Consider the following 57,671-nt stretch of genomic DNA (forward strand, 5'->3'; position numbering starts at 1 on the left):
AGCCCAAGACTGGCAACGAGCCAGCCATAGCATGACAAATATCATCAGAGTGACGCCGGACGCGGCTGGGCGGTACTGGCGCCGGGGTAATGCCCCAGCTGTTGCAGGGTATCCAGGCGTGCACGAGCGCGAAACGCGTACTCGCTCGCCGGGTACTGGCTGATGATGAACTGATAGGTTTGCGCCGCATCGACGAACAGTTTCTCCCGCTCCAGGCACTGCCCGCGCAACATCGAGACCTCCGGTTGCACGTAGCGCCGGGAACGGCTTTCACGGTCGACCTGGGACAACTCAAGGGTGACCCGCTGGCAATCGCCTACGCCGTAAGCGCGGTACGCATTGTTCAAATGATGGTCCATCGACCAACGGGTGCAGCCGACAACACTGACGGCCAGGGCAGCAATGATCACGATTCGCATGGGGGTTCTCCTGTCTTGTGCAGTGTATCGACCCTTCATCGAAAATCTTCAAGGTTGTTCATCTGTTCATGCAGAGTGAAAACAAGCGAATCATCGATAAGTAGTGCAAACGAACAATGACTACAACCAAAGAGCATAGTAGCCTTCCTCAGCGCTTGAACTCAGGAGTCCGTGCATGTCCGTCCGTCGTACCAAAATCGTCGCCACCCTTGGCCCGGCCAGTAACTCGCCGGAAGTCCTCGAACAGCTGATTCTGGCTGGCCTGGACGTTGCCCGTTTGAACTTCTCCCACGGCACCCCGGACGAGCACAAGGCTCGCGCCAAGCTGGTGCGTGACCTGGCCGCCAAACACGGCCGCTTCGTTGCACTGCTGGGTGACCTGCAAGGCCCGAAAATCCGTATCGCCAAATTCGCCAACAAGCGAATCGAGCTGAAGATCGGTGACAAGTTCACCTTCTCCACCAGCCACCCGCTGACCGAAGGCACTCAGGACGTAGTGGGTATCGACTACCCCGACCTGGTGAAAGACTGCGGCGTCGGCGACGAACTGCTGCTGGACGACGGTCGCGTGGTCATGCGCGTCGACACCGCCACCCCAACCGAATTGAACTGCACCGTGATCATCGGCGGCCCGCTGTCGGATCACAAAGGCATCAACCGCCGCGGCGGTGGCCTGACCGCTCCAGCCCTGACTGAAAAAGACAAGGCCGACATCAAGCTCGCCGCCGAAATGGAAGTGGACTACCTCGCGGTATCCTTCCCGCGCGACGCTGCCGACATGGAATACGCCCGTAAACTGCGCGACGAAGCCGGCGGTACTGCCTGGCTGGTGGCGAAGATCGAACGCGCCGAAGCCGTGGCCGATGACGAAACCCTCGACGGCCTGATCAAGGCTTCCGACGCCGTGATGGTTGCCCGTGGCGACCTCGGTGTGGAAATCGGCGACGCCGAGCTGATCGGTATCCAGAAGAAAATCATCCTGCACGCACGTCGCCACAACAAAGCGGTGATCGTTGCGACCCAGATGATGGAGTCGATGATCCAGAACCCGATGCCAACCCGTGCCGAAGTGTCCGACGTGGCCAACGCCGTGCTCGACTACACCGACGCCGTGATGCTCTCGGCTGAAAGTGCTGCAGGCCCGTACCCGCTGGAAGCTGTGCAGGCCATGGCGCGCATCTGCGTCGGCGCTGAAAAGCACCCGACCAGCAAGACCTCCAGCCACCGCATCGGCAAAGTGTTCGAAAGCTGCGACCAGAGCATCGCCCTGGCCGCCATGTACACCGCCAACCACTTCCCGGGCGTGAAAGCGATCATCGCCTTGACCGAAAGTGGCTACACGCCGTTGATCATGTCGCGCATTCGTTCCTCGATCCCGATCTACGCATTCTCCCCGCACCGCGAAACCCAGGCCCGCGCGGCCATGTTCCGTGGTGTCTACACCGTACCGTTCGACCCGGCATCGCTGCCGCCTGAGCAAGTCAGCCAGGCCGCGATCGACGAGTTGCTCAAGCGCGGCGTAGTAGAGAAAGGCGACTGGGTCATCCTGACCAAGGGCGACAGCTACCACACCATCGGCGGCACCAACGGCATGAAGATCCTGCACGTTGGCGACCCAATGGTCTGAGTGACACGCTGAAAAACAAAAGCCCCGCCATGTGAATGGCGGGGCTTTTTGCATTGCAGATCGGGATGTTCCATTGGCTGGCAGGGCCTCATCGCAGGCAAGCCAGCTCCCACAGTTAATCGCGCTTCTTCAAGTCAACTCGGTCAACTGTGGGAGCTGGCTTGCCTGCGATGAGGCCCGTTCCCACAACACTTCTTCATCGCCTGGCGATAAACCCCGACAACGCCGCAATCGCCTCCGGCGACTTCAACCGCTGGGTAAACAACGCCCCCTCCTCCTCGATCACCCTGCGCAACTGCTCGCGATCAACGCTTTTCATCAGATGCTTGCTGACCTGCACCGCGCCCGGCGCCAGGGTTTCGAAGCGTCCGGCGACGTCCCGCGCCTTGGCCAAGGCAGATTCACCGCTGCCCAGTGCTTCGGTTGCGATGCCCCAGATAGCCGCCTGCTCACCGCTGAACCCTTCACCCAGCAGTAACAATTCCGCCGCCTTGGCATGCCCCAACAAGCGCGGCAGGATCAAGCTGGAGCCAAACTCCGGGCACAGCCCCAGGTTGACGAACGGCATGCGCAACCGCGCATCCCGGCTCACATACACCAGGTCACAATGCAGCAGCAGCGTGGTACCAATCCCCACCGCCACGCCTGCCACCGCTGCGATCACCGGCTTGCGGCAATTGAGCAAACTGCGCATGAAGTGAAACACCGGGCTGTCGAGATCCGCCGGTGGTTGTTCAAGGAAGTCGCCGATGTCATTACCGGCGGTGAAGCATTCGCTGCTGCCCTGGATCAACACGGCGTTGACGCCGTTATCGGCATCGGCCTGTTCCAGCGCCTCGGCCAGCTGGCTGTACATGGCGCGGGTCAGGGCGTTTTTCTTGTCCGGGCGGTTGAGCTGCAGGATCAGCAACCCGCGTTCGCGTTGCTGCAGGATGGCATCGGTCATGGCAAATCTCGCGGCTGGAAAATTCAGCGCTCAACCACGGGGCAGGAACACATCGGCCAGCAGTTGATTGCGCGGCAGTCCGGCCAGGAACAGGCGCTTGGAGAAGGCCTCGACGCTGGCAGGGTGCCCGCAGAGTAAGGCCAGAGTTTGCCGGGAAACAAGCCGCAGTTGCGCCAAAGCCTCGGTTGCCTCAGCCGCCGTCAACAGCTCGACCGACACGTTCGGATGCGCCGCAGCCAGTTGCGCCAACGGCTCGGCCAGATAATGACCGTTTGCGTCATGAGCCAGGTGAATGACCCGGATGGCGCCCTGGTGATCCTGGCGCAGGGCCTCGCGCAACACGCCCCACAGCGGGCCAAGTCCGGTGCCCGAGGCCAGCAGCCACAGCGGCCGGGATTGCCAGTCGGGATCGTATTGCAACGCGCCGCCCCGCAGTTCACCCAGGCGCAGGCTGTCGCCAACCTTTAACCGGCGGGCAGCATCGCTGAATTCACCGGGCAGGCGGCAATCGATGTGAAATTCGAGAAACGGGTCTTCCTGGGGCAGGCTGGCCAATGAGTAAGGCCGCGCAACGCTGCCCGCCCACAGCACCAGATGCTGCCCCGCCCGGTAGCGCAGGCCGCGTTCGGGTTGCAGCCGCAGGCGCAGTAAGCTCGGGTTCAACCAGTCGACGCCCAGCACCGTCGCCGGCAGCCCGTCACGCAGCGGGTCAAACGCCTCGACCTGCACGTCCCCCGTGACCTGGCACTGGCAGGCCAGGCGCCAGCCGTCCTGGCGTTGCGCCGGGCTCAGAGCATCCGGTTGATTGTCCTGGATATCGCCCTGGCAACGCACCAGGCAGGCATGGCAACTGCCGGCGCGGCAGCTATAGGGCACGGCCACACCCGCCTGGTTCAGGGCATCCAGCAGGTTGCTGCCGGTGGCTACCGACCAGTGGCGTTCGCCGACGTGAAGTTCAGGCATAAAACTCTTCAACTGTAGGAGCGAGCTTGCTCGCGAAGGTCGCTAACGATAACGCGGGGCGCCTGACGAAACCCATCAGATTCACGTTTTTCGCGAGCAAGCTCGCTCCTACGGTGAATCGGGCCTGGCATTCATGACCATAGTCGGGTGTATCGGCCACCGCGGCGGGTTATACTGCCGCGCCTTTTTAGCGTCGCGCCTGCACCATACGGCGTGCCTTGGAAAGGTGCCTTCAGCCGACCGATTCACCTTACTGAAGACACCTTTATTGAATGTTCCCTTATAGAGGAGCGCGACTCATGACCGTGATCAAGCAAGACGACCTGATTCAGAGCGTTGCCGACGCCCTGCAATTCATTTCCTATTACCATCCCGTTGACTTCATCCAGGCGATGCACGAAGCCTACCTGCGCGAAGAATCGCCAGCGGCCCGTGACTCCATGGCACAGATCCTGATCAACTCGCGCATGTGTGCCACCGGCCACCGCCCGATCTGCCAGGACACCGGGATTGTCACCGTGTTCGTACGTGTGGGCATGGACGTGCGCTGGGATGGCGCCACCATGAGCCTGGACGACATGATCAACCAAGGCGTGCGCCAGGCCTACAACCTGCCGGAAAACGTCCTGCGGGCTTCGATCCTCGCCGACCCGGCCGGTGCGCGTAAAAACACCAAGGACAACACCCCTGCGGTGATCCACTACTCCATCGTCCCGGGTAACACCGTGGAAGTGGACGTGGCCGCCAAGGGCGGTGGTTCCGAGAACAAGTCGAAAATGGCCATGCTCAACCCGTCCGACTCGATCGTCGACTGGGTACTCAAGACCGTTCCGACCATGGGCGCCGGCTGGTGCCCACCGGGCATGCTCGGCATCGGCATCGGCGGCACCGCCGAGAAGGCCGCCGTGATGGCCAAGGAAGTGTTGATGGAATCCATCGACATCCACGAGCTGAAAAAGCGCGGCCCGTCCAACCGTATCGAAGAGATGCGCCTGGAGCTGTTCGAGAAGGTCAACCAACTGGGCATCGGCGCCCAGGGCCTGGGTGGCCTGACCACCGTGCTCGACGTGAAGATCATGGACTACCCGACCCACGCGGCCTCGCTGCCGGTGTGCATGATCCCCAACTGCGCCGCCACCCGTCACGCGCACTTCGTGCTCGACGGTTCGGGCCCTGCGTCGCTGGAAGCGCCACCGCTGGACGCCTACCCGGAAATCGTCTGGGAAGCCGGCCCGTCGGCCCGTCGCGTCAACCTCGACACCCTGACCCCGGAAGACGTGCAGAGCTGGAAGCCGGGCGAAACCGTGTTGCTCAACGGCAAGATGCTCACCGGTCGCGACGCGGCGCACAAGCGCATGGTCGAGATGCTGAACAAGGGCGAAACTCTGCCGGTGGACCTCAAGGGTCGCTTCATCTACTACGTCGGCCCGGTTGATCCGGTGCGCGAAGAAGTGGTTGGGCCTGCCGGTCCGACCACCGCCACGCGGATGGACAAGTTCACCCGCCAGATCCTCGAGCAAACCGGCCTGCTGGGCATGATCGGCAAATCCGAGCGCGGCCCGACCGCTATCGAAGCGATCAAGGATCACAAGGCGGTTTACCTGATGGCAGTGGGCGGCGCGGCTTACCTGGTGGCCCAGGCCATCAAGAAATCCCGCGTGGTGGCATTCGCCGAACTGGGCATGGAAGCGATCTACGAGTTCGACGTGAAAGACATGCCGGTCACCGTTGCCGTTGATAGCAAGGGCGAGTCGGTACACATCACAGGTCCTGCCATCTGGCAGAAAAAGATCAGTGAAAGCCTGGCGGTAGAAGTGCAGTAAGCATTTCCCCTGTGGGATAAAAGGCGACCAATGCGGTCGCCTTTTTTATGCCATACACCTCTTACTGTGGCGAGGGAGCTTGCTCGCGCTGGACCGGGCTGGCGCTCCAGTGCGCAGCGCTCCCATTTTTTTGGGGCCGCTACGCGCCCCAGCGGGAGCAAGCTCCCTCGCCACAACAGCCATGCGCCTCATGCTATGGTGCTCGCCCCCAATTGCACTGTTCATCTTCGTATGATCGCGATTCCCCGCCCGTTGCGTTTGACCTTCTACTCCCTGCTGATCATTGCCGGCGCGATGCTGGCTGCCGCCTTGGCCACCCGCCACGCCGAACGCCTGGCCCTGGTGGACGACGCCGCCCGCGCCAATCAGCAGCTCATGCTCTATGGCAACTCGCTGCACACCCTGATCGAACGCTACCGCGCCCTGCCCGCCGTGCTGGCCCTCGACTCGGAGATGATCAGCGCCTTGAAAGGCCCGCTGGACACCGCCACCCAGGATTTGCTCAACCGCAAGCTGGAGCGCATCAACGGTGCCGCCCAGTCTTCCACCCTGGAACTGATGGACCGCAACGGCCTGGCCGTGGCCGCCAGCAACTGGAACCTGCCCAGCAGTTATGTGGGACACAACTACGCGTTTCGCCCCTACTTCAGCCAGACCCTGAGCCAGGGCACCGGGCGCTTCTATGCGGTGGGGGTGACCACCGGGATTCCAGGGTATTTCCTGTCCAGCGCGGTGGTGGGCGAGAACGAACAGTTCCTCGGCGCCATGGTAGTCAAGCTGGAATTCCCGGAACTGGAGCGCGAATGGGCCCAGGGCAATGACCTGCTGCTGGTCAGCGATGCCCGGGGCATCGTGTTTATTGCCAACCAGCCAGGCTGGCGCTACCGCGCGCTGCGCCCGTTGTCGGACAGCGACCACGCCGAACTCAAGGCCACGCGCCAATACGACAAGAAACAACTGCTGCCGCTGGACGCCGAAGCCTTGCAGCGCTTTGACGAAAACAGCCACCTGATGCGCGTCGACGGCCCCGACGGCAAGGCCAACTACATTTGGGAATCCCTGCCGCTGAAGGCCGAAGGCTGGACCCTGCACCTGCTGCGCAAGCCACAGGTTGCCTTTGAAGACCAACGCAACGCCGGCCTCGCTGCCGCCGGTTCGTGGCTGGCGCTGGTGTTCCTGGTGCTGTTCCTGACCCAACGCTGGCGCCTGGCCCGCCTGCGCCAGCGCAGCCGTGAAGAACTTGAACAACTGGTGGAAGAACGCACCCGCGCCCTGCGCACTGCCCAGGATGGCCTGGTGCAGTCCGCCAAGCTCGCGGCGCTGGGGCAGATGTCCGCTGCCCTGGCCCATGAGATCAACCAGCCGCTGACCGCCCAGCGCATGCAGTTGGCAACCCTGCGGCTGCTGCTGGACCACGGCCGGGTAGACGACGCCTACCAGGCACTGACCCCGCTGGACGACATGCTCACGCGCATGGCCGCCCTCACCGGCCACCTCAAGACCTTCGCCCGCAAGAGCCCCAGCGGCCTGCGCGAACGCCTCGACCTGGCCACAGTGGTGGACCAGTCCCTGCACTTGCTCGACGCCCGCCTGCGGGACGAAGCCATCGGCACAGTCCTCGACCTGACCCGCCCGGCCTGGGTCCGCGGCGATGCGATTCGCCTGGAACAGGTAATGATCAACCTGCTGCGCAACGCCCTCGACGCCATGGCCGACAAGCCGCGCAAGCGCCTGGAGATCCGTCTGCACGCCGACCAGCAACTGTGGCGCCTGACCGTCAGCGACAGCGGCGGCGGGATCGCCGAAGAACACCTCAACAGCGTGTTCGACCCGTTCTTCACCACCAAACCGGTGGGCGACGGGCTCGGCCTGGGGCTCGCCGTGTCGTACGCTATCGTCCACGAACTCGGCGGCCGCCTGAGCGCCGGCAACCAAGGTGACGGGGCGATCTTTACCCTGACCTTGCCCATCGCCCTGGAGACGCCAGAACTATGTTGAATGCGGTGATTGTGGTCGATGACGAAGCCAGCATTCGCACGGCCGTCGAGCAATGGCTGAGCCTGTCGGGCTTTGAGGTGCAGCTGTTCAGCCGCGCCGAGGAATGCCTGGCGCAATTGCCCAGGGATTTTCCCGGGGTGATCCTGAGCGATGTGCGCATGCCCGGCCTCAGCGGGCTGGAGTTGCTGGCCGAAGTGCAGCGGCGCGACGCCGACCTGCCGGTGATTCTGCTCACCGGCCACGGCGATGTGCCGATGGCCGTCGAAGCCATGCGCGATGGCGCCTACGACTTCCTCGAAAAACCCTTCAGCCCCGAAGCCCTGCTCAGCAGCCTGCGCCGGGCGCTGGACAAGCGCGGCCTGGTGCTGGAAAACCGCCGCCTGCATCAACAGGCCGATCACCGCGCCCAGCTGGAATCAAGCTTGCTGGGAGTGTCCCGGGGCTTGCAGAACCTGCGCCGCCAAGTGCTGGACCTGGCCGGCCTGCCGGTCAACGTGCTGATTCGCGGCGAAACCGGCAGCGGCAAGGAACTGGTCGCCCGCTGCCTGCATGATTTCGGCCCTCGTGCCAAGAAGCCGTTTGTGGCGCTGAACTGCGCGGCAATTCCCGAGCAGCTGTTTGAAGCCGAGCTGTTCGGCCATGAAAGTGGCGCGTTTACCGGCGCCCAGGGCAAGCGCATTGGCAAGCTGGAATACGCCGACGGCGGCACGCTGTTTCTTGATGAGATCGAAAGCATGCCCCTGGCGCAGCAGGTGAAATTGCTGCGGGTGTTGCAGGAGCAGAAACTGGAACGGCTCGGCTCCAATCAAAGCATCAAGGTGGACTTGCGGATCATCGCCGCCACCAAGCCGGACCTGCTGGATGAAGCCCGTGCCGGACGCTTTCGCGAGGATTTGGCCTACCGCCTGACCGTCGCGCAACTGCGCCTGCCACCGCTGCGCGAGCGCCGGGAAGACATTCCGCTGCTGTTCGAGCACTTTGCACACAGCGCCGCCGAACGCCTGGGCCGCAACTTTGCACCGTTGAGCGGGCCGGCGCTGGGCCGCCTGCTCAGCCATGACTGGCCGGGCAATGTGCGGGAACTGGCCAACGTCGCCGAGCGCCAGGTACTGGGGCTGGGTGAACCGGAGCCGGAAGGCATCGAAGCCGGGCAATCCCTGGCGGCCCAGCAGGAAGCATTTGAAGCCCACTGCCTGAAAGCCGCGCTGACCCGGCACAAAGGCGATATAAAGGCGGTGCTGGCCGAACTGCAACTGCCCCGGCGCACCTTCAATGAAAAGATGCAGCGCCATGGCTTGGCGCGGGACTCGTTCCTCTAAACCGGTTCTTGTATCGCCGGGTGGGGCGCCATCGCAGGCAAGCCAGCTCCCACCTTTTGATTTGTGAATACATTCAAAGGTGGGAGCTGGCTTGCCTGCGATGAGGCCCGCAACCATAAGCGGATTTCCGCTCACGCCCCTTGATTCATCAGCAACTTTCCGCTCAAAAATTTCCGCAAACCCTTCTAGACCGGGCCTTCACCTGTTTGGCACAGCTCCTGCTATAGCCCCGACCAGGCTGCGCTAGCGCGCGCTCCACAAAAACAATTAGATGAAGGATCCTTAAATGGATAACTCCAACTCCCTGCCTCTGGGGTCGGCGGCTGCGCCGGCAAAAGCACGCACCACCTCCAGCCGGATCAAGTCGATCTTCAGCGGATCGGTCGGCAACATGGTCGAGTGGTACGACTGGTACGTCTACGCCGCATTCTCGCTGTACTTCGCCAAGACCTTTTTCCCGAAAGGCGACACCACCGCCCAACTCCTGAACACCGCCGCGATCTTCGCCGTGGGTTTCCTGATGCGCCCGATCGGTGGCTGGCTGATGGGCCTGTACGCCGACAAGGTTGGCCGCAAAAAAGCCTTGATGGCCTCGGTGTACCTGATGTGCTTCGGCTCGCTGCTGATTGCCCTGAGCCCGGGCTATGAAGCCATCGGCATCGGCGCACCGATCCTGCTGGTGTTTGCCCGCTTGCTGCAGGGCCTGTCGGTCGGGGGCGAATACGGTACCTCCGCCACTTACCTCAGCGAAATGGCGACCAAGGAACGTCGGGGTTTCTACTCCAGCTTCCAGTACGTAACCCTGATCTCTGGCCAGCTCATCGCCCTTGGCGTGCTAATCGTCCTGCAACAGACCCTCACCACCGAGCAGCTGTACGACTGGGGCTGGCGTATCCCGTTTGCCATCGGCGCGCTGTGCGCGGTAGTGGCGCTGTACCTGCGTCGCGGCATGGAAGAGACCGAGTCGTTCACCAAGAAAGAAAAGGCCAAGGAAAGCGCCATGCGCACCTTGATGCGCCACCCCAAGGAACTGATGACCGTGGTCGGCCTGACCATGGGCGGCACCCTGGCGTTCTACACCTACACCACCTACATGCAGAAATACCTGGTGAACACGGTCGGCATGAGCATCTCCGACTCCACCACTATTTCGGCGGCGACGCTGTTTCTGTTCATGTGCCTGCAACCCATCATCGGCGGGCTGTCGGACAAGGTTGGCCGTCGGCCGATCCTGATTGCCTTCGGCGTCCTCGGCACCCTGTTCACCGTGCCGATCCTCACCACCCTGCACACCATCCAGACCTGGTGGGGCGCGTTCTTCCTGATCATGGCGGCGCTGATCATCGTCAGTGGCTACACCTCGATCAACGCGGTGGTGAAGGCTGAGCTGTTCCCTACCGAAATCCGCGCCCTGGGCGTTGGCCTGCCGTATGCACTGACCGTGTCGATCTTCGGCGGCACCGCTGAATACATCGCGCTGTGGTTCAAGAGCATTGGCATGGAAACCGGCTACTACTGGTACGTCACTGCGTGTATTGCAGTGTCGCTGTTGGTGTATGTGACCATGAAGGACACCCGCAAGCATTCGCGGATTACCACGGACTAAGGGTTCTGCAGGTGTAAAAAAGGGGCCGTGTCAGTAGATGACACGGCCCCTTTTCATTGGCTAAGACTTCGCCTCAGTGCACTATGATGCCCTCCCCCGAACCGCGCAGCAGGAACCCCGGCCATGTCCGACGATATCCATTTCTACGAACCCGCCAACGGCCACGGCCTGCCCCATGACCCGTTCAATGCGATTGTCGGCCCGCGCCCGATTGGCTGGATTTCGTCCCACGACAGTCAGGGCCGCCTGAACCTCGCGCCCTACAGTTTCTTCAACGCCTTCAACTACATTCCGCCGATCATTGGGTTTTCCAGTGTCGGGCGCAAAGACAGCCTGAACAATATCGAACAGACCGGCGAATTCGTGTGGAACCTGGCCACCCGCCCGCTGGCCGAGCAGATGAACCAGAGTTGCGCGCCGGTATCGCCCGAGGTCAACGAGTTTGAATTGGCCGGCTTGACGCCGGTGGCGTCGAAGGTGATCGCCGTGCCTCGCGTGGGTGAGAGCCCGGTGTCGTTCGAGTGCAAGGTGACGCAGATCATTCAGCTGCAGCGCGCCGACAAGGAGCTGGTGCCAAGCTGGCTGGTGCTTGGCGAGGTGGTTGCGGTGCATATCGCCAAATGGCTGCTGAAAGACGGGGTGTACGACACCGCTGCCGCCGAGCCGATCCTGCGTGGAGGCGGCCCGGCGGATTATTTTCAGTTGGGGCCAGAGGCCGTGTTCAAGATGTACCGACCGTAGGAGCAAGCTTGCTCGCGATGGTCGTTAACGATAACGCGGGGAGCCTGACACCCAACGGCGCTCTCCGGTTTTTCGCGAGCAAGCTCGCTCCTACACGACCGCCGCCCAGGTCAACTGGCCTTCTTCGTCAACATCGACCAGGCGCTCCAGTTGCCGGGCAGCCGCATCATCAGCGTCATCGGCAGTCTTGAAGGTTTGTCCATCGAGGATCTTGTGAAAGCGCGGTGCGCCCATGCCATCCAGCGCCTTGACGGCGATGGCGGCGCTATAGCCACCCTCATCTTCACGCACCAAGGCGGAAACGGCTTCGTGGTGGGCAAACTCTTTACGTGCCATGTTGCAGGTCCTGGCCAATGGGAAAGGCGGCCATTCTAAAGCACTAGCCCGCCAGTTGCAGGTACTCGCCATAGGCGTTGACGGCCGAAGCGTCGGTAAAGGTCTGGAAGTCCATGCTGCGCACTACCATGTCATTCAACAACTCGGTGAAGACCATCAGCGCCGGCGAGCTGAAGTAGGCGCTCATCGCCTGCTGGCTGCTCCAGAAGCCCGACACCAACCACACATCCGGGTCGGCCAGGGAGTGCTGCAACGAGAATTGCAGGCAACCTGGAGCCTGACGGCCCGGTTCGATCAAACTGCTCAAGCGTGCACCCAGTTCGGTGCTGCACCCGGTACGGGCACGGATAAAGGCCATATGGCTCGCGGGAATGGGGGTGGACATGTTCGACTCTCCCGTTGAGAAGTGATGCTCGGCAAGCACTGTGAGGGCGTGTTGCCACAGGATCAAAGATACGGGCGCAGGTGCGTATGCGGTTAGTCGATTCCTGCCGGCTTATTGCACAATCCTGCGAGATGCGTAGATATAGCAATCGGCCTGCGGATTTTATTCCCGGCATGACTGCCGTATTTCAGGGGCATGACAGCCTCCGGCTTGCCTGATTCACGAATTTTCGCAGGATCAGGCAAGGATTGTGCAGAATCGAAGTACCGCTTTTTGCAAAGCCGCCTTTAAGCTGTGCCCATCGTCAAAAGCACCCGAGGATGTCCCATGTCGTCGCCAGAACTTCGCTCCACACCCCTCGACGCCGATATGGAAAAGCAGCGCGCAGAACTCGCCGGCATCGTGCGCCGGCATACCTGGGAGGATGGTTCCTACGGCACGGCGATCACTTCGCTGTACCTCAACCGCCACAACACCCCACGGGATTTCATGCCGGTCCTGGTGGAGCCTGCACTGTGCATTCTCGCCCAGGGCAGCAAGGAAGTGCGCCTGGCGGATGAGGTCTTCGCCTACGACCCGCTCAATTACCTGGTGTTCTCGGTGTCGATGCCGGTGGCCGGGCGTATCCTCGATGCCACGCCGGAAGACCCCAACCTGTCGATTCGGGTCAACATCGACCCGGCGCAAATCACCGCGCTGATTGCCGAGGCCGGCCCCATGGGTGTGCCTACTCGCCCGACGTCCCGGGGGATGTATGTCGACCGCCTGGACAACCAGTTGCTCGACGCCGTGTTGCGCCTGACGCGCTTGCTGGACACACCGAAAGACATCGCGATGCTGGCGCCGTTGATCAATCGCGAAATTCTCTATCGCCTGTTGCGTGGCCCACAGGGTTATCGGCTGTATGAAATCGCCGTCGCCAACAGTCAGAGCCATCGGGTCAGCCAGGCGATCACCTGGTTGAACGGCAACTACGAACAGCCCTTGCGCATTGATGACCTGGCCAAGGAAGTGAACCTCAGCGTCTCGACCTTGCACCACCGCTTCAAGGCGATGACCGCCATGAGCCCGTTGCAGTATCAGAAGCAGTTGCGCTTGCAGGAGGCTCGGCGGCTGATGATCGCCGAAGGCCTGGAAGCCTCGGCGGCGGGCTATCGGGTGGGCTATGAAAGCGCCTCGCAGTTCAGCCGCGAATACAGCCGGCTGTTTGGCGCGCCGCCGTTGCGCGATCTGGCCCGGCTGCGCCAGAGCGTCTAGCCCAATCCTGAAAACAGCACAGATCAAATGTGGGAGCTGGCTTGCCTGCGATAGCGGCGGGTCAGGCAATGAGTCTGTATCTGGCAGGCCGCCATCGCAGGCAAGCCAGCTCCTACAGTGAATCGCGTTGCACGTTTAATCGAGGCTGCGGGGCAACTGCAAGGTCACCCGCAACCCACCCTCGCGCAGATTCTGCAAACTCACTTCTCCCCCGTGGCTGTGGGCAATGTTGCGGGCAATGCCCAGCCCCAGCCCATAGCCCTGCTGCTGCCCGGCCAAACGGAAGTGCGGCTCGAAGACTTGCTCCAAACGCTGCTCCGGCACACCCGGGCCTTCATCGTCTACATGGAGGATGAATTCCGCGCCATCGTCTTCGATATGCAAATGGGCGTTCTGCCCGTACTTCAAGGCGTTGTCGATCAGGTTGCCGATGCAGCGCTTGAGCGCCAGCGGCTTGCCCGGATAGGTGGTGAGCGCACGGCCATGCTGGGTCACGCGGCCGTTGCCGTTGGGCGCCAGGTACGGCTCAACCAGGCAGTCGAGCACGTGGTTGAGGTCCACCGGTTCGATGTTCTCGTGGATGTCCGTGTCTTTCACACACTGCAACGCGCCCTTGACCAGCAACTCCAGCTCATCCAGGTCGCGACCGAATTTGGTTTGCAGGTTCTCGTCTTCCAGCAACTCCACCCGCAACCGCAAGCGCGTGATGGGTGTGCGCAAGTCGTGGGAAATCGCGCTGAACAGTTGGCTGCGTTCGGTCAGGTAACGGCTGATGCGTTCGCGCATCGCATTGAACGCACGACCCACTTCCACCACTTCGCTGCCGCCGCCTTCGGCCACCGGCTCCACGTCGGCGCCCAGGGACATGTCCCGCGCGGCCCGTGCCAGGCGCTTGAGCGGCCGGCTCTGCCAGTGCACCAGCAGGCCGATAAACAGCAGCAGGAAGCCGCTGGTGAGCACGATGAACCACACCTGCTGGGACGGCAGGCCTTGTTCTTCAAGGCTGGTGTAGGGTTCGGGCAACAAGGACGCGATGTACAGCCATTCGCCCTGGGCCAGCTGGATCTGGGTCACCAGCACCGGCGGATTGACCGGCTCAAGGGTCAGCGCGTAATGCGCCCAGGAACGCGGCAGTTCATCGAGTTTCAAGCCGGCGTTGAAGATGCGCAGGTCTTCGGCGCTGACGAATTCCACCGAGACATGCACGTCGCTGCCCAGGGTCTGGCGCAACACTTCTTCGACCGCACCGAGCACCGCCTGCTTGCGCGGGGTTTGCGGCAACACGGCCATGTCCAGGGGCTTGTCATTAAGGGTCACGACAAACCGCGTACCGCCCATGCTGCGCAACTGGTCCAGCACCAAGGGCCGAAACGCCACCGGCAAGGAGCGGAAATAACTGACGCTGGCGGTCATCGAATGCGCCAGGCTGCGGGCAGCCGTCACCAGGCCTTCGAGCTGGGTGGCACGCAGTTGCGATACCCAGATCACGCTGGACAACGTCTGGGCAAACAGCACCGCCAACAGGGTCAGCAGTAACATCCGCCCCAGCAGCGAGCGCGGTACCGGGATCCGCCGGCGCAGTTCACGCAGGCGCTCAGTGGGCATTGCCGGCAACCACGCTGGCTGCCAATTGATAGCCACTGCCGCGCACGGTGCGGATCAGCCGGGGTGGTTTTTCGGTGTCGCGCAGGCGCTGGCGCAAGCGGCTGACGGCCATGTCGACAATCCGGTCCAGGGGCATCAGGTCGCGGCCACGGGTGGCGTTGCCGATGGTGTCGCGGTCGAGGATTTGCTGGGGATGGTCGAGAAACAGTTTGAGCAGGGCAAAGTCGGCACCGGAGAGGATCACTTCCTCGCCGTCGACGTGGAACAGCCGGTGGCTGACCATGTCCAGGCGCCACTCGCCAAATACCAGCACCTCGCCACCACTGCGCTCCTGGCCAAACTGGGCACGGCGCAACAAGGCCTTGACCCGCGCCTGCAACTCGCGGGGGCTGAAAGGTTTGCCGATGTAATCGTCGGCGCCCAGCTCCAGGCCGATCACGCGGTCGGCCTCGTCGGAACTGGCGGTGAGCATGATGATCGGCACCTGGGCCTGGCGCGGGTGCTGGCGGATCCAGCGGCAAAGGCTGAAACCGTCTTCGTCCGGCAGCATCACATCAAGGATCACCAGGTCGCAGGGCGCTTCGTTCATCGCCTGGCGGAACCCCGCACCATCCGGCACGCCACGCACCTGGAAACCGGCGCGGCTGAGGTAGGTTTGCAGCAACTCGCGGATTTCCTGGTCGTCGTCGACCAGGAGAATGGATTTACTGATAACGCTCACGGGGTTCGTCCTTGTTGTTAGGGATGGGACGGGCTTAATAATTCGTTGTTATGGAGGGCCTCATCGCAGGCAAGTCAGCTCCCACATTTGGAATGCATTCCCCTGTGGGAGCTGACTTGCCTGCAATGGCGCCATCACTGCCTACGCAAATGCCTGCTCAAGCGCTACACCTGCCCCGGTCAAACCGGAATACGGTGCCGTCACCAGCCACACCGGAATGCCTTTGAAGTAGTCGCTCATGCAGCCTTTGTCGCAAAAACTCTTGGCAAAACCACTCTTGATAAAGAAATCGGCAAAACGCGGGATCACGCCGCCCACGATGTACACCCCGCCACGACCGCCGGTGGTCAGCACGTTGTTACCGGCCACGCGGCCCAGCCAGATGCTGAACTGGTCCAGTACTTCCAGGGCAATCGGGTCGCCCGCCAGGCCAGCGGCAGTGATGGCCTCGGGGGTTTCCAGTACCGCCTCATGGCCGTCCACCGCGCAGATCGCCCGGTACAACCTGGGCAAACCGCCACCACTCAAGGCGGTTTCCGCGCTGACATGGCCGATCTCAGTGTAGATGTGCTGCCACAGCTGGGCTTCGCGCGGGCTGCTCACCGGCAGGTCGACATGGCCGCCCTCCCCCGGCAATGCGGCCCAACGGCCATGGCCGAGGTCGAGCAAGGTGCCCACACCCAGGCCAGTGCCCGGGCCGATCACCACGGCCGGGCGCAAGGGCTCCGGCGTGCCTTCGCACACCACACGGAATTCGTCGGGTTTGAGGCGGGTCATGCCCAGGGCCATGGCCGAGAAATCATTCACCAGCAGCAGCTCATCCACCTGCAAGGTCTTGCAGAAAGCAGTCTTGCTCAGGCGCCAGTGATTGTTGGTGAATTTAAATTCATCTCCACTCACTGGCCCTGCGACCGACAGGCACACCGCGCCAATCGAGCCGATGGCCAGGCCTTCTTCCTTGAGATAGACCTGGATTGCCTCTTCCGGGCTGGCATGATCCGCCGTCGCGTGGACGCGGATCGAATGCAGCTCCTGATCCCGCCACAACGCAAAACGGGCGTTGGTACCACCGATGTCACCGACCAGCGCAAGCTTCACTTAAGTGTCTCCAAGGCAGAGGTAAAGGCGCTGGCGCCCTGCTCTGCGGAGCTTGCGGCCAAACGCATAAACGCAAACAGCTCGCGACCGGCCCCCACGTTATTGCCCAGGAGGCCCGTGGCAGGCGCACGCGCTGCAAATTCTTCGGCGTCCACCTTAAGCTCCAAGGTGCCTTTGACGCCATCCACGCGAATGATATCGCCATCGCGCACGCGTGCCAGTGGCCCGCCGCTCTGGGCTTCAGGGTTGACATGAATCGCGGCAGGGATCTTACCCGAGGCGCCGGACATACGCCCGTCTGTTACCAGGGCAACCTTGAAGCCACGGTCCTGCAGCACGCCGAGGAACGGGGTCATCTTGTGCAATTCCGGCATGCCGTTGGAGCGCGGGCCCTGGAAGCGCATCACGGCGACGAAGTCTTTTTCCAACTGGCCGGCCTTGAATGCATCGGCCAGGTCTTGCTGGTCCTGGAACACCACGGCCGGCGCTTCGACGATCTGATGCTCAAGGGCCACGGCGGAGACTTTCATCACACCACGGCCAAGGTTGCCTTCCATCACGCGAAGACCGCCTTCCGGGGAAAACGCACGGGCCACGGGGCGCAGGATGGTTTCGTCGAGGCTTTCGATCGGGCCTTCACGCCATACCAGCTCGCCGTCCACCAGGAACGGTTCCTGGGTGTAGCGGCTCAGGCCATGACCCGCCACGGTGTTGACGTCATTGTGCAGCAGGCCGGCTTCCAGCAGCTCGCGGATCAGGAACGACATGCCGCCCGCCGCCTGGAAGTGGTTGATGTCGGCCTTGCCGTTTGGATACACGTGGGACAGGGTCGGCACCACCTCGGAGAGGTCAGCCATGTCATCCCAGGTCAGGATGATGCCCGCCGACATGGCGATGGCCGGCATGTGCAGGGTGTGGTTGGTGGAGCCGCCGGTGGCATTGAGGGCGATGATGGAGTTGACGATGGATTTTTCGTCGACGATCTCGCCGATCGGCGTGAAGTTGCCGTTGGCCTTGGTCAGGCGCGTGACCTGGTGCGCGGCTTCGCGGGTCAGGGCGTCACGCAGCGGCGTGTACGGGTTGACGAACGAAGCACCCGGCAAGTGCAGGCCCATCACTTCCATCAACAGCTGGTTGGTGTTGGCGGTGCCGTAGAAGGTGCAGGTGCCCGGGCTGTGATAGGACTTCATCTCCGATTCCAGCAGCTCTTCGCGGGTGGCCTTGCCTTCGGCATAGCGCTGGCGTACGTCGGCTTTCTGTTTGTTGGAGATCCCCGACGGCATCGGGCCGCCCGGGACGAAGATCATCGGCAGGTGGCCGTAGCGCAGGGCGCCCATCATCAGGCCGGGGACGATCTTGTCGCAGATGCCCAGCATCAGCGCGGCGTCGAACATGTTGTGGGACAGCGCTACCGCCGTCGACATCGCAATCACTTCGCGGCTCAGCAGGCTGAGCTCCATGCCCGGCTCGCCCTGGGTCACGCCATCGCACATGGCGGGGGTGCCGCCGGCGAACTGGCCAACGGAGCCGACTTCACGCAGGGCTTTTTTGATTTGCTCGGGGAAATGTTCGTACGGCTGGTGGGCCGAGAGCATGTCGTTATATGACGAAACAATTGCCACGTTGGCGGCGTTCATCATGCGCAGGCTGTTTTTGTCTTCGGTGCCGCAACCGGCCACGCCGTGGGCAAAGTTGGCGCATTGCAGCTTGCCGCGCATCGGGCCGTCGCTGGCAGCGCCGCGAATGAGCGCAAGGTAGGCCTCACGGGTTGCACGGCTACGGGCGATAAGCCGTTCGGTGACCTCAAGAACGCGGGGATGCATGTATAGAACTCCAGGCTAACGGATGTGGCGACCCTCGTTCCTATGCTGGTCAAACGCCCGCCGCGAAGAGGTTGGCAGGGTGTTGCTTGACCAATCGGACCAGTTGATTCAGGTCACTCGTTGTTGATTGAACAAAATATTGCCACTAAAAAGGCTTGTTTTCTATTTTTATGCGAATAATCTTGTAATTCTTACAACAAATCGACGACAGGCACCTTCCAATGACTCTACGTATCGCTATCAATGGTTTTGGCCGTATTGGCCGTAATGTCCTGCGCGCACTTTATACCCAAGGCTACCGTCAGGATTTGCAGATCGTCGCCATCAACGATCTTGGCGACAGCTCGATCAATGCCCACCTGCTTAAATACGACACCGTCCACGGCACTTTCGATGCAGAGGTCGCCCACGATCAGGAAAGCCTGACCGTCAATGGTGACCGGATTGCCGTGAGTGCCATTCGCAACCCGGCCGACCTGCCGTGGGCTGCACACAAGGTGGACGTGGTCTTTGAATGCACCGGTCTGTTCACCGACCGTGACAAGGCCGCCGCCCATATTACCGCCGGCGCGCGCAAGGTGATCATCTCGGCCCCGGCCAAGGGCGCCGATGCCACCGTGGTGTACGGGGTAAACCATGACATTTTGCGTCAATCCCACCAGATCATCTCCAACGCTTCCTGCACCACCAACTGCCTGGCGCCAGTGGCCCAGGTGCTGCACCGCGAGCTGGGCATCGAAAGCGGCTTGATGACCACCATCCACGCCTACACCAACGACCAGAACCTGACCGACGTCTACCACACCGACCCGTACCGCGCGCGCTCGGCCACCCAGAACATGATCCCGAGCAAGACCGGCGCCGCCGAAGCCGTGGGCCTGGTGCTGCCGGAACTGGCAGGCAAACTGACCGGCATGGCCGTGCGTGTGCCGGTGATCAACGTGTCGCTGGTGGACCTCACCGTGCAACTGAAAAAAGAAGCCAGCGCCGAGCAAGTCAACGCGCTGCTGAAAGAAGCCAGCCAGCACTCGAAAATCCTCGGCTACAACACCCTGCCGCTGGTTTCCAGTGACTTCAACCATAACCCGCTTTCGTCGATCTTCGACGCCAATCACACCAAGGTCAGCGGCAAACTGCTGAAAGTGCTGGCCTGGTACGACAACGAGTGGGGCTTCTCGAACCGTATGCTGGATAACTGCCTGGCGCTCTGCAACGCCGAATAACTTGGCATTGATATCCCCTGTGGGAGCTGGCTTGCCTGCGATTGCATCACCTCGGCCTGACTGAAAGACCGAGTTGCCTGCATCGCGGGCAAGCCCGGCTCCCACAGGGATCTTCATCGCATCTCAATGTGCCACTTGCCATTTGCGTTGATGATAAGCATTATCATTTGCTGCAAATCGGTCTGGTATCACTGTGAGCCAATCTCGCTTCAACCAAGTCTTCCTCACTCAGCGTGTGATTCTGCTGCGCACCTTGCAGCGGATGGTGAATAACCACAGCACCGCCGAGGACCTGCTGCAGGAAACCTACCTGCGCGTCACCCGGGCCTTGAGCGAACGGCCGATCGACCACCTTGAACCCTTCGTGTACCAGACGGCGCGCAACCTCGCGCTGGACCACCTGCGTGCCCGCAGGATCCAGGCCCGCACCCTGCAGGAAGACGTCCCGATGGACATCCTGCAAAGCGTCGCCTCCCCCGTCAGCACCCCCGAAGACACGATCCAGGCCGAGCAGTTGCTGGAACAACTCAGTGTCAGCCTCGGCCAGTTGAGCGCCCGCCAGCAGCAGATATTTATCCTCAGCCGCCTGCACGGTTGCAGCTATCAGGAAATCGCCGACAAGCTCGATGTGTCCCTGAGCACCGTACAAAAGGAACTGAAATTGATCATGGCCATCTGCATAGGTGTGGCCGAAAGACTGGATCGCCCTTAAGCTTTGTCGGCACAGTCTGTAGGACTATTGATTAAAACGTGGCGAAGACCCGAGGAACACCGTGACGGATCCGAATAAACTGCACCCCCATGAGCTGGCTCATGAGGTGTTGCAAGACACGGCTATGGACCAAGCCCTCGACTGGCTGATCGCCTTGCAGTGCCCGCAACCCGGGCAGCAGGCCGAGTTTGAAGCCTGGCTCGCCAGCGACCCGCTGCACGCCGAAGCCTTCATCAAGGCCCAGACCGCCTGGGGCGGCGCGCCCGTGCACAGCGCGGCCGTCGCCCTGAATGCGCCACGCAAACCCGGCGCCTGGCGCCGCATCAAACCCCATTGGAAGCCCCTGGCCACCGCCGCAGTGTTGCTGCTGGGCCTGTTCAGCTTCAGTAACCTGCCAATGCGCCTGCAGGCCGACCACCTGACCGTGGTGGGCGAGCGCCAGCGCCTGCAACTGGACGACGGCTCCAAAGTCCTGCTTAACACCAATTCCGCGTTCTCCAGCAGCATCAAGGACCACCAGCGCATCGCCCGCCTGTATCAGGGTGAAGCGTTTTTCGAGGTGCTGCCCAGCCGTGGCCTGCCCCTGGAAATCGACGCCGGCCCGGTACGCGCCAGTGTGCGCGACACCGCCTTTGCCGTGCGCTACCTGAACGGTGAAGCCCAGGTTCAGGTGCAACGCGGCGATGTGGACCTGAGCAACACCTTTGACGACGCACGGGTGCGCCTGAGCGCCGGTGAAAGTATCCGCATCGGGCCCAAGGGCTTCGGCCAACCCGCCAAACTCGATGCCACCAAAGACCTGGCCTGGATCGACGGCCGGCTGATTTTCGAAAACTGCCCGATGAGCGAAGTACTGGCCGAGTTACGCCGCTACTACCCCGGATGGATCGTCAACAACAACGACAAGCTCGCCAGCGTCGCCGTCACCGGCAATTACCGCCTCGACCAGCCGCTGGACGTGGTGCGCTCCCTGGCCCACATCACCTCGGCCAAGCTCTCGGAATACCCGGCGCTGGTGATCCTGAACTAAATGAGAATTATTTTTACTCGATAGCCCAAGGCGGTACGTCTCGTTATAGCCAATGCAACTGATTCCTATTTGATTCAGTGTCGCAACTATAAGATTCGTACCTTCCGGAGCGCTCTCGATGTCCTCTCGTTTCAACCGCCGGTCCTCTTCGCCCGTCCGCCGCCACGGCTTGTCGCTGCTGACCGCCGCCATCCTGATGGCCGGTGCGCCCGTGATGGTCGCCAGTGCCGCAGAGCCTGCCACCCGCAGCCAGGGCAATTACAGCTTCAGCATCGAGCAACAATCCCTGGTCTCGGCGCTGAACGCCTTCACCGCCGTGACCGGCTGGCAAATCGGCCTGCCCGCCGAGTTGGGCCAGGGTGTGTCATCCCCTGGCGTACGTGGCTCGTTGCCGGCAGATAAAGCCCTGGACCGGCTGTTGGTGGGGACCAACCTGGGCTATCGCAAACTGAGCAACAACAATATCGTGCTGGAAAAACGCGCCGCCGCCGGCGCCATCACCCTGCAACAAATGACCATCAGCGCCACCCGCCAGGAACAGGCCGTGGACAGCGTGCCCAGCACCGTGACCGTGCATGACCGCGAGGAGCTGGACCGCCAGAACGTCAACACCATCCGCGAACTGGTGCGCTATGAGCCAGGCGTGTCGGTGGGCGGTGCCGGTACCCGCTCCGGCAATGCCGGCTACAACATTCGCGGCATCGACGGCGACCGCATCCTCACCCAGGTGGACGGCGTCGAAGTTCCGGACAACTTCTTCAACGGTCCGTACGCCAAGACCCGCCGCAACTACGTCGACCCGGAAATCGTCAAGCGCGTGGAGATCCTGCGCGGCCCGGCCTCGGCCTTGTACGGCAGCAGCGCCATCGGTGGTGCGGTGAGCTACTTCACCCTCGACCCGGACGACATCATCAAGCCCGGCCAGGATTTTGGTGCACGCCTGAAGACCGGCTACAGCTCCGCCGACGAGAGCTGGCTGACCTCCGGCACCGTCGCCGGCCGCGTGCAGGACTTCGACGGCTTGCTGCACCTGAGCCAGCGCAACGGCCACGAGATGGAATCCTACGATGGCAACAACGCCACCGGCCTCGCGCGTACCGGCGCCAACCCGGAAGATGCGCGCACCACCAACGTGCTGGCCAAACTGGGCTGGAACTACGGTGACGAGAACCGCCTGGGCCTGACCTACGAGAAGTTCAAGGACGATCGCGACACCAACCTGAAAAACGCAGTGGGTGGCCCGTTCGTCGGTGGCCGGGGCTTTAACTATTACCGCAGCCGTACAGGCAACGACACCATCACCCGTGAACGTTTTGGCATCGAAAACAAGTTCGCCCTCGACTCGCCGATTGCCGATCACATCAAGACCAGCCTCAACTACCAGATCGCCAAGACCGACCAGACCACTGCCGAAATCTACCAGCCATCGCGCAAGGTGTTGCGCACCCGCGAGACCCTGTACGAAGAGAAACAGTGGGTATTCGACGCGCAACTGGACAAGGCTTTCAGCATCGGCGAAACCAATCATGTCGTGACCTACGGCACCACCCTCAAGCAGCAGAAAGTCACCGGCTCCCGTGAAGGCGCCGCGACCTGCCTGGCGGTCGGCGGCGGCTGCACGGCCATCGGCGCACCAAGCCCGTCGGCCAGCGACAGCGTGAAAAAAGCCAGCGACTTCCCCGACCCGACCATCAACTCCTACGCCTTGTTTGCCCAGGACCAGATCGCCTGGGACAAGTGGACCTTCCTGCCCAGCGTGCGCTACGACTACATCCAGCTCAAACCCAAGCTGACCCAGGAATTCCTCAATACCGTCGACCCGACACGCATCTACGACCACAGCGATTCGGAAAAGAACTGGCACCGTGTAACGCCCAAGTTCGGCATCACTTACGCGTTGACCGAGCAATACACCTGGTTCGGCCAATACGCCGAAGGTTATCGCACGCCGTCGGCCAAGGCCTTGTATGGCCGCTTTGAAAACCTGCAACAGGGCTACACCGTGGAACCCAACCCGGACCTCAAGCCGGAAAGCAGCCGCGGTGTCGAAACCGGGATTCGCGGCAACTTCGACTCGGGCTCGTTTGACGTGGCGGTGTACTACAACAAGTACCGTGATTTCATCGATGAAGACGCCTCGGTCGCCGGCGGCACCGTCCAGCAGTTCGAAGCCAACAACATCAAGCACGCCACCATCAAGGGCGTGGAAGCCAAGGGCCGCTTGAACCTCGACGTGTTTGGCGCACCGCAGGGTCTGTACACCCAAGGCTCCGTTGCCTACACCTACGGGCGCAATGACGACAACGGCGAGCCGCTGAACAGCGTCAACCCGCTCAAGGGCGTGTTCGGCCTGGGTTACGACCAGCAGAACTACGGCGCCCTGGTCAGCTGGACCCTGGTCAAGAAACAGGACCGCGTCGACAGCACCACCTTCTTCGCCCCCGACGGCAACAGCGCCAACGGCCCGTTCAAGACCCCGGGCTTCGGGATCGTCGACCTGACCGGTTTCTACAAGGTCACCAACGACGTGACTATCAACGGTGGCCTGTACAACCTGACCGACAAGAAATACTGGAACTGGGATGACGTGCGCAGCTACGACAGCGTGGGCGAAGCCGGCGTGACCGGCCCGGCCAACCTGGACCGCCTGACCCAGCCAGGCCGCAATTTTGCGATCAACCTGATCTGGGACATCTGATCAATGGAGCCTCACCCCGCCGGAAATTTATCTGCGCCGGGGTGAGGATTTTTTACTGTGACGCGTCTTCTGGTTCGTCTAGTTCATAACAGCCTGGCAACCAGACGCTTCCTCTTCTCAAGGACATCTTCATGACTGCTTCTCCTACTGCTGAACGCCCAAGCCTGCGCTCCCAACGCCTGAACCAGATCACCAACGAGCCGCATACCAAGCTCGACGCCTTGGTGAAGGCCCATGCACCGTTTGAAACCCAGGCCAACTTCGCCCGCTTCGTGGTCGCGCAGTACCTGTTCCAGTCGGAACTGGTGGCGCTGTACAACGACCCCGAGCTGATCAAGCTCGTCCCCGACCTGGCCGAACGCTGCCGCGCCGAGGCTGCCAGGCTGGACCTGGGCGACCTGGACACCGAAGTCCCGGCCCCGGTGGCCGGCGCTGTGAAAAACCCGAGCAAGGCCGAAGCCCTGGGCTGGCTGTTCGTGTCTGAAGGCTCCAAGCTGGGCGCTGCGTTCCTGATCAAGCGTGCCGTAGGCCTGGGCTTGAGCGAAACCTTCGGTGCCCGTCACCTGGGCGAGCCGGCCGGCGGTCGTGCGGAAGGCTGGAAAAGCTTCACTCGCACCCTCGACGCGCTGGAACTCACTGCCGAAGAAGAAGCCGAAGCGGAAAAAGGCGCGGTGGATGCGTTCGTGCGCTTCACCGTGTTGCTGGAACAGGCGTACGCTAGCGCCCCTGAACTGGCCTGATTTTTCTGTAGAAACCCAATTGATGTGGGAGCTGGCTTGCCTGGGATGCAGTCACCTCGGTGTATCTGAAAGACCGAGTTGATGCTATCGCAGGCAAGCCAGCTCCCACATTTGATCCGGTTTCACTTTGAATCCTTCGTAAGTCCATCCATGCAAACTGCACCCATGACCGGCAAAACCCAATCCTCGTCCAAAATCGCCCGCGTCCTGTTCGGCCTCCTGGCCTACGTCAGCCTGGGCATCGGCCTGGTTGCGATTGTGGTACCGGGCTTGCCCACCACCGAATTCATCCTGCTGGCCGCCTGGGCCGCCACCAAAAGCTCCCCGCGCCTGAGTGCCTGGCTGGAAAACCACCGGCTGTTCGGGCCGATCCTGTTCAATTGGCGCAACGGCAAAATCATCGCCCGCCGCGCCAAGGTCAGTGCCACAGTGAGCATGTTGCTCTGCGCCGGCCTGATGCTGGTGATGCTCGAACACGGCTGGCCGATCTACCTGGCCATCGCCGGGATGAGCCTGGGCAACCTGTGGATCTGGTCACGTCCGGAACGCCTCCCACACCCCGCCTGACAACGTCCTACCGCTCATCGACTTCCCCTCATGAACCGCCGGCCCAAGCCGATGTTCCGGGCATAGCGCCGAATGGACTCGCGTGAGCTTGCAGACCAATAAGTCCATTCGCGGGTACACCTATGTTCGACACCCTCTCCATTCGCTTGAAAATCGTGCTGCTGTCCGGTCTTTGCCTGCTGGGGGTGATCGCCCTGGTGGTCGGCATGAACCTCTACCAGACCAACCAGAACGATGAACTGATCAGCGATTCAAGCTCGCGAATGCTCACCGACAGCGTGCAGAACCTGTTGCAGGCCAAGGCCGCCGAACAGGCGGTGCAACTGCAAAAGACCTTCGGCGAAAGCCTGTTGGTGGTCACCGCCCTCGCCGACCAGATCAAGGACCTGCGCAGCCTGGCGGGCAAGCGCTCGCTGGACGCCGGGGCCTTGCGTGAAGAACTCAACCACAGCCTGAAAACCGCCTTCGACCGCAACAGCAAGGTGCTCGGCATCTGGCTGTCGTTCGAGCCAAATGCTCTGGACGGCAAGGACAGCGAATTTCTCAACGATGCCGCCCGTGCTTCAAACGAAAAAGGCCGCTTTTCCAGCTACTGGAGCCGCGCCGGTGGTGAGGGCCTGAACACGGTGATGGTCGAGGACGACCTGACCAAGACCAGCCTCAACCTCAGCGGCACGCCCTACAACATCTGGTACACCTGCCCGCGGGATACCCGCAACACCTGCCTGCTGGACCCGTATGAAGACACCGTGGCCGGTAAACCGGTGTTGATGACCACCATTTCCCTGCCCCTGCTGGTCGACGGCAAAGTGATCGGCGTGGTGGGTGTCGACCTAGCCCTCAACACCCTGCAAGCCGCGACCGATGCAGCGCAAAAAGAGCTGTTCAACGGTGCCGGGCATCTGGAGATTCTCTCCAGTACGGGCCTGATCGCCGGCTACAGCGGCGAACCCGCCAAAGTCGGCAAGAACCTGATCGACACCCTCGGCGCCGAAGGCAAGGAGATTGTGCAACTGTTGGCCAGCGATACCCGCAAGATTCGCGAGGAAGACGGCACGATCCGCGCGGTGTACCCGGTCAAGCCGATTGCCGACGCCAAGTCCTGGGGCATCGTCATCAAACTGCCCAAGGAAGTGTTGCTGGCTGACGCCCACAAACTCCAGGCCGTACTCGACAAGGCCCAGGCCAGTGGCACCGTCAAGGCGCTGCTGGTGGGCGCAGCCGCCGGCTTGCTGGGCCTGCTGCTGATCTGGCTGACGGCCACCGGCGTGACCCGGCCGATCAACAGCGTGGCCGCCATGCTCAAGGAAATCGCCAGCGGCGATGGCGATCTCACCCAGCGCCTGGCCTACGCCAAAAAAGACGAGCTGGGCGAACTGGTGAACTGGTTCAACCGCTTCCTGGACAAGCTGCAGCCGACCATCGCGCAGATCAAGCAAAGCATCACCGAGGCCCGTGGCACCGCCGACCAGTCTTCGGAAATCGCGCGTCAGACCAGTGAAGGCATGCAGGTGCAGTTCCGTGAGATCGACCAGGTGGCCACGGCCTCGAACGAAATGAGCGCCACCGCCCACGATGTGGCCAACAGCGCCTCCAACGCCGCCAGCGCGGCCCGGGGTGCCGACCAGTCAGCCCGGGAAGGCATGCAGATTATTGAACGCAGCACCCGCGACATCACCACCCTGGCCGAAGAAGTCAGCAAGGCCGTGACCGAGGTCGAAGCCCTGGCGGTGAACAGCGAGCAGATCGGCTCGGTACTGGAAGTGATCCGCAGCATTGCCGAACAGACCAACCTGCTGGCCCTGAACGCCGCGATTGAAGCGGCGCGGGCCGGGGAAAGCGGGCGCGGTTTTGCGGTGGTGGCCGATGAGGTGCGCAACCTGGCCAAACGTACCCAGGATTCGGTCGAGGAGATTCGCCTGGTGATCGAACGCATCCAGACCGGCACCCGCGGGGTGGTGGCGACCATGCATTCGAGCCAGAGCCAGGCGCAGAACAATGCCGGGCAGATTCACCAGGCGGTGCAGGCCCTGGGCAAGATCAGCGATGCGGTGACGGTGATCAGCGACATGAACCTGCAGATCGCCAGCGCCGCCGAGCAACAGAGTGCGGTGGCCGAGGAGGTCAACCGCAACGTCTCGGCGATCCGCACCGTAACCGAAACCCTGACCGGCCAGGCCACCGAGTCAGCGGCCATCAGCAGCCAACTCAATGCGCTGGCCAGCCAGCAGATGAAGCTGATGGATCAGTTTCGGGTTTAAACCGTGAGGCCCCAATGTGGGAGCTGGCTTGCCTGCGATAGCATCACCTCGGTGTAACTGACACACCGAGGCGCCTGCATCGCGGGCAAGCCCGGCTCCCACACAAAGCAGATTTGTGCTGCTTATTGACCCGTCCAGGCGGCCACAAACGGCGCCAGGTCTTCTTTCGGGGCCGTACGCGGCGGATTTTGTGGGGTGCCCAGGTAGAGGAAGCCAATCACTTCCTCATCCGCTGTCAGACCCAACCCTTTGGCGACGTGGGCCGAATACGACAACTCACCGGTGCGCCACACCGCACCGATCCCCTGGGCGTACGCCGCCAGCAGAATCCCATGGGCCGCACAGGCCGCCGCCAGCAGTTGCTCGGACTTCGGCACCTTGAAGTGTTCTTGCAGACGAGCGATTACGACAACAACCAACGGCGCACGCAGCGGGCCATTTTGCGCCTTGTCGATAAACGCCTGGGGCGCGTCGGCGTCTTGCAGGCGAGCGGCTTCAGCCAGCAGCGTGCCCATGCGCTCACGTGCCGCACCTTCCACCGTCAGGAAGCGCCAGGGCCGCAATTGACCATGGTCCGGGGCGCGCATGGCAGCGGCGAACAACAGGTCGCGCTGCTCCTGGGTCGGTGCCGGTTCCAGCAGTCGCGGCACGGAAACACGGTTGAGCAAAGCGTCGAGAGCCTGCATTGGCCACCTCCAGAGAAAAATGTGCGGTCATTCTAGCGGGAATGAATCGGATACCACCAAACGATAATTGCTCTTATTCAATCCGCCCTGCCCTGTTAGACTTTGCGGCCTTATTTTCAGCCCAGGTTCAGGAAGACTGATGCCCCGTTCGCCCCTTCGCCTGTCTGCACTGTTGATGGCCCTGAGCCTGAGTGCCTGCGATGACGCGCCCCGCTTTACCAAGGCGGAGCCGGGCGAAGCGCGCGCGGGCGGTGCGACAACGGTGAGGAAGACCGATCAGAACGCCTTCTCCCTGCCCTCGGCCAACCTGTCGCCCACCCGGCGCCTGGACTTCAGCGTAGGCAACAGTTTCTTCCGCAGCCCCTGGGTGATTGCCCCGTCCACCACCACCGCCCGCGACGGGTTGGGGCCGCTGTTCAATACCAACGCCTGCCAGAACTGCCATATCAAGGATGGCCGTGGTCATCCGCCGTTGCCCGATGCGCCCAACGCGGTGTCGATGCTGGTGCGCCTGTCGATTCCCGATGCGCCGCCCTATGCCAAGGTCATCGAACAACTGGGTGTCGTCCCCGAGCCCGTCTACGGTGGGCAATTGCAGGACATGGCCGTGCCCGGCGTTGCGCCGGAAGGCAAGGTGCGGGTCGACTACACACCGGTCAATGTCAGCTTCAAGGACGGCACCGTGGTGGGGTTGCGCAAGCCGGCGCTGCAGATCACCCAGCTCGGCTACGGCCCGATGCACCCCGACACGCGCTTCTCCGCACGGGTGGCCCCGCCGATGATCGGCCTGGGCTTGCTGGAAGCGATTGCCGACGCCGACATTCTGCGCAACACCGACCCGAAAACCGCCGACAAGGAAGCCATCGTCGGGCGTGCGAACCGGGTCTGGGACGACGCGCAACACAAGACCGTCCTCAGCCGATTTGGCTGGAAAGCCGGGCAACCGAACCTCAATCAACAAAATGTTCACGCGTTCTCTGGTGATATGGGCCTCACCACGTCCCTGAGACCGTTCGATGATTGCACCGATGCACAAGTGGCCTGCAAACAGGCGCCCAACGGCAATGGCCCGGACGGCGAGCCCGAGGTCAGCGACAACATCCTGCGCCTGGTGCTGTTCTACACCCGCAACCTGGCCGTGCCCGCCCGCCGCGACGTCAACGCGCCACAGGTGCTGGCCGGGAAAAACCTGTTCTACCAGGCCGGTTGCCAGGGCTGCCACACCCCGCAATTCACCACGGCGCCAACGGCTGCCGAACCTGAATTGGCCAACCAGGTGATTCGCCCCTACAGCGACTTGCTGCTGCACGACATGGGCGACGGCCTGGCCGACAACCGCAGCGAATTCAAGGCCGGTGGCCGCGACTGGCGCACGCCGCCGTTGTGGGGCATTGGCCTGACGCAAGCCGTGAGTGGCCACACCCAGTTTTTGCATGATGGCCGCGCCCGCAACCTGATGGAGGCCGTGCTGTGGCACGGCGGTGAAGCCCAGGCGGCGCAGCAGCATGTGTTGTCGTTCAATGCCGAGCAGCGCGCCGCGTTGCTGGCATTTCTGAATTCTTTATAAGCTTTGTCCTAATTACAGAAGGGAGCTCGACATGTTCCGTCCCAAGTTGTTGTTCACCAGCCTGGCCGCCCTCGCCCTGGGTGCGTGCTCGCCCCAGGACCCGCAGGCGGTGACCTCGGCGGCCATCGCCAAGCAAGTGATCCTGCCGACCTACAGCCGCTGGGTTGAAGCCGACCGCCAACTGGCCGTCAGCGCCCTGGCCTACTGCCAGGGCAAGGAAAGCCTGGAGACCGCCCGCGCCGACTTCCTGCACGCGCAAAAAGCCTGGGCCGAGTTGCAACCACTGCTGATCGGCCCGTTGGCCGAGGGCAACCGCTCGTGGCAGGTGCAGTTCTGGCCGGACAAGAAAAACCTGGTGGGCCGTCAGGTCGAACAACTGGTGACCGCCCAACCGCAAATCGATGCCGCCGCACTGGCCAAATCCAGCGTCGTGGTGCAAGGCCTGTCGGCCTACGAATACATCCTCTACGACGCCAAGACCGACCTGGCGGACGAGACGCAAAAAGCCCGCTACTGCCCGCTGCTGGTGGCCATCGGCGAACGCCAGAAACTGCTCGCCGAAGAGATCCTGTCGAGCTGGAACAGCACCGACGGCATGCTGGCGCAGATGACCAAGTTTCCTAACCAGCGCTACGCCGATTCCCACGAAGCCATCGCTGATTTGCTGCGGGTTCAAGTGACCGCGCTGGACACCCTGAAGAAAAAACTCGGCACCCCGATGGGCCGCCAGACCAAGGGCATCCCGCAGCCGTTCCAGGCCGATGCATGGCGCAGCCAGTCGTCCCTGCAAAGCCTGGAGGCCAGCCTGGCTGCCGCCCAGACCGTGTGGGTCGGCGTCGACAACAAAGGCCTGCGCGGCCTGTTGCCTGCCGATCAAAAGCCGTTGGCTGACAAGATCGACGCCGCGTATGCCGCGTCCCTGAAACTGTTCGCCAGCAACCAGCGTACGTTGAATGAACTGCTGGCCGACGATGGCGGGCGCCAGCAACTCAACGATATCTACGACAGCCTCAACGTGGTCCACCGCCTGCACGAAGGCGAGCTGGCCAAGGCGCTGGGCATCCAACTGGGCTTTAACGCCAACGACGGTGACTGATGATGCTCAGGCGACAGGCTTTGGCGATCGGTAGCGTGCTGCTCAGTGCAATCACCCTGGGTGGCTGGACGCTGTTCAAGCAGAAGGGCAAAAGCCCGCTGCTGCTCTCGGCGCGGGATGACAGTGATGGCAAACACTACGCCGTCGGCTTCCACCTGGACGGCAAGCAAGTGTTTGCCACCCAGGTTGGCCAGCGCTGCCATGACATCATCAACCACCCGGCGCTGCCGATTGCACTGTTTGTCGCCCGTCGGCCGGGCACCGAGAGTTATCTGATCGACTTGCGTGATGGGGCGCTGCTGCAAACCATTACCTCCAAATCCAATCGCCACTTCTATGGGCATGCGGTGGTGCACAAGGACGGCGAGTGGCTGTATGCCACGGAGAACGACACGTCCGATCCGGGCCGCGGTTTGCTGGGTGTGTATCGGTTTGAGGGTGAGCGGTTGGTGCACACCGGGGAGATTTCTACCCATGGGATCGGGCCGCATCAGGTGTCGTGGATGCCTGACGGTGAGACGCTGGTGGTGGCTAACGGCGGGATTCGCACCGAGGCTGAGAGCCGGGTGGAGATGAACCTGAATGCCATGGAACCGAGTCTGGTCCTGATGAAGCGTGACGGGACGCTGCTGAGCAAGGAGACCTTGGGCCAGCAGATGAACAGTGTGCGGCACATGGGGATTGCCAGCGACGGGACGATCCTCGCGGGGCAGCAGTTCATGGGGCCTTCTCATGAGCGGTCGGAGTTGCTGGCGATCAAGCGGCCGGGGCAGGCGTTTGTGGCGTTTCCGGTGGCGGATGAGCAGTTGCAGGCCATGGGGCATTACACGGCCAGTGTGGCGGTGCACAGTGAGTTGCGGCTGGTGGCGCTGACGGCGCCCCGGGGGAATCGGTTCTTTATCTGGAACATGGACAGCGCGGAGTTGCTGCTGGACGGGCCCTTGCCGGATTGTGCCGGGGTGGGTGCGGTGGCGGACGGGTTTGTGGTGACTTCGGGTCAGGGGCGTTGCCGGTTTTATGATTGTCGGCAGGTGCCGTTGGTGGGTAAGCCGCTGGAGTTGCCGGCGGGGCTTTGGGATAACCATCTGCATCTGGTTTGATCGGGGGCATATCCGTTATTTAGGTAACGGCCGCCTAGGGTTCCGCTCTTACAGCGGCTCACTTTTGAACAGCCGGAATGCCGGCCCAGTCAAAAGTAAGCAAAACGCTCTTGCCCCACCACTCGGCACCTCGCCTAGGCTCGGTGTGCCCGCACGCAGGCAGAGTGTGGTGAAGCAAAGGCGAAATCAAAAGCTAAAGCGAACACGATCCCCTGTAGGAGCTGGCTTGCCGGCGATGGCATCCACGGGGTGTACCTGATGCACCGAGTCGCCTGCATCGCCGGCAAGCCAGCTCCTACAGAAAAGCAAAGCCACCCCGTAGCAGCTGTCGAGCGCCAGCGAGGCTGCGTGCTTTTGATCTTGATCTACGGGCCCCGTTAACCACGATGGCCGGAGTGCGGGCATGCCGAGCCTAAGCGAGGCACCGAGTGGTGGGGCAAAGCGTTTTTTGGTTACTTTTTTAGGCGTTTGTAAAAAAGTGACTCGCTGTAAGAGCGAAACCATAAGTAGCCGTTACCTAAATAACGGATATGTACTCAATAAACCAACCACCCCAAAAACCAAGCTCAAATAAAAGGCCTCGAACCAGCGAGGCCTTTTATTTGGGCTTCAATCTCTTCAACTTTGTGGCCTCATCCCTTGGGACATCCCAAACATGAACAACAACAACTCATGATCAGGCTTGGCCGTAACACCGACCTTGGCGATCCGCGGCATCGGGCATTGCTGCCCGGCACCCTGCACCGCACTGAGGACTTGTGTCCGGGGCTGCTCCCAAGCAGCCAGGGCCAGGGCCGCTATGCCCAACGCCCCCAACAGAAACAAACCTCGTGCAATTTCTAGCTTCATTACGTTAAACCTTTGATAGCGCTGCCAAACGCCGTCTCGTAAAAGTAGCTGAGTTTTTTCCAGTCCGTAGAATTCCACGACGAATGGCGACGCAATTGCAGCATGTCATGCCGAGCCGCCCGCAACGCGGTCAACCGCTGGCGGCACTTCTCGAAATCCAGCAACGCCACTTCCACCTTGGCCGCATCGCCCTCGCCCGTCACCCGCACAAAAATATGCTTGATATACAGGCAACCATGCTGCCAACGGCCCTTGTGCATCCGCGCCAGGGTACCGGCCAATTCCTTGAGCAGGCGCTCGTGCACCAACTCACCGTACTGCTCACGACCACCCGCGGCGTACCAGTTTTCGATCTCGTCGAAACCGTCCAGCGACGCCGTCACCAGCAACGCCTTCCATTGGTGCTCCGGGTCGCGGCGGGCTTCGCAGAACACCAGTTCCGGCACGCGTACATCCAGCAAACGCAGGCCCTTGAGGGCATCGCGCTCACGCAACACAGTGGGGCGTCCAAAAGGATGGAGCCAACTGCGGTAGATATGGCCGGTCTGGCGCTTGCTGTAGAGCAAACGACCATTGGTGCCCATCACCCGTTGCACACCACTTTCACCGCCACGACGACGATTGGGTTCCTCGACCCACTCGCCCTGCTGGCGCCAGAAATAATCAAATCGCTCCTCGGGAGCTACTTCACTACCTGCTAAACACTCGACAGCCATCCTGTTACCTCTTGCGCAATACATACACTCGCCACATGGCGTAGAGCGGTATGAAGTCCAGTGATTCCTGAATACGGAAACCGGCTTGTTCAAACTCTGCTTCAACAGTAGCAGCCGGTAACACGAATCGATTTTGGTAACCTTCCTGCTCACCCTTTTTGCGACGGCGCACTTCGGCACGCTTGCGTTTCCAGGCCTTGAAGTTGCCATCCACCCACAACGAGATAATCACGCTGTCGCGGGTAACACGTTGAAACTCACGCAGTATTGCCAGCCTGTGCGCGGGGTCACCGATGTGGTGCATCAAGCGCATGCAGAAAATGCTGTCGACTGCGTTGTCTGGCAAATCAATATCAAAGGCAGACGTCTGCAAGGGCCGTACCCGTTTCACCACATCCGCCGGTTGGGCGACAGTGGCGATCTTCAACATCGACGCTGAATTGTCGGCGCCGATGATCACACGGTTGGGCTTTTCTGCCAGCAGCGGCCAGAAACGCCCCGCCCCACACGGTAAGTCCAGCACCAGGCCAGGCTCACCGGCCATGGCCAGCGCACCCCGCGCCAATTGCTCGTCGCGTTTGTGGGACAACCGGCGAGCCAGATTGTCCTGATGCTTGAGCAAATATTTCTGCGCGTGTTGATCGTCGTACTTTTCGGAAAATTCGAGCTTAGTCGGAGTAGGCATCAACGGGTCCCCAGTTACTGATGCCTACAACCCTAAGCAGAATCCTGTGATCAACAGGTCAACACGTTGTGAAAAACTTGTCCTGTCGAATCCTATACATTACAAAACTTTGCAGATACAAGTCGTGGCATGTTGCCATCCTCGGCGAAAAATGGGGACTCTGCCGCAGGATAGCGGCAGGACAGGTATCAGGGTTTGACCGGGCTCAACTCGACATGAAAGCGGCAGCCATTGGGCTCCATGGTACTGAGGCTGACGCTCCAGCCCTGGTTTTCGCAGATGCGCTGGACCAGGGACAACCCCAGGCCCAGGCCTTCGCCGCGCTTTTCACTGCCGCGCACAAATGGCTCGAACATCGCTTCGCGCTTGTCCTCGGGAATCCCCACGCCGGAGTCTTCCACCACGAAGCCACTCGGCTCCAGGGTGAGACGGATAAAGCCACGTTCGGTGTAATGCAGTGCATTACGCAGCAGGTTGCCCATCACCGCGTGCAGGAAGGTCGCGTTGTAGCGGGTATCCAACGGTGCGCCGGGCTGATAGACCAACTCAAGACCCTTGTGCTCGATGGGCTCACGCCAGATTCCCAGCAGATCGTCGGCCACCTGCGCCAGGTTGGCCTGGGGCGACATGCCCGCCTCCTCGCGCTGGGCACGGGCCAGCATCAGGAAGGTCTGCACCAGTTCGCGCATTTCTTCACAGGCCCGCGCAATGCGTTCAACCTGTTTGCGGCCGCGCTGATCAATGGCCGGATTCTCCAGCAACAATTCGCAGGAACTGGCGAGCACCATCAGCGGAGTACGCAACTCGTGGCTGACATCACTGGTAAACAGCTGCTCCCGGGACAACGCCTGGCGCAAACGGCCCAGGGTCGCGTCGAAGGCCACGGCCAACTCGCCCACCTCATCCGCCGCATAATCCGGGGCCAGGGGCGGCGCCAGGCCGAGTAACTGGTCGCGATGGCGTACCTGGCGGGCCAGGCGCACCACCGGCGCCATGACCTTGCGCGCCAGCACCCAGCCGAGGAACACCGCCAGCGCGAGGCTGAGCACAAACCCCACCAGCACCACGGCAAACAGAACGCGCTCGCGCTCTTCGAAATCGCTCTGATCTTGCAGCAGGACATAGCGGCGACCGTCGACGATTTCGACCATCGCGTGGTAGGAAAGCTGCTCGCGGAACACCTCGTGAAAACCGGCGTCCAGGTGGCGCAAGTCTTTGGGCAGCTCGAAATCGCCGGGGCCGCCGCTGAAGTAGAACAACTGGTCGGGCTCGGGACGGTGGCTCCAGTCCTCGACGCTGTCCATCAGCAGCAGGCGTTGCAAGTCACCGCCCAGGCCTGCCGAAATGAGCTTTTCTTCCACTAGGTGCACCGTGGCGACGATGCCCATGGCGAAGGCCCCCGCCACCAACGCGCTCATCAAGGCGAAGGCAATGATGATCCGCTGGGCAAGGCTTTGCTTAAACTCCATCACGACCCTCGGCCAGGCGATAACCCACACCGTGCACCGTTTGCAGCAACGGTTTGGCGAAGGGTTTATCAATCACCTGACGCAGTTGATGAACATGGCTGCGCAAGCTGTCGCTGTCCGGGCAGTCATCGCCCCACAGCGCTTCTTCGAGAATTTCGCGGCGCAACACGTGAGGGCTTTTTTGCATCAGCACCGCCAGCAGCTTCAGGCCGACCGGGTTGAGCTTGAGCAGGCGCCCTTCGCGGGTAACCTCCAGAGTGTCGAGGTCGTAATTCAGGTCACCGACCTGCAACGCACGGCGACCGCCGCCCTGGGCACGGCGCAGCACCGCTTCGATGCGTGCGGCCAATTCCGACAGCGCAAACGGCTTGAGCAGGTAGTCATCGGCGCCGGACTTGAAGCCCTGCAGCCGGTCGTCCAGTTGGTCGCGGGCGGTGAGCATGATCACCGGCGTGTCGCGGCGGGCATCTTCGCGCAGGCGTTTGCACAGGGTGTAGCCATCAATGCCAGGCAGCATGATGTCGAGCACGATCAGGTCGTAATGTTCGGTGGCAGCCAGGTGCAGGCCCGACAAACCGTCCTGCGCACAGTCTACGGTGTAGCCCTTCAGCCCCAGGTAATCGGCCAGGTTGGCCAGAATATCGCGGTTGTCTTCAACCAATAAAATTCGCATGGGCAGTGTCTCCGTACGCGGTAACGGCCGTGTTGGCTCGCGCAGCTTAAGGCCAAGTATGGCTCACGGCTAGGCCTGAAGGCCGCGCCGATTACTGTTTTCAACCGATTGCGGGTGTTAACGAGTTTTTCACTATAGGTTCACAACCTGACTACAGTGTCAGCGCGAAGATCGCGCCCATCGAAAATAAGGAACATTGCCATGGGCTTTCCAAAAACGGCGCCAATGCGCTATTTGCTGTTGGTGACCGGTGCCTGGCTGGTGGTATTTCTACTGACCCGCATCCTGCTGCTGGTATCCCACCTGGACGAAGTCAGCGGCAACCTGCTGCCGGTATTCGGTGTGGGCCTGCTCTATGACCTGGGCTTCCTCGCCTATGCCGCCCTGCCCCTGGGCCTGTACCTGTTGCTGTGCCCACCAGCGTTGTGGCGCCGCCGTGGCCATCGCTGGTTCCTGCAGGCAGTCCTCACCGTCAGCCTGTTCGCCATGCTCTTCACCAGCGTGGCGGAGTGGTTGTTCTGGGACGAGTTCGGCGTGCGCTTCAACTTCATTGCCGTGGATTACCTGGTTTACTCCAAAGAGGTGCTGAACAACCTGCTGGAGTCGTATCCGATCGGCAAGCTGCTGAGCCTGCTGGCCGTGATGGCCATCGTCCTCAGCCTGGCTTTGCGCAAAGCGTTCAACGCCGCGATGAATGCACCATTGCCTGCCATGCGCAAACGCCTGCTCAGCGCCCTGGGCTTGTTGCTGGTAGCAGGCCTGAGCCTGCAACTGATCAACCAGGACCGCCCGCGCAGCCAGGGTGGTAACGCCTACAACAACGAACTGGCGAGCAACGGCCCGTATCAGTTCTTCGCGGCCTTCCGTAATAACGAACTGGACTACAACCAGTTCTACAAGAGCCTGCCGGCCGATGTGGTCGCCAAGCAGTTGCGCGCCGAACTCAGCGAGCCCAATGCACGGTTTATCGGCACTGACCCGCTGGATATCCGTCGCGCCATTACCAACCCGGGCACGCTGCGCAAACCCAATATCGTGCTGGTGACCATCGAAAGCTTCAGTGCCAAGTACATGGGCAGCAACGGCGACGCGAATAACCTCACGCCCAACCTCGACGCGCTGCGCAAGCAAAGCCTGTACTTCAATAACTTCTACGCCACCGGCACCCGCACCGACCGCGGCCTGGAAGCCATCACCCTGGCCATTCCACCGACGCCGGGACGCTCCATCGTCAAGCGCATCGGCCGTGAAAGCGGCTTCGGCAGCCTGGGCCAACAGCTCAACGCCGTTGGCTATGACAGCGTGTTTGTCTACGGTGGCCGTGGCTACTTCGACAACATGAACGCGTTTTTCAGCGGCAACGGTTACCGCGTGGTTGACCAGAGCAGCGTGCCCGAGTCAGAAATCAGCTTCAAAAACGCCTGGGGCATGGCTGACGAAGACCTCTATAAACAGACGCTGAAGCTGGCGGACGAAGACTACGCCAAGCAGCAACCCTTCCTGCTGCAACTGATGACCACCTCCAACCACCGCCCCTATACCTACCCGGCGGGCCGCATTGATATCAAATCCGGCGACGGTCGCGACGGCGCGGTGAAGTACACCGACTACGCCATCGGCCAGTTCCTGGACGCGGCGCGCCAGAAGCCGTGGTTCGACAACACCATATTTATCTTCGTCGCCGACCACACCGCAGGCAGCGCGGGCAAGGAAGACTTGCCGATGGTCAATTACCAGATTCCGCTGTTCATCTACGCCCCCAAGTTGATCGACGCCGGCGAGAACGCGAAGCTGGCCAGCCAGATCGACCTGGCGCCGACGCTGCTGGGCTTGCTGAACCTGAGCTACGAGTCGACGTTTTTTGGCCGCAACCTGCTGCAGGACAACCCGCTGCCGCCACGGGTAGTGGTGGGCAATTACCAGTACCTGGGGTTGTTCGACGGTAATGACCTGGCAATCCTCAGCCCGCGCCAAGGCCTGCGTCGCCATGACCAGGCACTGGGCGACAGCCACGAGTCCCAGGTTGGCAGTGATGACCCGTTGATCCAGCGCGCCATTACCTACTACCAGGGCGCCAGCTACGACTACAAACAACAGTTGCTGAGCTGGAAGACGCCCAAGGACGAAGTCCCCCAGGTGAGTGCACGCTAACCAAAACGCCCCGGCCAGGCCTGTCCGGGGCTTTTTTTAGAGTTTGAGTTCGCCATGCAAGCAGTCGCTGCTCGTCCCGTTTCCAAACCCCTCAACTTCTCGCTGGGCCTCGGCGTGCCTGCCGTGTTGGCGGTGCTCATGCTGTTGCTGGAGCTGACATCGCTGGACATGGACGTGGCCAAGTTGTTTTACAACGCTGGTGAAGGCGGCTTTGTGGGCCGGCACAGTTTTTTTCTGGAGGACATCCTTCACGATCGCGCCAAGCAGATGGTGATCGTGTTTTCGGTATTGGCCATCGCCGGGTTTGCCGGGGCATTTGTGGTGGAGCGGCTCAAACCCTATCGCCGGGAACTGGGCTGCCTGGTGCTGTCGCTGGCACTGGCCACCTCGTTTGTATCGCCGTTGAAGACCGTGACCGCAGTGCAATGCCCGTGGAGCGTCAAGGAGTTTGGCGGCCAGGAGACCTACAGCGAACTGCTGAGCCCCCGACCGCCCACCGACAAACCCGGGCGCTGCTGGCCGGGCGGGCATGCGGCCACCGGCTTTGCCTTGTTTGCGTTGTTTTTTGCCCTGCGGGATCGCCGGCCGAGGATGGCGCGCTGGGCATTTATGTTTGCCCTGGGGCTGGGCACGGTGCTTTCGGTGAGCCGCACGATGCAAGGCGCGCACTTTCTTTCCCATAACGTGTGGACGGCGATTTTCAGCTGGCTGATCTGTTTGGGGGCGTATTACTTCTTGCTGTACCGGCCAGTCAAAACCTCCCCAATGCAGGCCGCAACCGCGTGATGAACAGCCCTTGCCTCGCCGGGGGCAAGGGCGCAACACTCTGCGCACTTTTCTGGCAACGATCCCGCTGAGCCATGTCCGATACCCTGCTGCTGATCGAAGACGACCTGCCCCTGGCGGCACTCACGGCCGAGTTCCTGCGCGCCGAGGGATTTACTGTCGCGGTGGAACACCGTGGCGACCGCGCCGCCCAGCGTATCCGCGATGAACAGCCGGCACTGCTGATCCTCGATGTAATGCTGCCGGGCATCGACGGTTTTACCCTGTGCCGCCAGATTCGCGACCACTATCCCGGGCTGATCCTGATGATGACCGCCCTGGACGAGAACGCCGAACAGTTGGTGGGGTTTGCCGCCGGCGCCGACGACTATGTAGTCAAGCCGATCGATCCTTTATTGTTGTTGGCGCGAATCCGCTCGCTGCTGCGCCGCCATCCTCAGGCACACCGCAGTTACTATCAGTGGGGCACTTTTCGGCTGGACCTGAACAACCACTTCGCGTGGCTTGGCGAGGCGCCCTTGCAGTTTTCGGTGGCCGAATTCGAGCTGCTCGCCATCTTCGCCCGTCACTGCGGCGTATTGCTCACCCGGGAAAAACTGCTCCAGCGCCTGCGCGGCCTGGAGTACGACGGCCTGAATCGTTCGATTGACATGCGGGTATCGCGCTTGCGCAAAAAACTGATGAGCCTTGAGTGCCCCGTGACCATCCAGACCATCACCGCCCAGGGATACCTGTTCGTCGAGATCCCGACGGGGAGCCAGCATGCTGTCTAAAGTACGCCCATGGATGGCCATCGCAGCCGGTACCAGTTGGGCGGCCCTCACCCTTTACCTGTTGTGGCTGTGCACGAATGCTGCGGTGTTTATCGGCGACTACAGTTTCCTGCGCCTGATGGCCGGCCCGGGTTATCTGGTGGCCGAGCAACTCAAGGCGTTGCCCGCCGAACAGCGCGAGGCGCAGATCGAGGCGCTGCAAGCGCGCTTTCAGTACCCGGTGAGCCTGGTGAAAAAGGATGATATTGAGCTGCCGCCGGAAGCCCTCGTCATGCTCGACCACCATCAACCGGCGCAGAACAGTGATGAAGACATCACCTACTTCCCGCTGGACGACGACACGGTGATTCAATTCGGCCCCCTGTGGGGCACCGCCGAAGTGAAGGACCTGATGCAATACCCGGTGTATTGGCTGACCGCCTGTGTCGCCGGCCTGCCGGTCATGCTGTTGCTCTGGCTTACCTTGCGCGCCCGACGCAAATACACCCACGACCTCAACACCCTCAACGCCAGCGTTGCGGCACTCGCCCGCACACCCAACACGCTGCTGCCGGCGATGAGCCAGGAGTGGGCCCCGCTGCTGCTGACATTGCGACAGCATGCCCAGGACATCACGTCGATGGGCGAACGCCACCGCGAGGTTTCCCAGGCGGTGTCCCACGAACTGCGCACGCCCCTGGCCCGGATGCGATTTGCCCTGGCGCTGCTGAGTAAAAGTGCCGACCCTGACACCCGCATCCGCCTGCAAGAGCGGCTGCAAACCGACATCGAGGAGCTGGAGTCGCTGGTTCGCGCCAGTCTCGCTTTTGCGCGGCTGGCCGATGCACCCAGCGACCTGCAGCATGAGCCGATCAATATCCGTGACTGGCTGCAACAGGAGTTTGCCCTGCTGGACGGGCACCATCGCTTGCTCACCCTGGACACCAACCCCGCCGACCTGGAGCTGATCGGTGATCGCGCCCTGCTGCACCTGATCGTGCGCAACCTGCTGAGCAACGCCATCACGTACGCCCGCGAACAAGTGAACGTCAGTGCCTCGTGCCAGGGCCAACACCTGGTGCTGCATGTGGACGATGACGGCCCCGGTGTGTTGCCGGAAAACCGCGAAAAGATCTTCGAACCCTTCGTTCGCCTGGCCATGGGCGGTGACGAGCCCAGCGGGTTTGGCCTCGGCCTGGCGCTGGCCAAGCGAGCCTGCCATTGGCACCACGGGGAGCTGTCGATCACCCGCAGCCCATTGGGCGGCGCGCGCCTGACCCTGACCCTGGCGCTGCGCCCGGGTTAGGCTGTTACAGCCTGTGACAGTGGAACCTGCGCGCTGCCGCTAACCTCGCGACCTGATTCAGGATCGCCCGCGCCATCCTGAGTCCATGCCCTTTGGATCAGGTTGGAGAGTCACTTCATGCGTCACCCTAAACGGCATCTGTCTACGCTGGTGTTATCACTGTGCATGGCCGCTGGTTCCTGGTCGGGCAGCATTGCAGCCCAGAGTGTTCACGCGCCCTATTACCCCGGCTCGATCCTGCCCAATCGCCAGCCCCAGGCGATCATGGATCAGCAACTGGTCAAGTTCTACAAGGACTGGAAGGCGGTGTATCTGTCGGGGGAATGCGGCAGCGGCCGGTATTTCGTCAAGGTCAACGCCGACCACAAACCGGTGGGCGGCGGCACCGCGCCCGGCACCATCACGGTGTCCGAGGCCCATGGCTACGGCATGCTGCTCACGGTGATGATGGCCGACTACGATGACGACGCCCAAAAAATCTTCGACGGCATGGTGCGCTACTTCCAGGATCACCCGGCGGCCTCCGATCCGGGCTTGATGGCCTGGAACCAGATCGAAGGATGCGGCGATTCCACCGACCCGTTCCGCGGTGACGTCAGCGCCACCGACGGCGACCTGGACATCGCCTACGCCTTGCTGCTGGCCGACCAGAAATGGGGCAGCCAGGGCACCGTCGATTATCGCAACGAGGCCAACACCGTCATGGCCGCGATCATGAAACACGAGGTGCACCCCAGGACGCATCATTTGATGCTCGGCGACTGGGCCGGCACCGACGGCGACCCTGAGCTTGAGTACACCACCCGCAGCTCGGACTTCATGCAGTCGCACCTCTACAGCTTCTTCGCCATGACCGGGGATAAACGCTGGCAGGCGGTTCGCGACAAGAACTATTCGATCATCAGCGCCTTCACCCAACGCTACAGCGCCAACAGTGGCTTGGTGCCGGACTTTATCAGCCACCTGGACACCTCGCTCACCCCGGCGCGCCCCGAGCTGGTGGAAGGTCAATACGACGGTGGCTACTCATGGAATGCCGCCCGCTACCCGTGGCGCATCGGCCTGGATTACCTGATGTACGGTGACCCTCGTGCCCTGTACACCTTGACCGCCTTCAACCGCTGGGCACGCTCCACCACCCACGATGAGCCGGGCGCGTTCAACAGCGGCTACCGCATCGACGGCAGCGCCATCGAGGAAGACCAGAATGAGCCGGCCTTTGTGGCGGCATTGGGGGTCAGCGCGATGATCAGCCCCGACAATCAGCCGTGGCTCAATAATATTTGGGACAACCTGCAACGCCGGTCCATCAGGGATCAGGACTACTACGGCAATACCCTGAAACTGCTGGGCATGGTGATCATGTCCGGCCATTGGGAGCGGCCCCAACCGGCGCCCATCAAAAAAACCGCGCACGTGCCTGTCGATCCGTCATCCGGCATTGCTGCACCGGGACCCGTGGCATCTTTGCCGCCCGCCCCGCAGCTGATGCTGGCCCGCGGGTTCAGTTTCAAGAAACTCCTGGGGCGCCGCGGCTTCAGCTGAGGTACGCACATAAAAAAACCCCGCCTGCATCGCTGCAGGCGGGGTTTTTCAGTAGCGGGGTAAGGCTGGCTTACATCATGCCGCCCATGCCGCCCATACCACCCATGTCTGGCATACCGCCGCCGCCAGCGCCTTCAGCCTTGGGCTTGTCAGCAATGGCTGCTTCGGTGGTCAGGATCAGGCCACCGATGGAGGCTGCTGCCTGCAGAGCCGAACGAGTCACCTTGGTTGGGTCCAGGATGCCCATTTCGATCATGTCGCCGTAGACGCCAGTCGCAGCGTTGTAACCGTAGTTACCTTTGCCGTTCTTGACTTCGTTGACCACAACGCTTGGCTCGTCGCCGGAGTTGGCAGCGATCTGACGCAGCGGTGCTTCAACAGCACGACGCAGTACAGCGATACCGACGTTCTGGTCGGCGTTGTCGCCGGTCAGGTTGGTCAGGGCTTCCAGAGCACGGATCAGCGCAACGCCACCGCCAGGTACCACGCCTTCTTCAACGGCTGCGCGGGTTGCGTGCAGGGCGTCTTCAACGCGGGCTTTCTTCTCTTTCATTTCAACTTCGGAACCAGCGCCAACCTTGATCACTGCAACGCCGCCAGACAGCTTGGCCAGGCGCTCTTGCAGTTTTTCACGGTCGTAGTCCGAGGAAGTTTCGGCAACCTGGGCACGGATCTGGGTGATGCGAGCCTGGATGTCGCCTTCAACGCCAGCACCGTCAACGATGATGGTGTTTTCCTTGGAGATGGTCACGCGCTTGGCACTGCCCAGGTTTTCCAGGGTGGCGCTTTCCAGGCTCAGGCCGATCTCTTCGGAGATAACGGTACCGCCGGTCAGTACGGCGATGTCCTGCAGCATGGCCTTGCGACGGTCGCCGAAGCCTGGAGCCTTGACGGCTGCGACTTTAACGATGCCACGCATGTTGTTCACAACCAGAGTCGCCAGGGCTTCGCCTTCAACGTCTTCGGAAACGATCAGCAGTGGGCGGCCGGCTTTGGCAACGGCTTCCAGCACTGGCAGCATTTCGCGGATGTTCGAGATTTTCTTGTCAACCAGCAGGATCAGCGGGCTGTCCAGCTCGGCAACCATGGTTTCTGGCTTGTTGACGAAGTACGGGGACAGGTAGCCACGGTCGAACTGCATGCCTTCAACAACCGACAGTTCGTTTTCCAGGCCAGTGCCTTCTTCAACGGTGATCACGCCTTCTTTACCGACTTTTTCCATGGCTTCGGCAATGATGTCGCCGATGGAGCTGTCGGAGTTGGCGGAGATGGTGCCTACCTGAGCGATGGCCTTGGTGTCGGCGCATGGCTTGGACAGGTTTTTCAGCTCAGCAACAACGGCGATGGTCGCCTTGTCGATGCCGCGCTTGAGGTCCATCGGGTTCATGCCGGCAGCGACAGCCTTGTAGCCCTCGTTGACGATGGCCTGGGCCAGAACGGTAGCGGTGGTGGTGCCGTCGCCTGCGTCATCGTTGGCACGGGAGGCAACGTCTTTGACCAGCTGCGCGCCCATGTTTTCGAAACGGTCTTCCAGTTCGATTTCTTTGGCGACGGAAACGCCGTCCTTGGTGATGGTCGGAGCGCCGAAGCTCTTCTCGATGATCACGTTACGGCCTTTAGGGCCCAGGGTCGCTTTTACTGCGTCAGCCAGGACGTTGACACCGGCGAGCATTTTCTTACGGGCGGAATCGCCGAATTTAACTTCTTTAGCAGCCATGATCGATATTCCTTAAATACTTTGTAGTAACGGGAAGATGAGCGGGGAAATCAGCCTTCCAGAACAGCGAGAATCTCGTTCTCAGCCATTACCAGCAGGTCTTCGCCGTCGATTTTCACAGTGTTGCTGCCGGAGTAAGGGCCGAAAACAACCTTGTCACCCACTTTCACAGCCAGCGCACGTACTTCACCGTTTTCCAGGGTCTTGCCTGGGCCAGCAGCGAGAATCACACCGTGGTTGGCTTTTTCAGCAGCCGAACCTGGCAGCACGATACCGCCAGCGGTTTTCTTTTCTTCTTCACTGCGACGGATGACGACGCGGTCATGCAGAGGACGAAGCTTGCTCATTGTCGATCTCTCCTAATTGTGTTTTTCATCAGCCGGTGTCAATTCCGGCAGGTTAAATTCCGGCGGTGCCGGTCGCGGTTCGCGGCGCGAAACGCGGAAGTCTGTCTGGTGTCGCCACCAGAAACCTTGCGGTGACCGTTACATAAGGGCGCATAAGGTTATTACAAGGGTGCAGAGATGAAAATTTTTGTGCCGGGGGAGTCTTCAAACGCCGCACGGCACCCGCAGGTGCCGTACCGCTGAAGGGATTACTTGGGGTCGCGGTGTTCGAACTCGCCTTCGATCACGTCACCTTCACGCCCCAGGGGCTGGCGCGGAGCCGGGCCACCACGGGGTTGCAGGTCGTCGGCAAAGGCGCGCTGGCGGATCGCCGCCTCTTCGGCACGCTGGCGCATCTTGCCCGCCAGCAACTTGCGGGTGAAGGGCAACAACATGACCAGGCCCACCACATCGCTGATAAAGCCCGGGAGGATCAACAGGCCACCGGCCAAGGCCATCATCAGGCCTTCAAGCATCGTCTGGGCCGGCAGTTCGCCGCGATTCAGGCTTTCACGGGCACGCAGCGCCGTGGCCAGGCCGGCGACGCGCAGCACCAGCACGCCGAGCATCGAGCCGAGAATGATCAGCAGCAGTGCCGGGAAAAACCCGATTGCGCTACTGACTTGTACGAATACGAACAGCTCCAGCACCGGAAACAACAAAAAGAGCAACAAAAAAGGGCGCATCAAATGGTTCCTCAACGCAAGAATGCCTTGCTACTTCACCTTAGATGACGTCGCCGTTTCGTGAATTCAAGCTTCAGCGCCTGCTTTTTTCGGCCAGACCTCAGCGTGAGCCAGGAAAACCAAGGCCTCGCGTACTTGTGTCGGCGTGTTGCAAGGCTCGGCAAAGGGCAGCCAATAGAGCGCCTGGCCAATGCGCAGGTGCATGCCCTCGCTGTCGATGCCCGCCAATTGCGCGGGATCGGTGGTCGGCAGGCCTGCCAGTTCGACGTAATGGGCGATGGCCTTGGTGTGGTCGCTGTTCATGTGTTCGATCATGCTCAGCTCGGCCTTGCCGGCGAACGGGTTGGCCAGGGTCAACTGGTCGACCCAGTGGATCGCGCCAAACCCACCGATATAACGGTGGCGTACCGGCTTGAGCACCCAGAAGTCAAAATCATGGGCCTTGTGGTAGTTGGCCGAATCCGGGAAATAGCGGTAGTAACGCTCGGCGGCGGCGTCAATCTCGGCACTGTCTTCGAGTTTCTCGGCTTCGGCCAGGTAGGTCAGGCGCCCTACCGCCTGCACGTCGTCCGCCTCACGCTCACCCACCAACAGCGAACACTTGGGGTCTTTCTGCAGGTTGTGGGTGTGCTGGGCGATGCGGCTGATCAGGATCAGCGGCCGGCCCTCGGCATCCAGGCAGTACGGCACCACTGAGCCAAACGGGAAACCGGGCATGGCCTTGGACAGGGTGGCGAGTGCCCCACGGTATTCCTTGAGCAGTAGTTCTCGGGCATTCTTGGCAACGTGCGCGCTCAACTTATGACTCCTTTGATAAATATCGTCAAAAAATAAACCTGGATAGTCGCTTCATTCTGCCCACAGGACTTGCGAATGCATCTCAACGACAAAGTAATCATTATCACCGGCGGTTGCCAGGGTTTGGGCCGTTCCATGGCCGAGTATTTTGCAGCCAAAGGCGCGCACCTGGCGCTGGTGGACCTCAATCAGGAAAAGCTCGACCAGGCGGTGGCCGCCTGCCAGGCCCATGGCGTGAAGGCCCGGGCCTACCTATGTAACGTGGCGAATGAAGAACAGGTGACCCAGACCGTGGCACAGATCGCCGAAGACTTTGGTGCGATCAACGGCTTGATCAACAACGCCGGGATCCTGCGCGATGGCCTGCTGCTCAAGGTCAAGGACGGCGAGATGACCAAGATGAGCCTGGCCCAGTGGCAGGCGGTGATCGACGTCAACCTCACCGGCGTTTTCCTGTGTACCCGTGAAGTGGCGGCAAAAATGGTGGAGCTGAAGAATCAGGGCACCATCATCAACATCTCATCGATCTCCCGCGCCGGTAACGTCGGCCAGACCAACTACTCCGCCGCCAAGGCCGGCGTGGCGGCCGCTACCGTGACCTGGGCCAAGGAACTGGCGCGCTACGGCATCCGCGTGGCGGGCATTGCACCGGGGTTTATCGAGACGGAGATGACCCTGGGCATGAAGCCCGAGGCACTGGAGAAGATGACCTCGGGCATTCCCCTCAAGCGCATGGGGCGGCCCGAGGAGATTGCCCATTCGGCGGCGTATATCTTCGAGAACGACTACTACACCGGGCGGATCCTGGAAATGGACGGCGGGTTGCGCCTGTAATGACCCGATGGCCCTTTACCAGGTGACGCCGAACCCAGCGGTATAGCGGGTCTTGCTCAACGCGCTTTCCGAGTCGCCACTAATAACGTCGCGCTCGGCCTTGAGGTTGAGAGAGGCCCACTCGGTGACTTTGTAGCGCAGGCCCATTTCCGCGTCCAGGGAATAGTCGGACGGCCCTGCCAACGGCTTGCCAAGCTCGCCATTGGTGAAGAATTCGACGGTCTTGCCCACCAGGTAGCGGTTGTAGTTCCACTTCATGGCCAGCGAGTAGAAGTTGTCCTTGCCGCCGTCCTGATATTCGTAATCGGTGCGGTTGACCAGCGAACCCAGGGAGAACGCACCCAGTTCGTCATCCCAGAACTGGTAGCCCGGGCCGGTACCCACCGTGCGCTGGCGAGACAGGTCTTCGACCTTGTCGCGCTTGTAGGTCAGGCGACCCTGCCAGAACCAGTGTTCGGTAAGAAACCGATCCAGGTCGTATTCCAGCGCCCAGTTGTCGGTGGTGGTCACATCGTCCTGGAATTCGCGGTTGTATTCGCCCTGAGCGGTATGCCGCCATTGGCCATGACGCGCGGTAGTCTTGAAGTCGATGTCGTAGTCGTTGGTGTCTTTTTCCGCACGCTTATAGTCCAGCGCCATATCGACATTGCCCTTCCACACCAGGTCTTCGATCACGGGTTTGGGCTTGATGATCTGCTGGATACTGGCCAGTTCGACCGTCTTGGGCGCTTCGCCGTTGGCCAGGGTGACTTTGCCGTCATCCGCCGCCTGCAGGGACTTGGCCTTCTCACCGGTGTAGGCATCCTGCTTGACCAGAAGCTCCTGGTCACTTTCCAGGGTCTTGACCTGCTTCCAGTCTACCGGGATGGCGCCAGCGTAGTCGGTCTGGATCAACAGTTTGCCACCGTCGAAAACCTTGATCTTGCCGGTCAGGCGGTCACCGTTCTTCAACCAGACGGTATCGGCGAGCAGCGGCGTGGAGGCGCTGAAAACAGCGAGGCATAGCAGGGTTCTGGACAACATAAGCAGATATGGGGCTCGAGTTTGGCGAAAAAACGGGCATTATCGGGGTGGATAACTTCTTAGCAAGGACTGACTCGGGTATTGCTATCGAGTTCCATGCTTAACGTTAGATTTGCAGACGTTTCCTACAAATAGACGGACATTTTCATCGGATATGCCCAGCGTGAACGAAACGACCGACGCCCCGCAAAGCCCGGCCGAAATGCGCCGCACGGTGCTGTACCTGACTCTCGCCCAAGTGCCTGAGGGCTGCGTAATCAGCTACGGGGAGCTGGCGCGCCTCGCCGGTTTGGGGCGCGCCGCGCGCTGGGTGGGCCGTACCCTGAGCCAACTGCCCGAGGACACCAAACTGCCCTGGCACCGGGTGCTGGGTGCCGGCGGTCGGATAAGTCTGCCGGTGGGCAGTGCCTCAGGTGACGAGCAACGCGCGCGTTTGCGCGGCGAAGGTGTCAGCATCCTGAACAATCGTGTTGATATTCAGCGTCATGGCTGGCGCCCGGTAGAGCACAGCGGTTAGAGTGCGCGCTTTATTTGCGTAATTCTGAGGCAGACTCCAGCCCATGCCCCGTAAAACCTGGCGCGCCGCGCTCGCCGCCTATGCCAGCCCCTCGACGTTAGTGCTGTTGCTGCTCGGCTTTGCTGCCGGCTTGCCTTACATGTTGGTGTTCTCGACGCTTTCTGTGTGGTTGCGTGAGGCCGGTGTGGCCCGCGAAACCATCGGTTATGCGAGCCTGATCGGCCTGGCATACGCCTTCAAGTGGGTCTGGTCGCCCTTGCTCGACCAATGGCGCCTGCCGCTGCTCGGCAAGCTCGGACGTCGTCGTTCCTGGCTGGTACTGTCCCAGACGCTGGTGATCCTCGGATTGATCGGCATGGGGTTCTGCGATCCGCAAAAGCACCTTTCCTGGCTGATCGCCATCGCCGTGATCGTCGCCTTCGCTTCCGCCACGCAAGATATCGCCGTCGACGCCTACCGCCTGGAAATCGCCAGCGACAGCCAGCAGGCCGCGTTGGCCGCCAGCTATATGTCCGGTTATCGCGTGGCCGCCCTGCTGGCCACCGCCGGCGCGCTGTTCTTCGCTGAAGGCTTTGGCTCCACCGGCTTCAATTACAAGCACTCGGCGTGGGCTGGCACTTATGTGCTGTTCGGTGCGCTCATGGTGCCTGCGTTGCTGACTACCCTGTTCATGCGCGAGCCCAATGTGCCACTGCGCACCCAGTTACAGGCCGGGCGCTACAGTTTTGCGCACCAGTTGGTCTCGGTGTTCGTACTGATCGTGCTGTTGGTGTCGGTACCGGCGATGTTTACCCAGCTGTACAACACAGACTTCGCCAGCGTGCTGTTCCACGGCGTCAGCCTGCTGGATCTGCTGCTGGAAGACCGCGCGTTCCTGCGGGCCATCCTCTATATCATCCTGACCACCCTGTGCCTGTCGACCATGGGTCGCCGAGGCCTGGCGCCGGTGCTCACGCCGGTCAACGACTTCATCCTGCGCTACCGCTGGCAAGCCTTCCTGCTGCTGGGGTTGATTGCGACCTATCGGATGTCGGACACGGTAATGGGCGTGATGGCCAACGTGTTCTATATCGACCAGGGGTTTACCAAGGACCAGATCGCCGGCGTCAGCAAGGTGTTCGGCCTGATCATGACCCTGCTGGGTGCCGGCATGGGCGGCCTGCTGATCGTGCGCTTCGGCATCCTGCCGATCCTGTTTATCGGCGGCATTGCATCGGCCGGTACCAACCTGCTGTTCGTGATGCTCGCCGACATGGGCCCGGACCTGCAGATGCTGATTTTCACCATCTCCCTGGATAACTTCAGCTCAGGCATGGCGACCTCAGCATTCGTCGCGTACCTGTCGAGCCTGACCAACCTGAAATTCTCCGCCACCCAATACGCCTTGCTCAGCTCGATCATGTTGCTGCTGCCACGCTTGATCGGCGGGTATTCAGGGGTGATGGTCGAGAAATTCGGTTACCACAACTTCTTCCTGGTCACCTGCCTGCTGGGTGTGCCGACGCTGATCCTGATCGCCTTGCACTGGTTCCAGGAAAGCCGGCGGATTCGCTTGAATCCTCCCGAGGAAAACGAATCACTGTAGGAGCTGGCTTGCCCGCGATAGCATCAGCGCGGTGCAACTGATACACCGTGTTGCCTGCATCGCAGGCAAGCCAGCTCCCACAGAAGCCCCGCTCCAGCAACCAGATGCCTGTACGTCGGCAGCAAGCGCCCGTACAATCCAAAGTCATTTCAAGTCCAAGCAACCGACAACGGCCTACCATGCGCACCAGTCAATATTTGCTCGCCACACAGAAAGAAACGCCTTCCGACGCGGTCGTGATCAGCCATCAGCTGATGCTGCGCGCCGGCATGATCCGCAAACTGGCCTCGGGCCTGTACACCTGGCTGCCCATGGGCTTGAAGGTGATGCGCAAGGTCGAAGCCATCGTTCGTGAAGAAATGAACGCTGCCGGCTCTCTGGAAGTGTTGATGCCGAGCACCCAACCGGCTGAGCTGTGGCAGGAATCCGGGCGCTGGGAAGAGTACGGCCCAGAATTGCTGCGCTTCAAGGATCGTCACGGCCGCGATTTCTGCGCCGGCCCGACCCACGAAGAAGTCATCACCGACCTGATGCGCAACGAGTTGAGCAGCTACAAGCAGCTGCCCCTCAACCTGTATCAGATCCAGACCAAGTTCCGTGACGAAATCCGCCCACGCTTCGGTTTGATGCGCGGCCGTGAATTCATCATGAAGGACGCCTATTCGTTCCACGCTGACCAGGCGTCCCTGCAGGTCACCTACGACCGCATGCACACCGCCTATTGCAACGTGTTCACCCGCCTGGGCCTGAAATTCCGCCCGGTTGAAGCGGACAACGGTTCCATCGGCGGTGCCGGCTCCCACGAGTTCCACGTGCTGGCCGAATCCGGTGAAGACGATATCGTGTTCAGCAACGGTTCCGACTACGCGGCGAACATCGAGAAAGCCGAAGCCGTGCCACGGGAAACTTCCCGCCCTGCGCCAAGCGAAGAGCTGCGCCTGGTGGACACGCCTGAGACCAAGACCATCGCGGCCCTGGTGGAAAAATTCAATCTGCCGATTGAAAAGACCATCAAGACCCTGATCGTGCGCGCCGAAGAAGAAGGCAAGCTGATCGCCCTGGTGATCCGTGGCGACCACGAGCTTAACGAAATCAAGGCCGCCCAGCAGCCAGGCGTTGCCAGCCCGCTGGTCATGGCCACCGACTCCGAACTGCGCGACGCCATTGGCGCCGGCGCCGGTTCCCTGGGTCCGTTGAACCTGCCGCTGCCGATCATCATCGACCGTTCGGTTGAGCTGATGAGCGACTTCGGCATCGGTGCCAACATCGATGACAAGCACTACTTCGGCGTGAACTGGGAACGTGACCTGCCGGTTCCGACCGTGGCCGACCTGCGTAACGTGGTAGCCGGCGATCCAAGCCCGGATGGCAAGGGCACGCTTGAAATCAAGCGCGGCATCGAAGTCGGGCACATCTTCCAGCTGGGCAACAAGTACAGCAAGGCGATGAAGTGCGAAGTGCTGGGCGAGAACGGCAAGCCGATCACCCTGGAAATGGGCTGCTACGGCATTGGTGTTTCCCGCGTGGTTGCGGCTGCCATCGAGCAGAACAACGACGAGAAAGGCATCATCTGGAGCGACGCCCTGGCGCCATTCCAGGTTGCCCTGGTACCGCTGCGCTACGAAACCGAGCAAGTACGCGAAGCCACCGACAAGCTGTACGCCGAACTGACGGCTGCCGGCTTTGAAGTGCTGCTGGATGATCGGGACAAGAAAACCAGCCCGGGCATCAAGTTCGCCGACATGGAACTGATTGGCATCCCGCACCGGATCGTGGTCAGTGACCGCGGCCTGGCCGATGGCAATCTGGAATACAAGAGCCGGACCGAAGCCGAAGCCCAACCGTTGCCGGTGGCTGACGTGCTGTCTTTCCTTCAGGCGCGTATTCGTCGCTGAAAACCAGATCAAGAGTCGTCATGTTCAAGCGAAACACCATAGCCCTGGGGGGCGCCACGTTATGTGGCGCCCTGCTGGTCAGCGGCTGCGCCAACCAGATGTCGCAACGCAGCGAGCACGAGGAACGCATCGAGCGCAAATTGCTCGATCACAGCCTGCAGATCGATGTGGGCGAGCCCAAGGTGCTGGAGCTGCCGCAACGCCGGGTTCGCATTCACGAGCAAAAGACCTTTGAGGTCACCGAATTCGAAGTCACCCGTCGCTACGACCGCTACACGCCCTACCAGCCTTGGCGCAAACTCTATGAGATGCCCCTTGGCACGGTTGCGCTCGTGGCGGGTGTCGGCGCCAACGTGGCGAATATCTTCGCCCTGGGCAACCTGCCTGCGAGCATGACCCGCGACTGGCTCAGCTACGGCGTGGACGGGATCAACCCGTTCATGAACGTGCAATCCAACGGCCGTGCGCAACAAAACCTGGCGGGCATCGATGAAGTCCAGCGCGACAAGCGCGTGGAGTATTCGAGCCTGCCCTGGAGCGAGCGCCCGGTGCAGGTGACCGCCGGCAAGCAAACCTTTGACCTGACCACCGACCGTAATGGCGTACTGCGCCTGAACCTGTTGGACAGCCCGTTTGCCGAACATGACCTGAACCGCATCAGCACCCTGAAGATCAGTGTTGAGGATGCCCAGGATGACGTGCATTCGGACTCGTCACTGGCCATCAGCAGCACCCTGCGGGGCAAATTGCTCGAAGCACATGCGCTGATCTACGACGACCTGGAAGACGACGAGGTCAACGAGTGGGTGCACCGGGTCAAGCGCCTGTCGGAGCTGGGCCTGGAAGAGGAAGCCAGTGAGCTTGAACAAAGCCTGATCGAGCTGACCCGTAATGATCCGGAGCTGCAGCAGGAATTCCTGCAGGCCTTGACCAAGGATGCCGGGCGCCTGGTGGCAGACCCTGAGGCACGCTAACCTCCCGTAGCAGCTGCCTCGCTGGGGCTCGACAGCTGCTACGCGGATAACCTACCAACACAGCTCAAGCTGCTCGTTGCCGCTGCTCAAATCCAGCAGTCGCACGCCAATCCCCAGCAATCGCACCGGCTTGCCGCCGCGATTGAACGCCTGGGTCAACAGCTGCCGATAACTCTCCAGGTCCCGCCCTGCCCCGGCCTGTTCCAGGGTCGTCTGGGTAAAGTCGTGAAACTTCACTTTGACGAACGGCTTGCCCGCCCGATAGCTACTGTCGATGCGCGCCATGCGCCCGGCGAGGGTGTCCATCAGTTCGGGTAGTTTTTCCAGGCAACTGGGCAGGTCCGGCAGGTCGACATCGTAGGTATTTTCCACACTGATGGACTGCCGCCGGCTGTCGTTCTGCACCACACGGTCATCGATCCCACGAGCCAGGCTCCAGAGGCGCTCGCCAAAGCTGCCGAATTCACGCACCAGCGCCAGCTTGTTCCAGTCCCGCAGTTGCAGGCAATCCTCAATCCCCAACCGCGCCAGCTTGTCAGCCGTGACCTTGCCCACGCCGTGGAGCTTTTTCACCGGCAGCGCCGAGACAAAGTCTTCGACCTGGTCGGGGGTGATCACAAACAGTCCGTTGGGTTTTTTCCAGTCGCTGGCGATCTTGGCGAGGAACTTGTTCGGCGCCACGCCCGCAGAAACGGTGATGTGCAATTGGTTGGAGACCCGCCGGCGAATGTCCTGGGCAATGCGCGTGGCACTGCCGCCGAAATGTGGGCTGTCAGAGACGTCCAGGTAGGCCTCGTCCAGGGACAACGGTTCGATCAGGTCGGTGTAGTCGCGAAAGATCGTCTGGATTTCCTTGGACGCTTCTTTATAGGCATCCATGCGCGGTTTGACGATGGTCAGGTCCGGGCACAGCTTCAAGGCGTGCCGGGACGACATGGCCGAACGTACACCGTAGGCCCGCGCCTCATAGTTGCACGTGGCGATCACCCCGCGCCGGTCTGCCGAGCCGCCCACCGCCAGCGGTTTTTGCGCCAGGGTCGGGTCGTCGCGCATCTCGATGGCGGCGTAGAAGCAATCACAGTCGACGTGGATGATTTTGCGCTGCGTCATATATAAGGCAGTGGTTCTGGGCAGAAAACGAACAGGCGGGCAGTATCTCACTCACACCTGTATATAGCACCAGTAGTTTGAATCTTCCGCCTAAGCGGTGGGAAAATTCGCACATGAATTCATTTTCTCAATCGAAACTCACCCCCCGATAGAGCTGAAAGCCTCGGCCAGACTGGCCCGCAGGCCCATCAAGGGGCCACCTTGGAGAGCTAACCGATTGAACCACAAGCGCTTTTCTTTGAATCAGCGGTTGACACACTCGCGTTCCTCTGTAGAATGCCGACACACAGACGCGGGATGGAGCAGTCTGGTAGCTCGTCGGGCTCATAACCCGAAGGTCGTCGGTTCAAATCCGGCTCCCGCAACCAAACATCAAAAAAGGCTACTCGAAAGAGTGGCCTTTTTTGTGCCTGTCTGTTTTAGCCCTCTTTTCGATTGTCTGACAAAAAACCTTTTCCAATCGCGCACTTACCACCCGTGCGTGACAATCCGAGGCTAATTCGCACTTATTTGACCCATCGGCCGATTAACGGTTGACACCCCGGCGTTGCTCTGTAGAATGCCGCCACACAGACGCGGGATGGAGCAGTCTGGTAGCTCGTCGGGCTCATAACCCGAAGGTCGTCGGTTCAAATCCGGCTCCCGCAACCAAACATCAAAAAAGGCTGCTCGAAAGAGTGGCCTTTTTTGTATCTGACGAAAAAGTCCTTTTGAAACAATGGCATGGCATCTTTCATGAAACCGTACACGGTTTGTAGAGTCCATCTCATTGCAAGCTATGCTAAGTCTTCAAGCACTGTCCTTCTACGACCAATGGGCGCTGTCGCTGCACTTCGCGATACGCGTTAATATTTGTAATTATTTTGTCCATAGGGATTGGTAACTTGGCTGGATACCTCCATCCTGTCGCGCACAATCCACGAGGTGATTGATGCGCGCCAACTCGTCTGAACCACAAGACACTGTCACAGCGACACAACCGATCACTCCCACCCGTTTGCGCTGGCTGGATCTGTTGAGCAAATACCGCCAACCCATCGGGCTGGCCGTCACGTTGTTGCTGTTCGCAATCGCCCTTATTGCCTGTCGCCACCTGCTGCTTGAGCTGGACTTGTACGCGCTCCACGATTCGATCCTGGAAGTGCCGAAACCTGCACTGCTGGGCGCATTCGGTGCCGCGGTCGCAGGCTTTATCATTTTGTTGGGCTATGAGTTTTCCGGCGCCCGCTATGCCGGGGTGAAACTGCCGGCCAAGACCCTGGCCTACGGCGGCTTCACCGCATTCGCCATCGGCAACGCCATTGGCCTGTCGATGCTCTCGGGCGGCTCGGTGCGCTACCGTTTATATGCACGGTATGGCGTCGGCGCCTCGGAAGTGGCCCGCATGACCGTGTTTGCCAGCCTCGCCCTGGGTTGCGCCCTGCCACCACTGGCAGCCCTGGCCACCCTGAGCAACCTGCCCGCCGCCTCCAACGCACTGCATTTGCCGGCGAGCCTGCTCGGCGGTATCGCAGGCGCTGTACTGTTGTTGACCGCAGCACTGTGCATCGGCATCTACCGTCGTCGCCTGCCGGAACAACCGTATCCGGACAACCTGCTGGTCAAGGCCGGGCGCCGCACCCTGCGCCTGCCAGGCCGTCGCCTGACCTTCCTGCAACTGATCATCACCGCCCTCGACGTCGCCGCTGCCGCCACCGTGCTTTATCTGCTGCTGCCGGAAGCGCCGCCCTTCGGCCCGTTCCTGCTGGTGTACCTGCTGGCCCTGGCCGCGGGTGTGCTCAGCCATGTGCCGGGCGGTGTCGGGGTATTCGAAGCGATCCTGCTGGCGGCCTTTGCCGACAAGCTTGGCGCTGCGCCACTGGCGGCCGCCTTGCTGCTGTACCGGATGATCTACGTGGTGCTGCCGCTGTTGATCGCCTGTGTGTTCCTGCTGATCAATGAAGCCCAGCGCCTGTTCCAGACGCAGCAAAGCCTGCGGGCGGCCTCGGGCCTGGCCGCACCGATCCTGGCCGTACTGGTTTTTTTGTCCGGCGTGGTCCTGCTGTTTTCCGGCGCAACCCCGGAAATCGACTCACGCCTGGAAAACATCGGCTTCCTGATTCCTCATCGCCTGATTGACGCTTCGCACTTTGGTGCCAGCCTGATCGGCGTGCTCTGCCTGTTGCTGGCACAAGGACTGCGTCGCCGGTTGTCCGCCGCGTGGATGCTGACCATGGTGCTGCTGCTGACCGGCGCCCTGCTCTCGCTGCTCAAGGGTTTCGACTGGGAAGAAGCCAGCCTGATGACCATGACGGCGGTGCTGCTGGCGATCTTCCGGCGCTCGTTCTACCGCGCCAGCCGCCTGACTGAACTGCCATTCTCGCCGCTGTACCTGGTGGCCAGCGTGTGCGTGCTCGGTGCGTCGATCTGGCTGCTGTTGTTCGCCTACCAGGACGTGCCCTACAGCCATCAGCTGTGGTGGCAGTTCACCCTCGACGCCAACGCCCCACGTGGCCTGCGCTCGCTGCTGGGCGCTGCCGTGGTATTGGTGGTGGTCTCGCTGACCTGGCTGCTGCGCACCGCGCGCCCGATCATCCACCTGCCAACACCCGACGAACTGGAACGCGCCACCAAGATCCTGATGAACTCGGCGCAACCCGACGGCGGCCTGGCCCTGACCGGCGACAAGGCCCTGCTGTTTCACCCCAACGACGAAGCGTTCCTGATGTACGCGCGTCGCGGTCGCAGCCTGGTGGCCTTGTATGACCCGATCGGCCCGACCCTGCAACGGGCCGAGATGATCTGGCAGTTCCGTGACCTGTGCGACATTCACCATGCGCGCCCGGTGTTCTACCAGGTGCGGGCAGAGAACCTGCCGTACTACATGG

Annotated in this window: 49 protein-coding genes, 2 tRNA genes and 2 pseudogenes (1 of these 53 running past the window's edge); 32 read left to right on the plus strand and 21 right to left on the minus strand. The window is 61.4% G+C overall.

Annotation, left to right across the window (positions count from 1 at the left end; genetic code table 11):
- Positions 1-44: 44 nt before the first annotated feature.
- On the minus strand, positions 45-419 hold the full coding sequence (locus V3W39_RS21770) for a tetratricopeptide repeat protein (RefSeq protein ID WP_177045979.1): 375 nt from the start codon (positions 417-419) through the stop codon (positions 45-47).
- Between the two features lie 175 nt (positions 420-594).
- Here V3W39_RS21770 and pyk point away from each other — a divergent pair, with 175 nt between their 5' ends.
- Entirely contained in the window at positions 595-2,046 is a 1,452-nt protein-coding gene (gene pyk / locus V3W39_RS21775; RefSeq protein WP_177045977.1) for a pyruvate kinase, read from the plus strand.
- A gap of 196 nt (positions 2,047-2,242) precedes the next feature.
- Here pyk and V3W39_RS21780 read toward each other — a convergent pair whose 3' ends face one another.
- Both V3W39_RS21780 and V3W39_RS21785 read right to left on the minus strand, forming a co-directional pair.
- Complete coding sequence (locus V3W39_RS21780) at positions 2,243-2,992, minus strand: enoyl-CoA hydratase-related protein (RefSeq protein ID WP_330213329.1); 750 nt, start codon at positions 2,990-2,992, stop codon at positions 2,243-2,245.
- A gap of 30 nt (positions 2,993-3,022) precedes the next feature.
- Entirely contained in the window at positions 3,023-3,955 is a 933-nt protein-coding gene (locus V3W39_RS21785; RefSeq protein WP_330213330.1) for an iron-sulfur-binding ferredoxin reductase, read from the minus strand.
- Between the two features lie 299 nt (positions 3,956-4,254).
- On the opposite strand from V3W39_RS21785, the gene V3W39_RS21795 reads away from it, so the two are divergent.
- The 6 genes and pseudogenes from V3W39_RS21795 to V3W39_RS21820 all read left to right on the plus strand — a co-directional run.
- A complete protein-coding gene (locus tag V3W39_RS21795) occupies positions 4,255-5,778 on the plus strand; it encodes a fumarate hydratase (RefSeq protein ID WP_003214142.1) in 1,524 nt (507 codons plus the stop codon).
- A 231-nt stretch (positions 5,779-6,009) separates the two neighbouring features.
- Entirely contained in the window at positions 6,010-7,776 is a 1,767-nt protein-coding gene (locus tag V3W39_RS21800; protein ID WP_177045971.1) for an ATP-binding protein, read from the plus strand.
- The gene (locus V3W39_RS21805) at positions 7,770-9,095 is read left to right on the plus strand and encodes a sigma-54-dependent transcriptional regulator (protein ID WP_177045969.1); all 1,326 of its coding nucleotides are present in this window, start codon (positions 7,770-7,772) and stop codon (positions 9,093-9,095) included. The genes V3W39_RS21800 and V3W39_RS21805 overlap by 7 nt, the downstream gene beginning before the upstream one ends.
- 286 nt (positions 9,096-9,381) lie before the next feature.
- Positions 9,382-10,701, plus strand: a complete 1,320-nt coding sequence (locus tag V3W39_RS21810; protein WP_177045967.1) for an MFS transporter — start codon at positions 9,382-9,384, stop codon at positions 10,699-10,701.
- 123 nt (positions 10,702-10,824) lie between these two features.
- Positions 10,825-11,442, plus strand: coding sequence for a flavin reductase family protein (locus tag V3W39_RS21815; protein WP_330213331.1), 618 nt, complete (start codon positions 10,825-10,827; stop codon positions 11,440-11,442).
- A 17-nt stretch (positions 11,443-11,459) separates the two neighbouring features.
- A pseudogene (locus V3W39_RS21820) lies at positions 11,460-11,537 on the plus strand (outer membrane lipoprotein carrier protein LolA); the annotation flags it as partial.
- On the opposite strand, the gene V3W39_RS21825 reads toward V3W39_RS21820, so the two are convergent.
- On the minus strand, positions 11,533-11,778 hold the full coding sequence (locus V3W39_RS21825; RefSeq protein ID WP_177045963.1) for a hypothetical protein: 246 nt from the start codon (positions 11,776-11,778) through the stop codon (positions 11,533-11,535). The pseudogene V3W39_RS21820 and the gene V3W39_RS21825 sit on opposite strands and share 5 nt — an antisense overlap.
- Positions 11,779-11,821: 43 nt before the next feature.
- Complete coding sequence (locus V3W39_RS21830) at positions 11,822-12,163, minus strand: antibiotic biosynthesis monooxygenase family protein (protein WP_330213332.1); 342 nt, start codon at positions 12,161-12,163, stop codon at positions 11,822-11,824.
- 327 nt (positions 12,164-12,490) lie between these two features.
- On the opposite strand from V3W39_RS21830, the gene V3W39_RS21835 reads away from it, so the two are divergent.
- A complete protein-coding gene (locus V3W39_RS21835; protein WP_177045959.1) occupies positions 12,491-13,420 on the plus strand; it encodes an AraC family transcriptional regulator in 930 nt (309 codons plus the stop codon).
- A gap of 135 nt (positions 13,421-13,555) precedes the next feature.
- On the opposite strand, the gene V3W39_RS21840 is transcribed toward V3W39_RS21835, so the two are convergent.
- From V3W39_RS21840 to edd, 4 genes are all read right to left on the minus strand, one after another.
- A complete protein-coding gene (locus V3W39_RS21840) occupies positions 13,556-15,025 on the minus strand; it encodes an ATP-binding protein (protein WP_177045957.1) in 1,470 nt (489 codons plus the stop codon).
- A complete protein-coding gene (locus tag V3W39_RS21845; RefSeq protein ID WP_010169994.1) occupies positions 15,015-15,746 on the minus strand; it encodes a response regulator in 732 nt (243 codons plus the stop codon). The genes V3W39_RS21840 and V3W39_RS21845 overlap by 11 nt, the downstream gene beginning before the upstream one ends.
- Before the next feature lie 141 nt (positions 15,747-15,887).
- Complete coding sequence (locus tag V3W39_RS21850; RefSeq protein ID WP_177045955.1) at positions 15,888-16,844, minus strand: glucokinase; 957 nt, start codon at positions 16,842-16,844, stop codon at positions 15,888-15,890.
- Entirely contained in the window at positions 16,841-18,667 is a 1,827-nt protein-coding gene (gene edd, locus V3W39_RS21855; RefSeq protein WP_177045954.1) for a phosphogluconate dehydratase, read from the minus strand. Before edd ends, V3W39_RS21850 begins: the two co-directional genes overlap by 4 nt.
- A gap of 221 nt (positions 18,668-18,888) precedes the next feature.
- Between edd and gap the strand changes: the two genes are divergently transcribed.
- The 8 genes and pseudogenes from gap (at position 18,889) to V3W39_RS33845 (ending at position 27,898) form a co-directional block, all read left to right on the plus strand.
- The gene (gap, locus tag V3W39_RS21860; protein ID WP_003214117.1) at positions 18,889-19,890 is read left to right on the plus strand and encodes a type I glyceraldehyde-3-phosphate dehydrogenase; all 1,002 of its coding nucleotides are present in this window, start codon (positions 18,889-18,891) and stop codon (positions 19,888-19,890) included.
- Positions 19,891-20,083: 193 nt separating this feature from the next.
- Complete coding sequence (locus V3W39_RS21865) at positions 20,084-20,602, plus strand: RNA polymerase sigma factor (RefSeq protein ID WP_177045946.1); 519 nt, start codon at positions 20,084-20,086, stop codon at positions 20,600-20,602.
- Between the two features lie 61 nt (positions 20,603-20,663).
- Positions 20,664-21,632 (plus strand): FecR family protein, encoded by a 969-nt coding sequence (locus tag V3W39_RS21870; RefSeq protein ID WP_177045944.1) that lies wholly within the window; start codon positions 20,664-20,666, stop codon positions 21,630-21,632.
- A gap of 118 nt (positions 21,633-21,750) precedes the next feature.
- Positions 21,751-24,330: a TonB-dependent receptor gene (locus V3W39_RS21875; RefSeq protein WP_330213333.1), complete on the plus strand. Its 2,580-nt coding sequence runs from the start codon at positions 21,751-21,753 to the stop codon at positions 24,328-24,330.
- A gap of 131 nt (positions 24,331-24,461) precedes the next feature.
- Complete coding sequence (locus V3W39_RS21880) at positions 24,462-25,070, plus strand: biliverdin-producing heme oxygenase (protein ID WP_177045940.1); 609 nt, start codon at positions 24,462-24,464, stop codon at positions 25,068-25,070.
- A gap of 165 nt (positions 25,071-25,235) precedes the next feature.
- A complete protein-coding gene (locus tag V3W39_RS21885) occupies positions 25,236-25,637 on the plus strand; it encodes a YbaN family protein (RefSeq protein ID WP_177115603.1) in 402 nt (133 codons plus the stop codon).
- A gap of 263 nt (positions 25,638-25,900) precedes the next feature.
- A pseudogene (locus tag V3W39_RS33840) lies at positions 25,901-27,040 on the plus strand (PDC sensor domain-containing protein); the annotation flags it as partial.
- A gap of 102 nt (positions 27,041-27,142) precedes the next feature.
- A complete protein-coding gene (locus V3W39_RS33845; RefSeq protein ID WP_371132077.1) occupies positions 27,143-27,898 on the plus strand; it encodes a methyl-accepting chemotaxis protein in 756 nt (251 codons plus the stop codon).
- A 122-nt stretch (positions 27,899-28,020) separates the two neighbouring features.
- Here the strand turns inward: V3W39_RS33845 and V3W39_RS21895 are convergent, their stop codons facing one another.
- Positions 28,021-28,584 carry an NAD(P)H nitroreductase gene (locus V3W39_RS21895; protein ID WP_177078797.1) on the minus strand — a complete coding sequence of 188 codons (564 nt, stop codon included), beginning with the start codon at positions 28,582-28,584 and terminating at the stop codon, positions 28,021-28,023.
- A gap of 139 nt (positions 28,585-28,723) precedes the next feature.
- Here V3W39_RS21895 and V3W39_RS21900 point away from each other — a divergent pair, with 139 nt between their 5' ends.
- From V3W39_RS21900 to V3W39_RS21910, 3 genes are read left to right on the plus strand one after another with little or no spacing between them, the layout of a single operon-like run.
- Positions 28,724-30,151: a di-heme oxidoreductase family protein gene (locus V3W39_RS21900; RefSeq protein ID WP_330213334.1), complete on the plus strand. Its 1,428-nt coding sequence runs from the start codon at positions 28,724-28,726 to the stop codon at positions 30,149-30,151.
- 31 nt (positions 30,152-30,182) lie between these two features.
- The gene (locus V3W39_RS21905; RefSeq protein ID WP_177045932.1) at positions 30,183-31,247 is read left to right on the plus strand and encodes an imelysin family protein; all 1,065 of its coding nucleotides are present in this window, start codon (positions 30,183-30,185) and stop codon (positions 31,245-31,247) included.
- A gap of 2 nt (positions 31,248-31,249) precedes the next feature.
- Complete coding sequence (locus V3W39_RS21910; protein ID WP_330213362.1) at positions 31,250-32,347, plus strand: DUF1513 domain-containing protein; 1,098 nt, start codon at positions 31,250-31,252, stop codon at positions 32,345-32,347.
- Positions 32,348-32,965: 618 nt separating this feature from the next.
- Here the strand turns inward: V3W39_RS21910 and V3W39_RS21915 are convergent.
- The 5 genes from V3W39_RS21915 to colR all read right to left on the minus strand — a co-directional run bounded on the left by V3W39_RS21915 (position 32,966) and on the right by colR (position 36,739).
- A complete protein-coding gene (locus tag V3W39_RS21915; protein ID WP_177046750.1) occupies positions 32,966-33,196 on the minus strand; it encodes a hypothetical protein in 231 nt (76 codons plus the stop codon).
- Positions 33,196-33,912, minus strand: coding sequence for a lipopolysaccharide kinase InaA family protein (locus tag V3W39_RS21920; RefSeq protein WP_177046752.1), 717 nt, complete (start codon positions 33,910-33,912; stop codon positions 33,196-33,198). The genes V3W39_RS21915 and V3W39_RS21920 overlap by 1 nt, the downstream gene beginning before the upstream one ends.
- Before the next feature lie 4 nt (positions 33,913-33,916).
- Positions 33,917-34,597, minus strand: coding sequence for a class I SAM-dependent methyltransferase (locus V3W39_RS21925; RefSeq protein WP_177115600.1), 681 nt, complete (start codon positions 34,595-34,597; stop codon positions 33,917-33,919).
- 188 nt (positions 34,598-34,785) lie between these two features.
- Positions 34,786-36,066, minus strand: coding sequence for a sensor histidine kinase (locus V3W39_RS21930; protein WP_177046756.1), 1,281 nt, complete (start codon positions 36,064-36,066; stop codon positions 34,786-34,788).
- Positions 36,056-36,739 carry a two-component system response regulator ColR gene (colR, locus tag V3W39_RS21935; RefSeq protein ID WP_003208587.1) on the minus strand — a complete coding sequence of 228 codons (684 nt, stop codon included), beginning with the start codon at positions 36,737-36,739 and terminating at the stop codon, positions 36,056-36,058. Before colR ends, V3W39_RS21930 begins: the two co-directional genes overlap by 11 nt.
- Positions 36,740-36,940: 201 nt before the next feature.
- Here colR and V3W39_RS21940 point away from each other — a divergent pair, with 201 nt between their 5' ends.
- From V3W39_RS21940 to V3W39_RS21960, 5 genes are all read left to right on the plus strand, one after another.
- Positions 36,941-38,890: an LTA synthase family protein gene (locus V3W39_RS21940; RefSeq protein WP_330213335.1), complete on the plus strand. Its 1,950-nt coding sequence runs from the start codon at positions 36,941-36,943 to the stop codon at positions 38,888-38,890.
- Positions 38,891-38,944: 54 nt separating this feature from the next.
- On the plus strand, positions 38,945-39,676 hold the full coding sequence (locus tag V3W39_RS21945) for a phosphatase PAP2 family protein (protein ID WP_330213336.1): 732 nt from the start codon (positions 38,945-38,947) through the stop codon (positions 39,674-39,676).
- 74 nt (positions 39,677-39,750) lie between these two features.
- Entirely contained in the window at positions 39,751-40,449 is a 699-nt protein-coding gene (locus V3W39_RS21950; protein ID WP_177046762.1) for a response regulator transcription factor, read from the plus strand.
- A complete protein-coding gene (locus tag V3W39_RS21955; RefSeq protein ID WP_177046764.1) occupies positions 40,439-41,734 on the plus strand; it encodes a sensor histidine kinase in 1,296 nt (431 codons plus the stop codon). The genes V3W39_RS21950 and V3W39_RS21955 overlap by 11 nt, the downstream gene beginning before the upstream one ends.
- A gap of 117 nt (positions 41,735-41,851) precedes the next feature.
- Positions 41,852-43,279 carry a glycosyl hydrolase family 8 gene (locus tag V3W39_RS21960; RefSeq protein ID WP_330213337.1) on the plus strand — a complete coding sequence of 476 codons (1,428 nt, stop codon included), beginning with the start codon at positions 41,852-41,854 and terminating at the stop codon, positions 43,277-43,279.
- A 70-nt stretch (positions 43,280-43,349) separates the two neighbouring features.
- On the opposite strand, the gene groL is transcribed toward V3W39_RS21960, so the two are convergent.
- The 4 genes from groL to V3W39_RS21980 form a co-directional block, all read right to left on the minus strand.
- Positions 43,350-44,996 (minus strand): chaperonin GroEL, encoded by a 1,647-nt coding sequence (groL, locus tag V3W39_RS21965; RefSeq protein ID WP_177115596.1) that lies wholly within the window; start codon positions 44,994-44,996, stop codon positions 43,350-43,352.
- 50 nt (positions 44,997-45,046) lie between these two features.
- Positions 45,047-45,343, minus strand: coding sequence for a co-chaperone GroES (locus V3W39_RS21970; protein ID WP_003208599.1), 297 nt, complete (start codon positions 45,341-45,343; stop codon positions 45,047-45,049).
- 248 nt (positions 45,344-45,591) lie between these two features.
- Positions 45,592-46,068, minus strand: coding sequence for an FxsA family protein (locus V3W39_RS21975; protein ID WP_177046770.1), 477 nt, complete (start codon positions 46,066-46,068; stop codon positions 45,592-45,594).
- Between the two features lie 66 nt (positions 46,069-46,134).
- Positions 46,135-46,866, minus strand: a complete 732-nt coding sequence (locus tag V3W39_RS21980) for a HugZ family pyridoxamine 5'-phosphate oxidase (protein WP_177046772.1) — start codon at positions 46,864-46,866, stop codon at positions 46,135-46,137.
- Between the two features lie 75 nt (positions 46,867-46,941).
- On the opposite strand from V3W39_RS21980, the gene V3W39_RS21985 reads away from it, so the two are divergent.
- Positions 46,942-47,700 carry an SDR family oxidoreductase gene (locus V3W39_RS21985; RefSeq protein ID WP_177046774.1) on the plus strand — a complete coding sequence of 253 codons (759 nt, stop codon included), beginning with the start codon at positions 46,942-46,944 and terminating at the stop codon, positions 47,698-47,700.
- Positions 47,701-47,715: 15 nt separating this feature from the next.
- Here the strand turns inward: V3W39_RS21985 and V3W39_RS21990 are convergent, their stop codons facing one another.
- Positions 47,716-48,723 carry a DUF481 domain-containing protein gene (locus V3W39_RS21990; RefSeq protein ID WP_177046776.1) on the minus strand — a complete coding sequence of 336 codons (1,008 nt, stop codon included), beginning with the start codon at positions 48,721-48,723 and terminating at the stop codon, positions 47,716-47,718.
- 154 nt (positions 48,724-48,877) lie between these two features.
- Between V3W39_RS21990 and V3W39_RS21995 the strand changes: the two genes are divergently transcribed.
- The 4 genes from V3W39_RS21995 to V3W39_RS22010 all read left to right on the plus strand — a co-directional run bounded on the left by V3W39_RS21995 (position 48,878) and on the right by V3W39_RS22010 (position 53,694).
- Entirely contained in the window at positions 48,878-49,240 is a 363-nt protein-coding gene (locus V3W39_RS21995; protein WP_177046778.1) for an MGMT family protein, read from the plus strand.
- A gap of 43 nt (positions 49,241-49,283) precedes the next feature.
- The gene (locus V3W39_RS22000) at positions 49,284-50,825 is read left to right on the plus strand and encodes an AmpG family muropeptide MFS transporter (protein ID WP_177046780.1); all 1,542 of its coding nucleotides are present in this window, start codon (positions 49,284-49,286) and stop codon (positions 50,823-50,825) included.
- 179 nt (positions 50,826-51,004) lie between these two features.
- A complete protein-coding gene (locus tag V3W39_RS22005; protein ID WP_003208614.1) occupies positions 51,005-52,720 on the plus strand; it encodes a proline--tRNA ligase in 1,716 nt (571 codons plus the stop codon).
- Between the two features lie 20 nt (positions 52,721-52,740).
- Positions 52,741-53,694 carry a hypothetical protein gene (locus tag V3W39_RS22010; RefSeq protein WP_330213338.1) on the plus strand — a complete coding sequence of 318 codons (954 nt, stop codon included), beginning with the start codon at positions 52,741-52,743 and terminating at the stop codon, positions 53,692-53,694.
- A 51-nt stretch (positions 53,695-53,745) separates the two neighbouring features.
- Here V3W39_RS22010 and dinB read toward each other — a convergent pair whose 3' ends face one another.
- Positions 53,746-54,804: a DNA polymerase IV gene (gene dinB, locus V3W39_RS22015; protein ID WP_177121902.1), complete on the minus strand. Its 1,059-nt coding sequence runs from the start codon at positions 54,802-54,804 to the stop codon at positions 53,746-53,748.
- 291 nt (positions 54,805-55,095) lie between these two features.
- Here dinB and V3W39_RS22020 point away from each other — a divergent pair.
- From V3W39_RS22020 to mprF, 3 genes are all read left to right on the plus strand, one after another.
- Positions 55,096-55,172: transfer RNA gene (locus V3W39_RS22020), tRNA-Met, on the plus strand.
- 206 nt (positions 55,173-55,378) lie between these two features.
- Positions 55,379-55,455, plus strand: a tRNA-Met gene (locus V3W39_RS22025).
- Between the two features lie 280 nt (positions 55,456-55,735).
- Positions 55,736-57,671: the 5' portion of a bifunctional lysylphosphatidylglycerol flippase/synthetase MprF gene (gene mprF / locus V3W39_RS22030; RefSeq protein ID WP_177046793.1), read on the plus strand. The gene runs 707 nt beyond the window's last position; 1,936 of the gene's 2,643 nt are visible here — the first part of the coding sequence; the start codon lies at positions 55,736-55,738; its stop codon lies beyond the right edge, outside the window.

It is taken from the genome of Pseudomonas sp. Z18(2022), from assembly GCF_036346535.1.
Classification (GTDB): Bacteria; Pseudomonadota; Gammaproteobacteria; order Pseudomonadales; family Pseudomonadaceae; genus Aquipseudomonas; species Aquipseudomonas yamanorum_A.

Excerpts from the sequence above, each read along its gene's own strand:
- V3W39_RS21880 (WP_177045940.1), top strand. The coding sequence starts at position 24,462 with ATGACTGCTTCTCCTACTGCTGAACGCCCAAGCCTGCGCTCCCAACGC.
- V3W39_RS21895 (WP_177078797.1), bottom strand. The coding sequence starts at position 28,584 with ATGCAGGCTCTCGACGCTTTGCTCAACCGTGTTTCCGTGCCGCGACTG.
- V3W39_RS22000 (WP_177046780.1), top strand. The coding sequence starts at position 49,284 with ATGCCCCGTAAAACCTGGCGCGCCGCGCTCGCCGCCTATGCCAGCCCC.
- V3W39_RS21955 (WP_177046764.1), top strand. The coding sequence starts at position 40,439 with ATGCTGTCTAAAGTACGCCCATGGATGGCCATCGCAGCCGGTACCAGT.
- V3W39_RS21985 (WP_177046774.1), top strand. The coding sequence starts at position 46,942 with ATGCATCTCAACGACAAAGTAATCATTATCACCGGCGGTTGCCAGGGT.
- V3W39_RS21825 (WP_177045963.1), bottom strand. The coding sequence starts at position 11,778 with ATGGCACGTAAAGAGTTTGCCCACCACGAAGCCGTTTCCGCCTTGGTG.
- V3W39_RS21810 (WP_177045967.1), top strand. The coding sequence starts at position 9,382 with ATGGATAACTCCAACTCCCTGCCTCTGGGGTCGGCGGCTGCGCCGGCA.
- V3W39_RS21815 (WP_330213331.1), top strand. The coding sequence starts at position 10,825 with ATGTCCGACGATATCCATTTCTACGAACCCGCCAACGGCCACGGCCTG.
- groL (WP_177115596.1), bottom strand. The coding sequence starts at position 44,996 with ATGGCTGCTAAAGAAGTTAAATTCGGCGATTCCGCCCGTAAGAAAATG.
- V3W39_RS21930 (WP_177046756.1), bottom strand. The coding sequence starts at position 36,066 with ATGGAGTTTAAGCAAAGCCTTGCCCAGCGGATCATCATTGCCTTCGCC.
- dinB (WP_177121902.1), bottom strand. The coding sequence starts at position 54,804 with ATGACGCAGCGCAAAATCATCCACGTCGACTGTGATTGCTTCTACGCC.
- V3W39_RS22010 (WP_330213338.1), top strand. The coding sequence starts at position 52,741 with ATGTTCAAGCGAAACACCATAGCCCTGGGGGGCGCCACGTTATGTGGC.
- V3W39_RS21975 (WP_177046770.1), bottom strand. The coding sequence starts at position 46,068 with ATGCGCCCTTTTTTGTTGCTCTTTTTGTTGTTTCCGGTGCTGGAGCTG.
- V3W39_RS21950 (WP_177046762.1), top strand. The coding sequence starts at position 39,751 with ATGTCCGATACCCTGCTGCTGATCGAAGACGACCTGCCCCTGGCGGCA.
- V3W39_RS21885 (WP_177115603.1), top strand. The coding sequence starts at position 25,236 with ATGACCGGCAAAACCCAATCCTCGTCCAAAATCGCCCGCGTCCTGTTC.
- colR (WP_003208587.1), bottom strand. The coding sequence starts at position 36,739 with ATGCGAATTTTATTGGTTGAAGACAACCGCGATATTCTGGCCAACCTG.
- V3W39_RS21795 (WP_003214142.1), top strand. The coding sequence starts at position 4,255 with ATGACCGTGATCAAGCAAGACGACCTGATTCAGAGCGTTGCCGACGCC.
- V3W39_RS21900 (WP_330213334.1), top strand. The coding sequence starts at position 28,724 with ATGCCCCGTTCGCCCCTTCGCCTGTCTGCACTGTTGATGGCCCTGAGC.
- V3W39_RS21990 (WP_177046776.1), bottom strand. The coding sequence starts at position 48,723 with ATGTTGTCCAGAACCCTGCTATGCCTCGCTGTTTTCAGCGCCTCCACG.
- V3W39_RS21840 (WP_177045957.1), bottom strand. The coding sequence starts at position 15,025 with ATGCCCACTGAGCGCCTGCGTGAACTGCGCCGGCGGATCCCGGTACCG.
- V3W39_RS21915 (WP_177046750.1), bottom strand. The coding sequence starts at position 33,196 with ATGAAGCTAGAAATTGCACGAGGTTTGTTTCTGTTGGGGGCGTTGGGC.
- V3W39_RS33845 (WP_371132077.1), top strand. The coding sequence starts at position 27,143 with ATGCAGGTGCAGTTCCGTGAGATCGACCAGGTGGCCACGGCCTCGAAC.
- V3W39_RS21925 (WP_177115600.1), bottom strand. The coding sequence starts at position 34,597 with ATGCCTACTCCGACTAAGCTCGAATTTTCCGAAAAGTACGACGATCAA.
- V3W39_RS21905 (WP_177045932.1), top strand. The coding sequence starts at position 30,183 with ATGTTCCGTCCCAAGTTGTTGTTCACCAGCCTGGCCGCCCTCGCCCTG.
- V3W39_RS21800 (WP_177045971.1), top strand. The coding sequence starts at position 6,010 with ATGATCGCGATTCCCCGCCCGTTGCGTTTGACCTTCTACTCCCTGCTG.
- V3W39_RS21910 (WP_330213362.1), top strand. The coding sequence starts at position 31,250 with ATGCTCAGGCGACAGGCTTTGGCGATCGGTAGCGTGCTGCTCAGTGCA.
- gap (WP_003214117.1), top strand. The coding sequence starts at position 18,889 with ATGACTCTACGTATCGCTATCAATGGTTTTGGCCGTATTGGCCGTAAT.
- V3W39_RS21960 (WP_330213337.1), top strand. The coding sequence starts at position 41,852 with ATGCGTCACCCTAAACGGCATCTGTCTACGCTGGTGTTATCACTGTGC.
- V3W39_RS21785 (WP_330213330.1), bottom strand. The coding sequence starts at position 3,955 with ATGCCTGAACTTCACGTCGGCGAACGCCACTGGTCGGTAGCCACCGGC.
- pyk (WP_177045977.1), top strand. The coding sequence starts at position 595 with ATGTCCGTCCGTCGTACCAAAATCGTCGCCACCCTTGGCCCGGCCAGT.
- V3W39_RS21835 (WP_177045959.1), top strand. The coding sequence starts at position 12,491 with ATGTCGTCGCCAGAACTTCGCTCCACACCCCTCGACGCCGATATGGAA.
- V3W39_RS21875 (WP_330213333.1), top strand. The coding sequence starts at position 21,751 with ATGTCCTCTCGTTTCAACCGCCGGTCCTCTTCGCCCGTCCGCCGCCAC.
- V3W39_RS22005 (WP_003208614.1), top strand. The coding sequence starts at position 51,005 with ATGCGCACCAGTCAATATTTGCTCGCCACACAGAAAGAAACGCCTTCC.
- V3W39_RS21780 (WP_330213329.1), bottom strand. The coding sequence starts at position 2,992 with ATGACCGATGCCATCCTGCAGCAACGCGAACGCGGGTTGCTGATCCTG.
- V3W39_RS21805 (WP_177045969.1), top strand. The coding sequence starts at position 7,770 with ATGTTGAATGCGGTGATTGTGGTCGATGACGAAGCCAGCATTCGCACG.
- V3W39_RS21830 (WP_330213332.1), bottom strand. The coding sequence starts at position 12,163 with ATGTCCACCCCCATTCCCGCGAGCCATATGGCCTTTATCCGTGCCCGT.
- V3W39_RS21945 (WP_330213336.1), top strand. The coding sequence starts at position 38,945 with ATGCAAGCAGTCGCTGCTCGTCCCGTTTCCAAACCCCTCAACTTCTCG.
- V3W39_RS21995 (WP_177046778.1), top strand. The coding sequence starts at position 48,878 with ATGCCCAGCGTGAACGAAACGACCGACGCCCCGCAAAGCCCGGCCGAA.
- V3W39_RS21940 (WP_330213335.1), top strand. The coding sequence starts at position 36,941 with ATGGGCTTTCCAAAAACGGCGCCAATGCGCTATTTGCTGTTGGTGACC.
- V3W39_RS21920 (WP_177046752.1), bottom strand. The coding sequence starts at position 33,912 with ATGGCTGTCGAGTGTTTAGCAGGTAGTGAAGTAGCTCCCGAGGAGCGA.
- V3W39_RS21770 (WP_177045979.1), bottom strand. The coding sequence starts at position 419 with ATGCGAATCGTGATCATTGCTGCCCTGGCCGTCAGTGTTGTCGGCTGC.
- V3W39_RS21970 (WP_003208599.1), bottom strand. The coding sequence starts at position 45,343 with ATGAGCAAGCTTCGTCCTCTGCATGACCGCGTCGTCATCCGTCGCAGT.
- edd (WP_177045954.1), bottom strand. The coding sequence starts at position 18,667 with ATGCATCCCCGCGTTCTTGAGGTCACCGAACGGCTTATCGCCCGTAGC.